This window comes from Streptomyces yongxingensis (assembly GCF_055597465.1).
In genome coordinates this window covers 4761369-4819039 of sequence record NZ_CM145717.1, presented here as the reverse complement: position 1 = coordinate 4819039, position 57671 = coordinate 4761369, and the positions used below count along the sequence as shown (strand labels likewise).

The 57671-nt window shown below is 67.8% G+C and carries 51 protein-coding genes and 2 pseudogenes (2 of these 53 cut by a window edge); 42 read left to right on the top strand and 11 right to left on the bottom strand.

Going from position 1 to position 57671, the window contains the following annotated elements:
- The 6 genes from ACZ6TD_RS20415 to ACZ6TD_RS20390 form a co-directional block, all read left to right on the top strand.
- Positions 1-257, top strand: partial view of a hypothetical protein gene (locus tag ACZ6TD_RS20415; RefSeq protein ID WP_471355997.1) — the end only. 298 nt of this gene lie to the left of the window's left edge; 257 of the gene's 555 nt are visible here — the last part of the coding sequence; the start codon falls outside the window, past its left edge; its stop codon occupies positions 255-257.
- Between the two features lie 90 nt (positions 258-347).
- On the top strand, positions 348-1814 hold the full coding sequence (locus ACZ6TD_RS20410) for a site-specific integrase (protein WP_471348682.1): 1467 nt from the start codon (positions 348-350) through the stop codon (positions 1812-1814).
- A 41-nt stretch (positions 1815-1855) separates the two neighbouring features.
- Entirely contained in the window at positions 1856-3535 is a 1680-nt protein-coding gene (locus ACZ6TD_RS20405) for a hypothetical protein (protein ID WP_471348680.1), read from the top strand.
- Positions 3532-3933, top strand: coding sequence for a hypothetical protein (locus tag ACZ6TD_RS20400; protein WP_471348677.1), 402 nt, complete (start codon positions 3532-3534; stop codon positions 3931-3933). The genes ACZ6TD_RS20405 and ACZ6TD_RS20400 overlap by 4 nt, the downstream gene beginning before the upstream one ends.
- Complete coding sequence (locus tag ACZ6TD_RS20395; protein WP_471348674.1) at positions 3894-5729, top strand: site-specific integrase; 1836 nt, start codon at positions 3894-3896, stop codon at positions 5727-5729. The genes ACZ6TD_RS20400 and ACZ6TD_RS20395 overlap by 40 nt, the downstream gene beginning before the upstream one ends.
- Positions 5726-6187: a hypothetical protein gene (locus ACZ6TD_RS20390; protein ID WP_471348671.1), complete on the top strand. Its 462-nt coding sequence runs from the start codon at positions 5726-5728 to the stop codon at positions 6185-6187. The genes ACZ6TD_RS20395 and ACZ6TD_RS20390 overlap by 4 nt, the downstream gene beginning before the upstream one ends.
- A gap of 38 nt (positions 6188-6225) precedes the next feature.
- On the opposite strand, the gene ACZ6TD_RS20385 is transcribed toward ACZ6TD_RS20390, so the two are convergent.
- Positions 6226-6624, bottom strand: a complete 399-nt coding sequence (locus ACZ6TD_RS20385; RefSeq protein WP_471348669.1) for a YunG family protein — start codon at positions 6622-6624, stop codon at positions 6226-6228.
- A gap of 264 nt (positions 6625-6888) precedes the next feature.
- On the opposite strand from ACZ6TD_RS20385, the gene ACZ6TD_RS20380 reads away from it, so the two are divergent.
- The 3 genes and pseudogenes from ACZ6TD_RS20380 to ACZ6TD_RS20370 all read left to right on the top strand — a co-directional run bounded on the left by ACZ6TD_RS20380 (position 6889) and on the right by ACZ6TD_RS20370 (position 9257).
- Positions 6889-7485, top strand: coding sequence for a hypothetical protein (locus ACZ6TD_RS20380; RefSeq protein WP_471355995.1), 597 nt, complete (start codon positions 6889-6891; stop codon positions 7483-7485).
- A pseudogene (locus ACZ6TD_RS20375) lies at positions 7482-7787 on the top strand (hypothetical protein); the annotation flags it as partial. The gene ACZ6TD_RS20380 and the pseudogene ACZ6TD_RS20375, both read left to right, overlap by 4 nt.
- 238 nt (positions 7788-8025) lie before the next feature.
- Positions 8026-9257: pseudogene (locus tag ACZ6TD_RS20370) on the top strand (IS110 family RNA-guided transposase).
- 141 nt (positions 9258-9398) lie between these two features.
- Here the strand turns inward: ACZ6TD_RS20370 and ACZ6TD_RS20365 are convergent.
- A complete protein-coding gene (locus tag ACZ6TD_RS20365; protein ID WP_471355993.1) occupies positions 9399-10730 on the bottom strand; it encodes an MFS transporter in 1332 nt (443 codons plus the stop codon).
- A 343-nt stretch (positions 10731-11073) separates the two neighbouring features.
- On the opposite strand from ACZ6TD_RS20365, the gene ACZ6TD_RS20360 reads away from it, so the two are divergent.
- Positions 11074-12069: an alcohol dehydrogenase catalytic domain-containing protein gene (locus ACZ6TD_RS20360; protein ID WP_471355990.1), complete on the top strand. Its 996-nt coding sequence runs from the start codon at positions 11074-11076 to the stop codon at positions 12067-12069.
- 34 nt (positions 12070-12103) lie between these two features.
- Positions 12104-13426, top strand: coding sequence for an MFS transporter (locus tag ACZ6TD_RS20355; protein ID WP_471355989.1), 1323 nt, complete (start codon positions 12104-12106; stop codon positions 13424-13426).
- A gap of 70 nt (positions 13427-13496) precedes the next feature.
- Here the strand turns inward: ACZ6TD_RS20355 and ACZ6TD_RS20350 are convergent, their stop codons facing one another.
- The 3 genes from ACZ6TD_RS20350 to ACZ6TD_RS20340 form a co-directional block, all read right to left on the bottom strand.
- Positions 13497-14267 carry a GntR family transcriptional regulator gene (locus ACZ6TD_RS20350; RefSeq protein ID WP_471355987.1) on the bottom strand — a complete coding sequence of 257 codons (771 nt, stop codon included), beginning with the start codon at positions 14265-14267 and terminating at the stop codon, positions 13497-13499.
- 153 nt (positions 14268-14420) lie between these two features.
- Positions 14421-15110, bottom strand: a complete 690-nt coding sequence (locus ACZ6TD_RS20345; protein WP_471355985.1) for a DAK2 domain-containing protein — start codon at positions 15108-15110, stop codon at positions 14421-14423.
- Between the two features lie 44 nt (positions 15111-15154).
- Positions 15155-16153, bottom strand: a complete 999-nt coding sequence (locus tag ACZ6TD_RS20340; protein ID WP_471355983.1) for a dihydroxyacetone kinase subunit DhaK — start codon at positions 16151-16153, stop codon at positions 15155-15157.
- A gap of 185 nt (positions 16154-16338) precedes the next feature.
- Here ACZ6TD_RS20340 and ACZ6TD_RS20335 point away from each other — a divergent pair, with 185 nt between their 5' ends.
- Positions 16339-17124 carry a class I fructose-bisphosphate aldolase gene (locus ACZ6TD_RS20335; RefSeq protein ID WP_471355980.1) on the top strand — a complete coding sequence of 262 codons (786 nt, stop codon included), beginning with the start codon at positions 16339-16341 and terminating at the stop codon, positions 17122-17124.
- 60 nt (positions 17125-17184) lie between these two features.
- On the top strand, positions 17185-18531 hold the full coding sequence (locus ACZ6TD_RS20330) for an FGGY-family carbohydrate kinase (protein WP_471355977.1): 1347 nt from the start codon (positions 17185-17187) through the stop codon (positions 18529-18531).
- A 615-nt stretch (positions 18532-19146) separates the two neighbouring features.
- On the opposite strand, the gene ACZ6TD_RS20325 is transcribed toward ACZ6TD_RS20330, so the two are convergent.
- Together ACZ6TD_RS20325 and ACZ6TD_RS20320 are read right to left on the bottom strand one after the other, a co-directional pair.
- Positions 19147-21303, bottom strand: a complete 2157-nt coding sequence (locus tag ACZ6TD_RS20325) for a hypothetical protein (RefSeq protein ID WP_471355975.1) — start codon at positions 21301-21303, stop codon at positions 19147-19149.
- Positions 21304-21503: 200 nt separating this feature from the next.
- A complete protein-coding gene (locus ACZ6TD_RS20320; protein WP_471355973.1) occupies positions 21504-21851 on the bottom strand; it encodes a helix-turn-helix domain-containing protein in 348 nt (115 codons plus the stop codon).
- 295 nt (positions 21852-22146) lie between these two features.
- Here ACZ6TD_RS20320 and ACZ6TD_RS20315 point away from each other — a divergent pair, with 295 nt between their 5' ends.
- From ACZ6TD_RS20315 to ACZ6TD_RS20305, 3 genes are all read left to right on the top strand, one after another.
- Entirely contained in the window at positions 22147-22941 is a 795-nt protein-coding gene (locus ACZ6TD_RS20315) for a DUF2637 domain-containing protein (protein ID WP_471355970.1), read from the top strand.
- A gap of 717 nt (positions 22942-23658) precedes the next feature.
- Positions 23659-23835 (top strand): NYN domain-containing protein, encoded by a 177-nt coding sequence (locus tag ACZ6TD_RS20310; protein ID WP_471355968.1) that lies wholly within the window; start codon positions 23659-23661, stop codon positions 23833-23835.
- A gap of 41 nt (positions 23836-23876) precedes the next feature.
- Positions 23877-25069 (top strand): IS3 family transposase gene (locus tag ACZ6TD_RS20305; protein WP_471355967.1). Its coding sequence is split into 2 segments (ribosomal slippage): positions 23877-24213 and positions 24213-25069, totalling 1194 coding nucleotides; the frame shifts between segments, so codons are not numbered across the junction.
- A gap of 52 nt (positions 25070-25121) precedes the next feature.
- Here ACZ6TD_RS20305 and ACZ6TD_RS20300 read toward each other — a convergent pair.
- Together ACZ6TD_RS20300 and ACZ6TD_RS20295 are read right to left on the bottom strand one after the other, a co-directional pair.
- A complete protein-coding gene (locus ACZ6TD_RS20300) occupies positions 25122-25727 on the bottom strand; it encodes an N-acetyltransferase (RefSeq protein WP_471355964.1) in 606 nt (201 codons plus the stop codon).
- Entirely contained in the window at positions 25724-26992 is a 1269-nt protein-coding gene (locus ACZ6TD_RS20295) for a Tat pathway signal protein (RefSeq protein ID WP_471355962.1), read from the bottom strand. Before ACZ6TD_RS20295 ends, ACZ6TD_RS20300 begins: the two co-directional genes overlap by 4 nt.
- Before the next feature lie 221 nt (positions 26993-27213).
- Between ACZ6TD_RS20295 and ACZ6TD_RS20290 the strand changes: the two genes are divergently transcribed.
- From ACZ6TD_RS20290 to ACZ6TD_RS20180, 23 genes are all read left to right on the top strand, one after another.
- Entirely contained in the window at positions 27214-27735 is a 522-nt protein-coding gene (locus ACZ6TD_RS20290; RefSeq protein ID WP_471355959.1) for an ATP-binding protein, read from the top strand.
- Between the two features lie 594 nt (positions 27736-28329).
- Positions 28330-29190, top strand: coding sequence for a hypothetical protein (locus ACZ6TD_RS20285; RefSeq protein ID WP_471355958.1), 861 nt, complete (start codon positions 28330-28332; stop codon positions 29188-29190).
- Between the two features lie 217 nt (positions 29191-29407).
- Complete coding sequence (locus ACZ6TD_RS20280) at positions 29408-30136, top strand: hypothetical protein (RefSeq protein ID WP_471355955.1); 729 nt, start codon at positions 29408-29410, stop codon at positions 30134-30136.
- 77 nt (positions 30137-30213) lie between these two features.
- Positions 30214-30984, top strand: coding sequence for a helix-turn-helix domain-containing protein (locus ACZ6TD_RS20275; RefSeq protein WP_471355953.1), 771 nt, complete (start codon positions 30214-30216; stop codon positions 30982-30984).
- 121 nt (positions 30985-31105) lie between these two features.
- Positions 31106-31549: a DUF6082 family protein gene (locus tag ACZ6TD_RS20270; protein WP_471355951.1), complete on the top strand. Its 444-nt coding sequence runs from the start codon at positions 31106-31108 to the stop codon at positions 31547-31549.
- 936 nt (positions 31550-32485) lie between these two features.
- Positions 32486-32671 carry an FxLD family lanthipeptide gene (locus ACZ6TD_RS20265; RefSeq protein ID WP_471355948.1) on the top strand — a complete coding sequence of 62 codons (186 nt, stop codon included), beginning with the start codon at positions 32486-32488 and terminating at the stop codon, positions 32669-32671.
- An 81-nt stretch (positions 32672-32752) separates the two neighbouring features.
- Complete coding sequence (locus ACZ6TD_RS20260; protein WP_471355946.1) at positions 32753-34789, top strand: lantibiotic dehydratase family protein; 2037 nt, start codon at positions 32753-32755, stop codon at positions 34787-34789.
- Between the two features lie 53 nt (positions 34790-34842).
- The gene (locus ACZ6TD_RS20255; RefSeq protein ID WP_471355944.1) at positions 34843-35859 is read left to right on the top strand and encodes a lanthionine synthetase C family protein; all 1017 of its coding nucleotides are present in this window, start codon (positions 34843-34845) and stop codon (positions 35857-35859) included.
- A 52-nt stretch (positions 35860-35911) separates the two neighbouring features.
- On the top strand, positions 35912-37963 hold the full coding sequence (gene fxlM, locus ACZ6TD_RS20250; protein WP_471355943.1) for a methyltransferase, FxLD system: 2052 nt from the start codon (positions 35912-35914) through the stop codon (positions 37961-37963).
- Positions 37964-37997: 34 nt separating this feature from the next.
- Positions 37998-39065 carry a hypothetical protein gene (locus ACZ6TD_RS20245; protein WP_471355941.1) on the top strand — a complete coding sequence of 356 codons (1068 nt, stop codon included), beginning with the start codon at positions 37998-38000 and terminating at the stop codon, positions 39063-39065.
- A gap of 321 nt (positions 39066-39386) precedes the next feature.
- A complete protein-coding gene (locus ACZ6TD_RS20240; RefSeq protein ID WP_471355939.1) occupies positions 39387-41282 on the top strand; it encodes an ATP-binding cassette domain-containing protein in 1896 nt (631 codons plus the stop codon).
- 694 nt (positions 41283-41976) lie between these two features.
- A complete protein-coding gene (locus tag ACZ6TD_RS20235; RefSeq protein ID WP_471355937.1) occupies positions 41977-42180 on the top strand; it encodes a hypothetical protein in 204 nt (67 codons plus the stop codon).
- Positions 42181-42731: 551 nt separating this feature from the next.
- Positions 42732-43217 (top strand): hypothetical protein, encoded by a 486-nt coding sequence (locus ACZ6TD_RS20230; RefSeq protein WP_471355934.1) that lies wholly within the window; start codon positions 42732-42734, stop codon positions 43215-43217.
- A gap of 251 nt (positions 43218-43468) precedes the next feature.
- Positions 43469-44029, top strand: coding sequence for a hypothetical protein (locus ACZ6TD_RS20225; protein ID WP_471355932.1), 561 nt, complete (start codon positions 43469-43471; stop codon positions 44027-44029).
- On the top strand, positions 44026-44880 hold the full coding sequence (locus ACZ6TD_RS20220; RefSeq protein ID WP_471355931.1) for a hypothetical protein: 855 nt from the start codon (positions 44026-44028) through the stop codon (positions 44878-44880). Before ACZ6TD_RS20225 ends, ACZ6TD_RS20220 begins: the two co-directional genes overlap by 4 nt.
- Positions 44881-45010: 130 nt before the next feature.
- Complete coding sequence (locus ACZ6TD_RS20215; RefSeq protein ID WP_471355927.1) at positions 45011-46315, top strand: CpaF family protein; 1305 nt, start codon at positions 45011-45013, stop codon at positions 46313-46315.
- On the top strand, positions 46312-47208 hold the full coding sequence (locus tag ACZ6TD_RS20210) for a type II secretion system F family protein (RefSeq protein ID WP_471355925.1): 897 nt from the start codon (positions 46312-46314) through the stop codon (positions 47206-47208). Before ACZ6TD_RS20215 ends, ACZ6TD_RS20210 begins: the two co-directional genes overlap by 4 nt.
- 206 nt (positions 47209-47414) lie before the next feature.
- On the top strand, positions 47415-48101 hold the full coding sequence (locus ACZ6TD_RS20205) for a type II secretion system F family protein (protein WP_471355923.1): 687 nt from the start codon (positions 47415-47417) through the stop codon (positions 48099-48101).
- A 26-nt stretch (positions 48102-48127) separates the two neighbouring features.
- On the top strand, positions 48128-48322 hold the full coding sequence (locus ACZ6TD_RS20200; protein ID WP_211834249.1) for a hypothetical protein: 195 nt from the start codon (positions 48128-48130) through the stop codon (positions 48320-48322).
- 9 nt (positions 48323-48331) lie between these two features.
- Positions 48332-48808 (top strand): TadE/TadG family type IV pilus assembly protein, encoded by a 477-nt coding sequence (locus ACZ6TD_RS20195; protein WP_471355921.1) that lies wholly within the window; start codon positions 48332-48334, stop codon positions 48806-48808.
- A 47-nt stretch (positions 48809-48855) separates the two neighbouring features.
- On the top strand, positions 48856-49317 hold the full coding sequence (locus ACZ6TD_RS20190; RefSeq protein WP_471355918.1) for a TadE/TadG family type IV pilus assembly protein: 462 nt from the start codon (positions 48856-48858) through the stop codon (positions 49315-49317).
- Complete coding sequence (locus tag ACZ6TD_RS20185; protein WP_471355916.1) at positions 49314-49763, top strand: TadE/TadG family type IV pilus assembly protein; 450 nt, start codon at positions 49314-49316, stop codon at positions 49761-49763. The genes ACZ6TD_RS20190 and ACZ6TD_RS20185 overlap by 4 nt, the downstream gene beginning before the upstream one ends.
- A gap of 11 nt (positions 49764-49774) precedes the next feature.
- Complete coding sequence (locus tag ACZ6TD_RS20180) at positions 49775-52717, top strand: hypothetical protein (RefSeq protein ID WP_344598029.1); 2943 nt, start codon at positions 49775-49777, stop codon at positions 52715-52717.
- A 1052-nt stretch (positions 52718-53769) separates the two neighbouring features.
- On the opposite strand, the gene ACZ6TD_RS20175 is transcribed toward ACZ6TD_RS20180, so the two are convergent.
- Positions 53770-54117: a winged helix-turn-helix transcriptional regulator gene (locus ACZ6TD_RS20175; protein ID WP_471355914.1), complete on the bottom strand. Its 348-nt coding sequence runs from the start codon at positions 54115-54117 to the stop codon at positions 53770-53772.
- A gap of 566 nt (positions 54118-54683) precedes the next feature.
- Positions 54684-55409 carry a GGDEF domain-containing protein gene (locus ACZ6TD_RS20170; RefSeq protein WP_471355911.1) on the bottom strand — a complete coding sequence of 242 codons (726 nt, stop codon included), beginning with the start codon at positions 55407-55409 and terminating at the stop codon, positions 54684-54686.
- Between the two features lie 487 nt (positions 55410-55896).
- Between ACZ6TD_RS20170 and ACZ6TD_RS20165 the strand changes: the two genes are divergently transcribed.
- The 3 genes in view from ACZ6TD_RS20165 to ACZ6TD_RS20155 are tightly spaced (at most 32 nt apart) and all read left to right on the top strand, a layout consistent with a single transcriptional unit that may run on beyond the window.
- Positions 55897-56343 (top strand): helix-turn-helix domain-containing protein, encoded by a 447-nt coding sequence (locus ACZ6TD_RS20165; RefSeq protein ID WP_137981780.1) that lies wholly within the window; start codon positions 55897-55899, stop codon positions 56341-56343.
- Positions 56344-56375: 32 nt separating this feature from the next.
- A complete protein-coding gene (locus ACZ6TD_RS20160; protein WP_471355910.1) occupies positions 56376-56981 on the top strand; it encodes a hypothetical protein in 606 nt (201 codons plus the stop codon).
- Positions 56978-57671 carry the 5' portion of an MAB_1171c family putative transporter gene (locus tag ACZ6TD_RS20155; RefSeq protein WP_471355907.1) on the top strand. The gene runs 533 nt beyond the window's last position, so the window shows 694 of its 1227 coding nt (coding positions 1-694); it begins with the start codon at positions 56978-56980; its stop codon lies off the right edge, out of view. The genes ACZ6TD_RS20160 and ACZ6TD_RS20155 overlap by 4 nt, the downstream gene beginning before the upstream one ends.

Genomic DNA, 57671 nt, shown 5'->3' with positions numbered 1-57671 from the left:
TGGTCAAGGCCATTCGTGTCCTGGAACGGATCGTGCCGCAGGGCGAACTCCTCCTGAGCTCCCGCCATCACCATTTTCCCGAATCTCGCGGCCACTTCGGCGCATTGAAGACGACCACGTTGAACCGGCGGATCGAGGAGTTCGCGGCATGGGCGAACCGCGAGGCCGCGGCACGAGGACTGGCGCAGCAGGCCATCCCGCCGGACCCGCATGGGGCGATCGGGGTCTCCCGGTTCCGACGTATTGTCTCTGCTTAGTTTCCGTGTGGCGATTGGCTCCCAGAGAGCTGGTGGCCTGGGTGTTTGGGCTTTGCGCTGAGCCGTGTGGTGTTTCTACTGTCAGCGCCCATGATCTTGAGTTTCTTCTCGTCCCGGGGCTGGGAGTCCTGGGACGTCGAGCATCGGCCGTTGATCCCCGAGGGGATGCCCGTGCTCGTCGACGACGACCTGTGCTTCGAGGACGGACCCGCCGCGCCGCGTCCGACGGTGGTGGTGAATCGGTGGCTGCGTGAGTTACCGGCCAGCGGGGCCCCAGCACCGAGCTCGTGGGAGAACTACGCGCGGGTGGTCAAGGAGTGGATGGAGTTCTTGGCCGAGCACGGGGTGAGGCTGTTTGACTCGCGGGAGCGGTTGAAGGCGGGGCTGAGTCGGTACGCCGAGCACCGGGCCGCGGGCCCGTTGAAGGCCCGGTTCGTGGCGACGACGTGGGGCCAGCACATGAGCATCCTGTCTCTGTTCTACCGGTGGGCGATCAACGAGGAGTACGCGACGGCCGAGCCGTTCACCTACCGGGCCGCGCGGGCCCTGTTCGCCGGGACCGGGCGGGAGGTGAAGGTGAACCTGGCGGTCCGCCGCACGCCGAAGCCGCACGTGACGATCAAGTACTTGGAGCCGGACTTCACTGAGCTGTTCCGAAAGGGGCTGCGCGGGCTCGCCCCGGACGGCTCGCCGGACACCGGCTTCCACGGGCGGGAGCTGTCCCGCAACGGGGCGGTCGGGGATCACGCGCTGGCCACCGGGATGCGGCTGCAGGAGTTCACCTACCTGTTGCCCTGGGAGATCCCCGCCCTGCCGCCGGAGCCGACCGCGGTCCCCATCCCGTTCCCGGTGCCTGCCGGGATCACCAAGGGCAAGAAGTGCCGCACCACGTGGACCTCCTACGAGGCCCTGGCCGGACTGCACGACTATCTCGAGCTCGACCGGGCCGCCACGACGGAGGGCTCACTTTGGCGGCCGCCACGGCGGTGGGGCGAACCACTGATGGTCACCGAGCCGGATGCCCGGGGAGGGCTGATCAACGGGGTCCGGCGCCCCTGGGAGTCACTGACTGCGGCCGAGCGGCGCCGCCTGGTCGCCCCGGAGGGCGGTTCCTGCCTGCTGGCGGTGAAGAACGGCGGCGGCCCGTTCACGGCCTGGGCCACGGTCTTCGAGCGCACATCCGACCGGATCCGGGCCCGCTTCGAGCCCCGGTTCCCGCACGTCTGGCCTCACCGATGTCGCCACACCTTCTCCATGAGGACCTTGGAATACCTGGTCACCGGACATTACCGGCAGGCCGCGAAGCTCGTGCGGGACACCGATGCCGACGCCGCTCTGGTCTTCTACTTGAGCAAGGCGGACCCACTGCTGGTGCTTCGTGATCTTCTAGGACATTCCACTGTTCTGACCACGGAAAAGTACCTCCGCCGCCTGGATACGACACGCATCTACCGGGAGGCATACGAGGGGGCCGGCGCCACTGCCGGGCTGACCGAGGATGCGGCCGAGCGAGAAGCCGCGGCCGAGTTCGACGATGACATGGCGGAGGCGATCTGATGCCCGCGACGGTACTTGCGGATCCTCCGGGCATCCGGTGCATGTTCAGCGACGGCTCCACGGCGGAATTCAGGCTGGAGGGGCTGCCCTGTCCGCAGTTGGTCAGTGATCTGCTGACAGGGCTGGTCGAACTGATCCACCCGCACGGCAGTCTCGACTCGGCGAACTCGGTCGACCTGTGCCTTCCCCCGATTCGCAACCTCGCCCAAGGGCTGTCAGCGCAGGGGTTCAGCGGCGGGGCTGCGGATCTGGGACGCGGCGTGCTGATCGAATACTGGATGGCGACCCGCAAGTTCCGCTGGGAGTCGTTCATCCGACGGATGCTGAGGGGCTTCGACACAGCTACGGACCGCCTCGATCCCGGAGTGCGGGAGCTGCTGACCGGTCGCGCTTACACCCCGGCTCCGTCTCGACAGGCACTCCCCCCGTATTCGGAGACCGAATGGGACCGCCTCACGACGGTCTGCAAGACGATCGTCAGCGAGTCGTACGCTATCCACCGGCAGGCGCTGGCGGCCGCGGCCAGGGGAAGGACACCCACAGTTGAGGAGTGGACCAGCGACAATCTCGTCTGGTTGCTGGCCCGGCTGGGCCCCGTGGGGACGCCGGGCGTCGCCGAGCATCTGGGGTGTTCCCTCAATGCGGTGCAGAAACGGGGTGGGGTCCCCGCTGCGAGTGCTGCAGCGTTCCCGCACCTGACTGTGGTGGTCGCCTACCGACTGCTGTTCGGTATCTACTCCGGCATCGTGCCCGACGGCATCGACGACTTGGGCATCGAGGACATCGACTGGGCCGGGGACTCCACGATCTTGCTCTCCTACATCAAGGGCCGCACCGCGAGCGAGAGCGCGAACCTGCCGAAGAAGGCGGTGCGGCTGCTGGAACAGTGGCTGGCCCACTCATCGCTGGTGCGAAGTCATGCCGATCCCGAGACAGCGCGTCAGATGTGGCTGGGCGTCACCCGGCCCGGAACCGCAGGGATTTTCAGCGGCACCATCCACCGCAACACCGTCAAAGCCTGGACTCTTCAGCGCGGGCTGACCGCCGATGACGGCGAAACGCTGAAGATCCACCGGGGAAGAATCCGTACGACACATCTGGCGATGCGCGACCGTCGGGCCTGGAGCGGACAGGGACGGGCAACCATCGACCCGAACCACAGTCCCCAGATGGAGGGCGACCATTATCTGACCGCCGCGACGCCGTCCCAGCAGCGGGCAGTGGAGGCGCTCGTCGAAGATGCTCAGCACGACCTGCTGCGACGAGCCCATCCTCCGGCTGTGATCACAGACGAAGACGCCGCTGCCCTGGCTCGGGACTACCCGCAGCTGGTCAACGGCCTCCAGCTCGACGACACCGTGGTCGCCGAACTGGTCGGCGGGGAGCACGATGTGTTCACCGCTGCCTGCGCTGACCAGCTGTCCGGGCTACACGGCCCCAAGGGCAAGCCGTGTCCGGCCCGGCCGTGGGTGTGTCTGCTCTGCCCACTGGCGGTGTTCGCGCCTCGCCATGCCGCCAACCTCCTGAGGATGAAGGCGTTCTTCTCCCGGCAGTGGCAGCAGATGCCCGCTGCCCAGTTCATGGCCGTGTTCGGCCCGTACTCCCAGCGGATCGGCCAGGTCCTGGACCGATTCGACCCGGTCGTGCTGGCGGACGCTGCCACGGCCGTCGGCGACCATGACGACGAGCTGCCGTTGCGGCCCGAGGAGGCGACACGATGACCACCCTGCATGCGTTCACCAACCTCACCACAGCCCCGGTCTCGGTGTTCGCCGGCGCCGATATCTGCCACGAAGCCGGTCTCGCACTGCCCGACGCAGTACGTCGGCCCGTCTTCGAGGACGACCTGTGGGATCTGGCTGAGGTCGTCGGCCTCCCGATCTCATTGGCACTTCAGCACCGGCGTTTCAACTTCGCCGTCATCGGTGACCCCCGTTGGCAGCTGGTCGCGAAGGAGCTGGTTATGGCCCTCCTCTCTCCGCACCACGAGGCGGTGGCCTCGCTCGCACGGGCCTACAGGACCCCGTTGCACGTCAGTACCAGTCACGGCCGGCTCGCCGAACTCATCCGCTTCATGAAGTGGCTCACCGCGCGCGGTGTGCCAGCCTCGAAGATCTGAACAGCATCGATTGCGACGCCTACCTGGCCCATCGACGCTATGAGCGGGACGAGAATGACGTCGTCGTCGGCGAGCGAAGCACGGGCACTCGCCAGATCGCCGCGATGATCGTGACCGACCTGCTCAACTATCGGGACCTCTTCACCGCCGACCGCGTCCCGGCGGACCTGCGGCTCTGGGGCGGAGCCACACCCTCGGCGATCGCCGAAAACAACAACCGCGGCGCGCAGAACAAGACCCCGCCGGCCTCTGACGAGGTGCTCCAGCCGATGCTGGCCGCAGCCCTGCACCTGGTGCACGTGATCGGCCCGCACGTCGTGGATCTCGCCAGCCAGGTCCGTCTCGCCGACCGGGACTGGTCGACCAAGACCGATGACCTCAAGTCGGCAACCCGGGTCCCGCTCACGGAGATCAGCCGAGTGCTGGCCGACTACGAACATGCCGGTGAGCCTCTGCCGTTGATGCGGCAGCACCATATCCAGGACCGGATCGACGCAGGCTGGGCAGCCGAAGACCCGCTGGCCCCGATCGCCTTCAGCGTCCTGGCCCGCCAGGCTGGGTTCCGGCAGTTCCATGCCGCATGGCTACCGACCCTACGAGGACCGGTCGAGGCGACGTTGAAAACTGTCGGCGCGGAACGGCCCTTCGGCAGAGCAGCCACCCACGTTGAGAAGGCCGACAGCAACGGCACTCTTCCCTGGACGCTTCCGCTGCACCGGGAAGAAGCGCTCACTCTGATCGGCATCGTTCGGACCGCGGCAATCCTCACACTGGCGGCGGTCACCGGGATGCGCGCGAGTGAGCTCATGGAATTGCAGGTCGGCTGCAGACGTCCGCCAGAAGAGTACGGGCCCGACCTGCTCCGCTACCGACTGGTCGGCAAGCTCATCAAAGGCCAACCCCTCGGCGGAGTGCACGACGAGTGGGTCGTGATCCACGATGCCTACCAGGCAGCCGCTCTCGCTGAGCAACTTCACAACGCCCCCGAGGTCGGCGCCCCGCTACTGGGCCGGTTCCACTTCAACTCCCGCTACCAGTGGTTCCGTAATTGGGTGAACGGCCCACACGGGCAGCGACTCGGGCTCGCCCCGATCCCCAACGAACGTCTGACGCTGAGGATGCTACGCAGAAAGCTGGCGATCGAGATCGCATACCGACCAGGCGGCCTCCTGGCAACCAAAATTTACCTACACCATGTGAGTACAGCAACTACGGAAGGTTACGCTTCGCGCCCCGGCGGAGCCCAAGCCGAGCTGTTGGCCGAGGTCAACGACCACGAACAGCAACGTAATCTGGAACTGGTGCTGGCCGAGTTCCGCAACTACCAGCAAGGCATCCTCCCTGCGGGTCCCGGCGCCCGCAGCCTTACCGAGTTCTTCGCGCACATCGACGCCAAACTCGACGCGACGGCCGCGAAGGCGCCGAAGACCCAGCGCAGTGACCGCGACGTGCTCAACCTGCTGACCAAACGCGCCAAGGTCCTCCACCTTGGCCCGGCGAACTACTGCTGGTTCACCGACCCGTCCCGGGCGCTCTGCCTCAAGCTGGCCGGCACCCCGACAGCAGACCGTCCGCTGGTCGGGATGTGTGACTCCGCCCGCTGCCCGCAGGCCACCCATCACCCCTGTCACCGCCCCGTCTGGGCCGAGCACGCCGAACGCACCGAGATCTTCCTCGGCCAGCTCGGCACCACACGCAAGACCGAACGCAACCGGCTCCGAGATGACTACGACCGGGCCCTCCGCGTCGTCGCCGAAATCGACGCCGCCAGCACCACGGACGAGGAAACCGCATGAGAATCTCCGCAGCCCAACGGACCGAGAACGAAAACCGCATCCGAGCCGCCATGGACCGTCTCCTCCGAGGCGAGATCCCGCCCGGCGGAAAGTGCGACATCAAGACCCTGGCCAACGAAGCGGCAGTCGACCGCACTGCGTTCTACGGCACCCGCCCCTACGCTCACCTCCGCGCCGAGTTCGAACGACGGGTCCAGGCATTTCAAGACGCCGGCGAGATCCCCGACCCTCGTGAGGCTCAGATCGCCCGGCTCAAGGCAGAGGTCACCAAGCTCCGGGAACGGCTGGCCCAGTCGGAGCAGACGGTCGACGAGCTCACCGACTTCCGCGGCCAATCGCTGGCCCGGCTCGCCGCCCAGCACGAGGAGATCGCCCGGCTTCGCGAGTCCCTGGCCGGGGCCAGCCGAGTGAGCCGCCTTCCCGCGCCGCGAAGCACGGTGATCGGGAGTTGCAGTTGAGGCACCGACACGAAAGCGGACGGTCCCTGACTTCCCGGTCAGATGGCGGGCTCCGGCAGGTGACCGAGGTGCTTGATTACGCGCCCGCGCAAGAGCAGGTACTCGTCCCAACGGCGCAGAGGGCCGGGCGGGCGTTCGACGACACGGGCTGCGGTTACAGCCTGGCCGCGTTGGAACTGCTCGTGGGTCAAGTCGAGCTCGACGCCGCTGGGCAGGCGGTTCCACCAGTGAAAGCCGTGCTGATCCCCGTCAAGGTGCACCTCACCGACCATGAGGTCGCCGCCGAAGATGTCATTGACGATCAAAGCTGTGATGTCGCAGTGGCCCCAGGCAGGGTTGTCGGGACACCACTCGGCCTGATCGTCGGGCGAGCAGGTGTCGGCGGCCCAGCTGGCTCGCAGGGCCTTGTCCAGGACAAGCAGGTTCCAAGGAGTCATGGCGGCAGCATCGCAGCCACCGCTGACATCGCCCCCAGGGCCATCGCCTGGGTCCGAGGCCGGCGAGCTCATCCGAGAGCACTCAAGGGTGTGATCCGCGCCACATATCTTCCTCTGGAATGCAACACGCTCGACGACCCCCGTTGCGAACCGAGCGTCGGGGGATCAGCCTGCCCAATCGCCACACGAGCACATCCGCACACGGGCTTTGCGGACACAAGCCGCACTCTGGCCTGGCACATCGCCCGTCGTCCGGGCGGGCTGGTGGCACTCGCCATCCAGTACGGGCATCTGCGCACGGTCCTGGACGCCCGCTCCTCCAGCGGCTACGGATCCCGTCAGCGGCGGGGAATCCACGGCGTACTCGATGTCGAGACTGCGCTGGCCGCAGCCGACACTGCCGCTCAGCTCCGCGACCGCACGGCCGCCGGGGAGAAGATTTCCGGACCGGCCGCCCGCCGGGCCCTGACTGGCGCCGCCTCGACTCCTCGATTCGAAGGACGCATCGTGCCCGCGAACTTCGCCAGAAAAGCTGCCCAGTTCCTCGAACGCGACGGCATCGTGCTCTACGACAACCCGGACGCTTTTCTGATCTGCGCGTTCAAACGCGACCACGCACTCTGTGAACCGGAACCGGGCGCCACCGCGCCCAGGCAGTACGCCTGCCAGCCCGGCTGCGGCAACGCCGTTCGTACCGACACCCACGCCCGGCGGCTGCGGGGCCGCGCCGCGCAGATCGACCAGCTGGCCACGGCGGCGCCTGAGAAGATCAGCCGACGCCTGAAGCAGAAAGCGGACAGCCTCCGGACCCTCGCCGGCACGCATGACGCCACCGCTCGCAACGCCGAGGACCTGACATGACCCAGTACGAGGAGCGCGCCCGCATCCGCGAGGCCATGGACCGGCTTCTGTCCGGGCAGGCGACGGCAAGCAACGGGGGCCTCACCGTCGTCGCCCTCGCCGCCGAGGCTGGCATCCACCGTATGGCTCTGCTCAAGCGACATGCAGACCTGAAGAACGAGTTCTACGAGCGGGTACGCACCGAAACCCGACAGGTACCGGAGGCCGAGCAACGACTACGCAAGACCGTTACGCAGCTCAAGGAGACCCTCGCCAACAAGGAGACTGAACTCGAGGAGCTGCGGCACATGGTCACCCGCCTAATGGCGGTGCACCGGCCGACCCCAGCAGGGTGGAGGATCGGTGCCCGAGGAAGCCGACCGGTGGGTGAGCACTACCGCCGCCAGGCCCGCGATGCGAGGCCGAGGGTTAGACCGTGCCCCCACCGGTTGGCGGGGAGAAGCAATGGCCGGTGGGATGTCGTGCCGTTTCGAGCACTGATCCATTAGGTAGCCGTGATTCTCCTCCAGGCTTCGGTAAACGACTGCGAGAGGGGAACAGGTGCTGTTCGTCGGGAACGACTGGGCTGAAGATCACCATGACGTCGAAATCATGGATTCCCAAGGAAAGCGCCTGGCCCGAAAGCGATTGGAGGAGGGGATCAGCGGAATAGCTAAGCTGCACGCCTTGATCGCCGAGCACCTTCCCGAAGATGCCACTCCTGGCGATGTGATGGTAGGCATCGAAACTGACCGGGGAACCTGGGTCGCTGCCTTGATCGCAGCCGGATACAAGGTCTACGCGATCAACCCCATGCAGGTAGCGCGATACCGGGAAAGGCACTCAACCTCCGGCGCAAAATCCGACCAAGGGGATGCTCACACGCTAGCGGAAATCGTTCGTGTCGACCGGGCCCATCACCGACCTGTCGCCGGAGACAGCGACCTGGTCGAGGCAGTCAGGGTCCTCGCACGCAGCCACCAGAACCTCGTCTGGCTCCGCCAGCGCCTGGGCAACCAGCTGCGCTCCCAGCTCCGCGAGTTCTACCCCGCGGCACTGGCAGCGTTCACAGAGCTGACGGGCCGGGATGCCCTCGCTGTCCTGGCGGCCGCACCCACACCCACCGCCGGCCGGGAACTGAGCGTGGAGGCGATCTCTGCGCTGCTGCGCGGCGCGGGCCGACAGCGCAACATCACCACCACGGCCAGCCGAATCCATAAAGCCCTCACTGCTGACTACCTGAGCGCCCAGCCCCTGGTAACCGGGGCATTCGGTATCACCACCGCGGCACTGGTCGCGATAATCACGGAACTCAACCACCAGATCACAGAAGTCGAAGGCCAGTTGAGTGCCTATTTTCGCCGTCACCCGGACGCTGAGATCTACCTGAGCCAGCCAGGCTTGGGGATTGTTCTCGCTGCCCGGGTGATCGCAGAGTTTGGAGACGACCCCGACCGCTACGAGTCCGGGAAGGCCAGACGCAACTACGCCGGCACCTCTCCCATCACGCGCGCGCCTCCGGGAAGAAGGCCATAGTTCTAGCCCGGTACGCGCGAAACCGAAGGATCGCTGACGCCCTTTTCCAGCAGGCATTCGCAGCGATCACCAAATCCCCTGGAGCCCGCCGCTATTACGACACCATGCGCGCTCGCGGCATCGGCCATAACGACGCCCTGCGCCGCTTGGCCAACCGATACGTCGGTGTGCTGCACGGCTGCCTACGCACCCGCACCAACTACAACGAAACCACTGCTTGGGCACCCCAGACCCACCAGCACCAAGCCGCAGCTTGACACCTACCGCAGGTGGGATGTCCAACCCTTGCCAACGCCGTCCTCACCCGCCACCTAAGTAGCACCTCGCCGCGCGCGTCGACACGGACCAGCACCGACAACGTCGTTCCCTTGCCGTTGTTCGGAGAGCCTTCGACGGACTCATAGTGCTTCGGCGCGGGAGGTGCGCCCTGCCCCTTCCGCGGGATAGGACTTCTGACGCTGATAGCCGGGGTCCGTCGACGACCGGAGGGTCATGCTGAGTGCCGCGGCGGCGACGTAGAGGCCGACGAACGTCCAGATCAGTGCCGTCATGTGGGCCGTTCCGCCGAGCAGGCCGACCAGGGCCGGGCCCACGAAGGCGGAGAGGCCCGCGGCGAGGCTGTAGACAGCCAGGGCGTTCGCGCTGTCGGCGCGCGGGACGAGTCCCGGCATGAGGGCCGTGAGCGGGACGAAGCCGGCGAGCCCGATGCCGAAGACGCCCCAGCACAGCAGGGTGACCCAGAAGTTGGGGCCGACGGCGAGCGGCACGTAGTACAGGAGCAGCATCCCCGCCGCGCACAGCACGCAGCCGAACCAGGTCACCGTGCGCCGCCAGCCGAACCGGTCGCCCAGGACGCCGAAGAACAGGTTCGCGAAGATGTTGGCGGTGTAGACGCAGGTGACCAGCAGCAGGTACGTGTGCTGCGAGAAGCCGATCGTGCGGGTGAAGTGGAGCGGCGCCACGACGAACAGCGCGAAGTTCGGGGCGGTGTTGACGAGCCGCACGAACGCGCCGACCGCCACCTGTCGGTTGCGCAGGATCGTGATGCCGCGCACCAGTCCGCGCAGGGGGTGATCGGCGCCGTCTTGCAGGGTCGGGCCGGCGTGGCGGAGGTCGCGTACGCCGAACAGCGCGACGAGCGCGCCGAGCGCGACGATGGCCGAGGCGACCCAGAAGGTGCCGAACTCGCCGACGAGCGGGATCGAGGCGCTGGCGACCAGGGAGCCGAGGGTGGGCAGTCCCGCGCCGAAGACGAACCAGAACCAGCCGACGGACGTGCCGCGTTGGGACTCGGGGGCGGCCTGGGTGATCCAGACGAGGAACGCGTAGGCGAAGAACGGGTAACTGATCCCGCGCAGCCCGTAGAAGACGGTGACCAGCGTCGCCGAGTCGGAGGGGATCGCCCAGACGAGCAGGGCCACTTCGAGGGCTAGCCAGGAGATGGCGCCGTAGAACATCACGCGGCGGGGGCCGAGCACCGCGGACAGGGCGCCGGAGAGCCAGGAGCCAACCGCCACGAACGCACCGTAGACGCTGATGGCAGTGGCGGCGTGGGCGGCGGTGAAGCCCTCGTCCTCAAGGAAGGGGGAGAGGTAGTTGCTCTCGACGCCGTCACCGATCATGAAGAGCAGCACGCCGAGAAAGCCGAGCGCCAGAGGCGCGGGGAGCCCGATCCGGTCGAGGAAGCGGTGCCCGGCGGTGGGCGGGCGTGTGGAGCTGAGGGCAGGCATGGGCATTCCTTCGCCGTCGAAGGGCATGGTCGGCCGTGAAGTGGGGCGGGCGGCGAGGCCGGAAGGGGCGAGCCGCGCAGCATTGTGTACGTACAAGGCGTACTGCCCGGACAGTATGTAAGCCCAGCCTCGGGCGTCAATAGGTGTCGCGCCCGAGGCTGCTACCTGGGATGCACCCTCTGTGGGTGCGCTGCGCATTAATTTTGTACGTACAGTCCGTAACGTATGGACAGGATGGCTCGGGCGTCCTACCTTGCTTGTGTTCGCCGCTGCGAGGGACGCGGGCGGCGGACCAGCCGGCTGGGTGTCTCCGCTCAGCCCGAGCCAGCGAGAGGACGCGACGATGCGCGCGGTTGTCCTGGACGGACAGGGAACACCGAAGATCCAAGAACTACCCGACCCTGCGGCCGGGCCCGGCGACCTCGTGGTCGCCCCCGCCGCGGTCGGTATCTGCGGCACCGACCTGCACCTGGCCGTCGGTGACTATCCGACCGGCCGCTTCCCCGTGGTCCCCGGCCACGAATTCTCCGGCACGGTGGTGTCGGTCGGACGCGGGGTCGAGGACTTCGCGCCCGGTGACCGGGTGTGTGTCGACCCGAACGTGGCGTGCTCGACCTGCGAGCAGTGCCGGGCGGGGGCGACGAACCTCTGCCCCGATCTGGTGCCGATCGGCGTGACCACCGACGGGGCCTGCGCCGAGCTGGTGCGCGTCCCCGCCAGGGTTGTCTTCCACCTGCCCGAGGGCGTCGACTTCGCGACGGGCGCCCTCGTCGAGCCGCTGGCCTGCGTGCTGCATGCCGCCTCGCGCATCCGACCGGTCAAGGACCAGCGGGTCCTGGTGTACGGAGCGGGGTCGATCGGGCTGCTCACCGTCGCCTACGCGCGGGCCCAGGGCGCCAGGAGCGTCGACGTGATCGAGCCCAGCGCGGTGCGCCGCGGCGCCGCCGTGGAGTTCGGGGCCGACGCGGTGCACGCCCCCGGGCAGCGGCCCGCGGGACACGACGTCGATCTGGCCGTGGAGGCCAGCGGCCACCCCTCCGCGGTGGCCGACGCCCTCGACCGGCTCGCCAAGCGGGGCACCCTGCTGCAGATGGGCGTGGTCAGCCCGGAAGCCTCCATCGACCTCTTCCCGTACGACTTCTTCGACCGTGAACTGTCGATGGTCGGCTCCCAGTCCCTGGCCACGGCCTTTCCCGACGCCGTCCGCGCGGTGCTCGACCTGCCGCGCCTCGCGGAGCGCATGGTCACACACACCTACGGCCTCGACGACTACGCGCAGGCGCTGGAAGCCGCCCGCTCCGACAGCGCCCGCAAGGTCCATCTCCTTCCGCAGCAGTGATGCCGCACCCGCGTCGACTTGATTGGGGACACCGATGTCCGCACCCGCCTCGCCGGCCACCGGCGAACACCAGGGGCTGATCGACCGCCTCGGCCTGCCACGGCCGCTGCTGTGGGGATTCGTCGGCCTGCTGCTCTTCATGATCGGCGACGGCGTCGAGTCCGGGTACATCTCCCCGTACCTGCGCGACAACGGCGCCGAGACCGCCACCCGCGCCGCCGTCATCATCACCGTCTACGGCGCCGTGGTCACCGCCGGCTCCTGGCTTTCGGGCGCGCTGTCGGACGTGTGGGGGCCACGTCGTGTTATGTGGCTCGGTCTGGCGATCTGGGGCAGCCTCGAAGTCGTCTTCCTGGCCGTGGCCCTGCCGACCCAGAGCTTCCCGCTGCTGCTCCTCACCTATGGGCTGCGCGGCTTCGGCTATCCGTTCTTCGCCTACGGATTCCTGGTGTGGGTCCTCGCCGGTAGCCCGCCGCGCCGGCTGGGGTCGGCGGTGGGCTGGTTCTACTTCGCCTTCACCGGCGGCCTGCCGACCCTGGGCTCGCTCCTGGCCAGCGGCAGCGAGCCGCTGATCGGCGAGTACGCGACGCTGTGGCTGTCCCTGGCCCTGGTGGTGGCCGGCGGGTTCATCGCGCTGCTCGGCATCCGCGGAGCGCAGGGCGGCGACCGCCTGGCCGCGCCCGGTGTGTCGGCAGGCCGTTCCATCGCCAACAGCGTGGCCATCATCTTCTCGCAGCCGCGCATCGCAGTCGGCTGCCTCGTGCGGATCGCGAACACGGCCCCGCAGTTCGGGTTCCTGGTCTTCCTGCCCGACATCTTCGCCGACGACCTGCACTTCGGTACCTCGGGATGGCTGCAGCTGGTGTTCGTCCTGGGCGCGGCGAACATCTTCGCCAACCTGTTCTTCGGGGTGCTCAGCGACCGGCTGGGCTGGCACCGGACCCTGCGCTGGTTCGGCTGCGTGGCCTCGGCGGTCAGCTCCCTGTGCCTGTACTTCCTGCCGACCCATGTCAGCGGCGCCTACTGGGTGGCCGTGGTGTGCGCGGCCCTGTTCGGGATCACGCTCGCCGGGTTCACCCCGATCTCCGTGCTCATGTCGCTGATGGCACCGGGCCAGAAGGGCAACGCCATCGCGGTCCTCAACCTCGGTGCGGGAGCCGCCACGTTCGTCGGCCCGCTGATCGTGGCCGTGTTCCTCGACAGCCTTGGCCCCGGAGCCGTCGCAGTGATCTTCGCGGCGCTGTATCTGCTGGCGGCCCTCGCCGTGCGCTGGCTGACCATCCCCGAGAAGTCCCAGCATGCCGTCGAGGCCGACGAGCCGCTGGTCCACGTCACCGACCCCACGGTGACCCGCTGAACCCCGACCAGGGAAACGGGAGGGGCCGCCGTGCACGCGCACGACGGCCCCTCCCGGCTGTTCGCCCGGTTCAGGAACCCGTCGTGTCGACGTTGACCTCCAGCGGCACGATGTCGCTGCGCACCCAGGTGTTGTACACGTCGAAGTGCTGGCCGCCCGGCGTCCACGACGTGGAGCGGATGTGCAGCACCGGCGTGGTGGGCCGGATCTCCAGGGCCTCCGCGATCTCCGGGGTGGGCGCCACGGCCCGCACCGAGCGGTGCGCACCGCCCAGCGTGAAGCCGGCCTTCGCCAGGGCCTGGCTCAGCGAGGCCCGGCCCTCCAGGACGTCGTCGCTGGCCGCGATCACCGGGACCAGCTCGGACGGGCTGTAGTTGATGCTGTAGAGCGCGGGCACGCCGCCCAGCGTGCGCAGCCGCACCAGTTCGTATCCGGCTGTCTTCTCCGGCACCTTGAGCAGCTGGCACGCGAACGCCGGCAGGATCGTCGGGCCGTGCCGCAGCACTTGCGTGGTCACCGACCGGTTGTCGTGGCTGAGCGCGTTCTCCAGGAAGCCCTGCGGCTGCTGGATGGTCCAGCCCTCGTCGGCCGCCCGCGCCCGGTTGGCGAACACGCCACGATTGGCGATCCGCGTCACCAGGCCCTGGGATTCGAGCACTTGCAGGGCCTGACGGACGGTGGCCCTTGACAGGCCGAACTCCCTGCACAGATCGTTCTCGCTGGGCAGCCGCTGGCCCTGAGGGATCTGCCCGTCGGCCAGACGCTGCTCGAGCGCGTCGACAAGCTGCTGGTAATAAGGCGTCGACGACTGCCGGTCGATGGCCCCCGATGGCGTCACCATGCACTCCCTCCAATGGCTGCGGCGGCATGGAGCCGCCACACCTCATCGTACGCCTTGTATGTACTGTCCGTACGGGCTTCGAGTGCCGGGACGGGTGCACACGATGCGAGCGGGGTGCGGCCGCCCGGCCGCGCCCCCGCTCGCATCCGGACGTCAGCTGCTGATCCACTCCGTGTCCACCGGGGTGCCGGGCCCCGCCTGAGCGGCCGCCGCGGCCTGGAGGACGATCGCCGCCGCCGTGGCGCCGGGGTCGAGGACGCCGCGTGCCACCTCACCGACGTAGCTGGCGCGCCCCCGGCGGGCGATGAGCTGTGCGGTGGAACGCGCGCCCGCCACCGCCGCCTCGGCCGTCTCTGCCAGCGCCCGGTGCGCATCCGTGGCCGCCGGCGCCAGCTCGTCGAGCGTCTGCGCCGCGGGGACCAGTGCGTCGACCATCGTCTTGTGGCCGACCTCGGCCTTGCCGTAGCGCTGCACGGTCGCCACCGCACGGGCTAGGCCGTGCGCGAGCTCGGCGAGGGTCGGCTCTCCGTCGCCCGCGCAGCGCGCCAGGTCGCGGAAGAACATGCCGTACAGCGGCCCGCTGGTGCCGCCGGTACCCAGGAACCCCCGTGACACGGCGGTCAGCCAGCCCCGGTAGTCCTGCGGGGCGTCGGTGGCGACGGCCTGCCGTGCCCGCTCCAGGGCGGCGGAGATGTTGTTGCCGAAGTCGCCGTCGCCGGCCAGATGGTCGAGCCTGCCCAGCTCCTGGGCGCGCCCGTTCAAGAAGATGTGGAAGAGCGATTCCGCCCAGCGGCGGCCGAAGCCGTCGGCGAGCCGGATGTCGGTCACGGTCGTGGTGCTCATGAGGTTCTGCCTCTCAAGTTCTGTGTCGCGGCGGGGAGGTCTGGTCACCAGGTCAGGGCCGGGGTGCGCACCGGGGCGTCCCACAGCGGCAGCAAGTCGTCGTCGGCCGGCAGCAGCGTCACGGACACCCCGTGCATGTCGAGGGAGGTCACGTACGAACCCGCGAGCGTCCGGCTGACCTTGATGCCCCGGTCGCCCAGGCGCCGGTGGACGCTGCGGGTGCAGACCGACAGCTCGAGCGGGGAGAGGCCGCCGAGTCCGTTGACGATGGCGATGACGGAGGAGCCGCGGCCGAGTTCGAGCGCATCCGACAGCGGATCGACCAGCTGGGACACGAGAGTGTCCGCGTCGGCGAACGCGATGCGCCCCGTGCCCCGCTCACCGTGGATCCCGACCCCCAACTCGACCTGTCCGTCCGGGAGTTCAAAGGCGGGGCCGTCGGCTCCGGGGTGGGTTCCGGCCCGGGCGGCCAGGCTGAGCGTGCGGGCCCGGCCCGCCACCCGGCGGCCAAGTGCGGCCACCTCGCCGAGTTCGGCGCCCGCCTCGGCGGCGGCTCCGCAGATCTTCTCGACGGCCAGGACGGCGGCCGTCCCGCGCCGGCCCGGCCCGTCGTCCCCGGCGCCGTCCGTGGCCAAGTCGTCGTCGACCAGCACAACTTCGGTCTTCACCGCGTCGTCCCCGGCGATCTCCCCGGCGATCTGGAAGTTCAGGACGTCGCCGGTGTAGTTCTTCACGATCTGCACGACGCCGCGCCCCGAATCGGCCGCGAGCGTGCCGTCGACCACCTGCAGGGCGGTGGGGCTGGCGAACAGGGCCCCGGGCACCGCGACGTCGAGCATGCCGGAGCCGACGAACCCGGCGTGCAGCGGCTCGTGCCCGGAGCCGCCGCCGGAGACCAGGCCCACCTTCCCGCGGGCGGGCGCGGCACGGCGGACGATGCCCGGCTCGCGGTCGTAGGACACCAGGTGGGGGTGGGCGAGTGCGAGCCCTTCGAGGGCTTCTTCTGCTGCGTGGTCCGGTCGGTTGACGAGGTGCCGGTGCATGGCGCGGTGCTCCTTCGGCTCGGGTCTTGACCGGCCCCACGCTAACGCTTACTGTTCGGACAGTACAGACTGTACGTACAACTTTGCTGTGTGCGGGGGTCAGCACCGCTCGACCTGCAGTCATGTGTCCGCACCTGGCCCGCAACGGCACAGAGCCGCCCACAACTGAGAGGGATCAGACAGCCATGTCCATGGAATACCGGATGCGCCGTACGCTGCCCAGCGACCGCGCGGCGATCATCATGCCCGTCGACCACGGCCTGATCTTCAACCGCATCGCCGGCCTGGAGACCCCCTCGGCCCCCTTCTCCACGTGGACGAAGACCGATGACGTCACCGGCTTCATGATGACGCCGGGTCAGGTCAAGCAGACCGAGAAGTTCTTCGCCGCCAACCCGCACCTCTCGCGCGTGCTGACGATCGACACCTACTACGATGTCGCCAACCTCGATGGCGGCGGCTCGCACCAGCTCATCACCACCGTCGAAGAGGCCGTCCGCATGGGCGTCGACGCGGTCAAGATGCTCTTCCCGTGGAACATGTCCCGCGCCGAGCAGGCCGCCATGTGCCACCGCGTCGGCCAGGTCGTCACCGCCTGCGACGCCTGGGACATCCCGCTCGTCCTCGAGCCGGTCATCATGGGCGCCCCGCGCACCGAGGAGGTCATCGTCGAGGAGGAGAAGGTCGCACGCATCGCCTACGACCTCGGCGCCCACATCATCAAGATCGCCTTCCCGGGCGAGGAGCGCACCCGTCGCCTGGTCGACGAGCTCCAGGTCCCGCTGGTCATCGCCGGCGGCCCGCTCAGCGGCGACGTCGCCGAGACCGTCGACGCGGTCGGCCAGACCATCCGCGCCGGTGCACGTGGTGTGATCGTCGGCCGTAACATCTGGCAGCGTGAGCAGAACGAGGCCGAGAAGGCCCTCTCGGAGGTCGGCGCCCTGACCCGCCAGGTCAGCTTCCAGGACTGAGTCCCCGCCCACAAACAGGGGGAAGCCACCACCAGCGTCGATCGAAGGAGATGACGACACGTGGGAACCACGGCGACACGGCGGGCAGCGGTCCTCGGTGTCGACATCGGCAGCACCAACACCAAGGTGGTCGCGCTCGACGGGGACGGCCACGTCGTCGCCCGCGTCCGGCGCAGGACACCCCGAGGTGCCGAGGACCCTTCGGTCGACGCGGACCGGCTCTTCGAGGCGATCGAGGACATGGTCCTCGAAGTCTGCGGTGACGAGCTGACCGTCCGTGCCGTCTGCGCGGCAGGCATCGGCGAGGACGGCGTCCTTGCCGACATGGACCTGCACCCTCTCACCCGCGCGCTGGCGTGGTTCGACCCCCGCCGCCAGGACCTGTTCAAGGACCTGGCCCCCCAGCTGGGTTCCGCCGACGATATGGGGGTCAACCCCGACCCGGCCCGCACCATCGTCGGCTGGACCTGGGCGCACGCCCAGCCCGGCGCCGAAAAGGCGGCCAGCTGGCTGGCCCTGACGGACTACGCCGGCGCCCGCTGGTCCGGCACCTCGTTCCTCAGCGAGACCCTCGCCGCCCGCACCGCCGCCTGGCACACCACGGCCCGGACATGGATGGCCCCGCGGGTCACGGCGACGCTCGGGTCGACGGACCTGCTGCCGCCCGTGGCCCGCACCGGCGACCTGATCGGCCCGCTGCGTTCCACGCGCCTCGACCAGGCCGGAGTGGTGCACCCCGAAGCGGTCGTCGTCGCGGGCGGCCACGACCACCCCGTGGGCGGCTGGGGCGTCGGGCTGCTGCCCGGCGGCGCCGTCCTCGACTCCATGGGCACCGCCGAGGTCGTCACCACCCAGTCCCACCACCCCGCCCCCGACCCGGCCAACGGCCTGGACTCGGCCCCCGGAATCCGCCAGGACGGCACCACCGTCCTGCGCGTGGAAGAACTCGACCGCAACGTCAAATGGGCCCGGCAGGACCCCGCCGTCTCTAGAGCCCTCGACGAACTCATCGCGGGGAAGCGGCAGCCCGACGGCTACCTCACCTCCGGCGTGTTCCGCCCCGGTGCCGCCGGCGGACACTGCCCCCTCTACACCCCAGACGCCCCCGCCGATCCCGCCTCCCGCGCCGCGGCAGTCCTGGGCGCGCTCGCCGAACTCGGCGGCCACGCCATCGACTCCGTCAGCAAGTACGCCGAACCCGGCGCGCACGTGTTCACGGCCGGTGGCTGGGCCCGCTCTCCCGGCTGGGTGGCCATCAAGCAGGCGGTCACACAGCGCGAGGCCACCCTGATCTCCGAACCCGAGGTCACGGCGACCGGCGCCGCCCTGCTCGCCGCCCACGCGATCGGCTGGCTCCCCGACCCGACCACCGCCCTCGCACCAGCGCCGGCCCCGCAGGCCGTCTGACCGGCCCACCCGGCACGCGGCAGTCGACGGGCCGCGGTCCGATCTGTGCACAGGTCCCGCCCTCGGGGAACTGATCGGCGGAGCCGTCCGCATGACGCTGCTCATCTGAACGTTCGGCGGGCTCTGCTTTGTCGCCGCGGTCCTCCCCATGGCCGCGAGTGGTGACGGGAGACGCCTCGGACGACGTGCGCAGCTGGTCCTGGCCTGCGGCTGGACCGACATCAAGTTGGCGGTCACGGCCATCCGATGGGCACCCGAGGCCCCCAACTTCCTTGTGGCGCATGCCCGGATAGTTGGGGCTTCCGGTCTGGCGCCCCCTCCCGGGCGCCGAGCATGAGTGCGCCGACGCCTGCTCGCGCGCGAATCGCCCCGCACCCGTTTCCGGGTGCGGGGCGATTCGACCTAGGCGTCCTTGAACACTTGCAGTTGACAGGGAATGCCAGCGCGGACACTTCGGCCCAGTCGTTCCACGTCCTGAGCCGCTCAGCGTAGACGTGGGGGATGACCTGGAGGGTGAAGGTGCCGAAGAAGACCCGCTGCGGCGGGTTCTCCGCGCCGATGATCTTGGGTAGGGCCGGGCTGGCCGTGTGGGGTCACCGACCGCGGCACCTGAGTTCACCTGGGAAGCTTGGCCGTGCGCTCGGGGTGGGCGGCGGAGACGTAGCGCATGGCGGTCTGCTCAGTGATGCCGAACAGTCTCATGAGTTTGAGCGGGTCGGCGCTTTCGGACGCCTCGTTGAGGATGCGGTCTTGTCGCAGCCCGCTCAGTGTCACTCCACGGGGAAGGGCTCCGCTCAGAAGGCCGATGCTGACGGCCGGGTGGTCGGGGTCGACCGCGGTCTTCTGGCTGACCAGCAGGTGGGGGTTGGCCGAGGCGGGCCACCGGCGGTGCCGGTAGGTGGTCCAGTCGGAGACGAGTTGGTGGGTGAGCTCCTCTAGGTAGAGGGTGTGCCGTAGCAGGCCGCGCTGTACTTCGAGGGTGCCGCGGGAGAGGTCGAGGCCCGTGGTGTGCAGGGTTCGGATCTCGTGTCCGGGTAGCGCGTGGATGGCAGCCAGGGCGATGACGAGGCGACCGATTGGTGTCGTTGCCTGGTCGAGCAGCCCCTTGAGGCGGTCGGAGGGGATGGACCTGGGGATGCCCTTGATGTCGCCGACCGGGAGGTTCCGGGCCGGATTGCGGAAGATCACACCCTCGCGCTTGAGTGCGCGGAACAGGCTGCGCAGGGCTGTGGCCAGCCCTCGACGGGCATAGCCGGTCAGGCCGTCCACGGCGTCCTCGACGTGGGTCGTCGTGATTTCCCTCAGCGAGGTCACGCCGGTCGTTCTGGTCCAGGTGGTGAGGGTGGGCTGGAGCGTGGTGAGGTAGCGGCGGATGCCGTCGTACCCGCGGGGCTCGCCTTCGCGGCGGCCCTGCTCACGCATGGCCTTCGCCCAGATTCCGACCTCGCTGGCGACTGTCTTCGGCAGAGCAGTGAGGGTCGACTCGATCCACGCCAGATCCGTGTCCTGATGGAGCTCGGGGTCCTCCGCCAGCAGGCCCCGGGTGCGCAGGAACTGGCAGACTGGCTTGGCCGCGAGGTTCACGTCGAGCCGAGCCAGGTCGTACACGTCGCGCTCGAAGACCGGTGTGTCGGCACCGAGCCAGTACAACAGGATCGTGAGCGTGCGGGTGTTCTTCCGGTAGTCAGGTCGCTGCCCCGGTCGATCGTGGGTGAAATCCTCGATCAAGCGGCGGGCGGTCTCGGTCAGCGGCGGCTCGCCCGAAGGCATGTTCCGTAGCCTGGCCAGCACCGGGGCCCAGTCCCGTCGGAGAGCGAACAGCGCCTCCTGCCCAAGGCTCGTATGCAGAGCGGGCCGCCACTCGCCGTACTCCAGCACCTCCCCGTCGCCGACCGGGAACGCGTCGAACGGTCCGCCCTTGCCGGTCGGCAACGAGATCACCAGCTGCGTAAACGGCCGGGAGGCGGGGCGGGCTTCGTCGAGGAGACGGTAGGGGTGGCAGCTGCGGCAGCGGTCGTCGCGCAGCGCCAGCCCATCACGGCCGCAGCGGCAGCACCGGCCCCGCCCCTCGCGTTCCCGCCAGTGCCGGCACGGATCGCAGACGAATCCTGCCCGTCGGCTGGCGGGGATCCAGGAGTCGCAGTCGGCACACTGGCGAGGTGCTCGGGGCGCCAGCGGTGTCAAGACGTGGAAGTACGGTGTGCGGGCGGGCTGATTCCTTCCGGAGAACCGCATTGGCTCGGGCGCTTCGCCGAGAAGCCCAGCCCGTAGCAGGATCAGGCGGACTGCGTCCCCGTTGGCCGGAAGGTCCCGCAGCATTGCCTCGGGGAGCCGTTCGGCGCCCTCGGCCTCGCGCACGGCCAGGGCGAGGCGGACCATCTCGGCGACCTTGCGGCGCCATGCGGCGGTCAACCCGTGCTCCGCCTCCATCGCCTCGATCACTTGGCGGGCCTGCTCCCACCCGGCCACCGACCGGCCGACGATCGCGCTGACCGTAGCGTCGTTCAGCGTTCGTGGCACGGTGAAAAGTGGGACCTGACCATGTACCTGCGCCTCCAGCAACGGCGGCGCGGCGGGACCGGCGCGCTGCTGCCGCAGCTTGGTCCACCACTCGACCCCTACGCTCAGTCCGTTCTTGGTGGGCCGGCGCAGCGGCCGGGCCGACGCCGACCGGTCGCCGTAGGTACCGCCGACCGTGAGCTGGATAGGCCGAGGTCGCGCCTCCTCCAGGCCCAGAGCCCACTCGGCGTCTTCCTCAACTCGAATCGCCATGAGGCACGGCTTGCACAGCCCGTCCGTGTTCAGGTGCGCCTCGTGCCGGCACCGTGGGCACACCCCGCGCTCGGGGTACTTCCTCACCCAGGGCCGGCACCCGTCGCAGACCCGGTACCAGTGCACCATCAGCCACCCGAGGCACACCGGGCAGCTGCGTGCCAGCCCCTTCCCACGCCCCATCGTCACCGGCCGGCTCCTCAGCTCGGCGGGAGCGAGCGCGGCCCGGCGCCACGACGGCCCCGCGGCAACGGCCGCACCGGGCCCGCCGCAGGCTGTTCCTCGGTGCCGACAGCCCGTTGGCCGGACTCCGGGGCGGCCTGGCCCGCCGCGAGCGGCTCAGCCTGGAGAAGGTCGGCCACCGTGCAGTTCAGCGCGGCGCACATCTTGTCCAGGTCGTCGAGGCGCACCGTGACCGGGGTGCCGCTCCACAGTGCGGCCACCTTGCTCAGCGACGGGTTGAACCCGACCTGTTGGAAGGCGGCGAGCACCTCGGTCGGCCGCCACAGGTCCCGCTGGGCGGCCACCATCCGCAGATTCCACTTCACCGAAGGTTCCCCTTGTCCATCACCAGTCGCTGGGCCGCCCGGGAGCTGGCCGCCACATTCGCGAGCTCCGGGTCAGCGTGAGCAGTCGCCATGTACCGAAGGGTCGTAGTTGCCCAGTCGTGTCCGAGGGGGGACTTGACCCAAAACCCCAACCGGTCGTGTTGCGGGCTGAGCTGGGCCTTAGCGATGCAGAGCCATTGATCGCAGAGCCACAAGTTCGCTGTGATGACGCGGATCCCGACGACCCTGCAGCGGATTGTCCCGGCGGACCAGTCTGGCCGGAGGGGGTGGTCTGATGGCTGCCTGGGAGCGGACGGACGCCCATGCTCGCGCGAGTGGCTCCATCGAACGGGCGATCACGCTCCGCGGGGTAACAGCGATCATGGCGACAGTGGTGGGACTCACGTTCTTGTTTGGGTTCGGGAATGTGTGGACGTTGGCGTTGCGATTGGGCGTACCGCCGTGGGTAGCCCCTCTGGTGGCTCCGGCAGTTGATCTTTCGGTGCTGGGGCTGCTGCTGGGCACCCGGTACCTCGCCCTGCACGGCGCGCGTCCGGAACAGCTCCGCCCGGCGCGGCGCCTACTGGTTGTCTCCAGTGTGATGACGTTGGCGCTGAACGTGACGGATCCGCTACTGGCCGGTCAGTCGGGGAAAGCTGCTTTTGATGCGGTCGGACCGTTGCTACTGATCGGTTGGGCAGAGGTCGGACCGGGCCTGCTTCAAGCGATCAGCGGCATCGGGGCACGGGAACCGGCGACACCGGAACCAGATGCCACGGAGCGCCGTGTGATTCATATGGCCGTCGGGGCGGAGAAGGAACTTACCGATGCTGAGGAGACACGTTCCCCACCTTTCGAGGGTCATGATCAACAAAATGAGCCCCAAGCCGGCGAGGACGATCTCCTGGAGCGTGCGCGGTGCGAAGACGCTCGGCATTGGGAAGCGTATCGGCGTCCAATCTCAGCAGAAACGCTGCGGAAGCGCCTTCATGTGGGAGCAGCCAGATCCCGGATGCTGGTGGCAATGGTGCGCGCGGATGACCGCGACCGCATGAAGGCTGAGGGAACGCCTCGCGACGCGCCAGGCTGATCGACTCGTCGTAGTGGCGTCGCTGGGGCGGGCGAGAAGATTTCGCACTGTATGGACCTGGGCGGACGGGCGGCTCCTGATGCACGTGTGCCAAGCGCACCTCCATGAGGTAACAGGAGAGATAAAACCCGGCGTACAGTCCGACTCGTCCGCCGCCACCTGCGGCTTTGCCTTGGAAAGGGCCTCTGATCTGCGACGGAGGCCCTTTCCGGGCTTTCACGGGCTTGCCGTCTTACGCGGCGGAAAGTCCCTCGGACAGCACCGAAAGTCCCTGAAAAGTCCCTGGAGCGGAGGGGCGCGCGAGGCCTCTGGGCAGGGCGTTCACGGCAGCCGCGCGCGCCTGGTCCCAGCACGATCGCACACCGCGGGTCACGGTCAGAGCCGCCGGATCGGTACGGATCTCGATGGCCGGTCCGGTCTGCCGCAGCATGGGCCGCCATACCCGGCTCATCATCCGAATGCTGGCGCATCGCGGACGCATGGACTAGAAGAAGGGCTCCCGGGGGAAGGTATTGACGCATTGGCGGCGTGATCAAAATATTGGCCTAAGTTCCATATGGGTAGCATTCCGAGCCAGAACGCGCTGGAGCGGGCAGAATCTGGCAGGGCATTCCAGGCGCACCCTCCGGGCCGTACGGCTGGTGGTATCTGATCCTGGGGTGCTGACGGCGAACCTCCGTCAGCACGCGGCCCAGCCCTGACAACGACAGGAGTGGCATGGACGCCAGCGAGAACGCGGCCAAGCTGGCTGTGCTCATCGATGCCGACAACGCACAGCCCGCGATCGTCGAGAGCCTGCTGGCCGAGGTCGCCAAGTACGGGACCGCTCACGTCAAGCGGGCCTACGGTGACTGGACAGGGACTGAGCTGACCCCGGATTCGTGGAGTCCCTGAAGCCAGGCTTATGATCCTGGGCCGAAGGAGAACCACGAGCAGTGCCAGCACCACGTAAATACCCGGACGAGCTCCGCGAGCGGGCCGTCCGCGAGGTCCGCACCACGGGCCGGCCGATCGCGCATGTCGCCAAAGACCAGGGCATCCACAAGGAAGCCCTGCGTGGCTGGGTTCGCCAGGCCGAGGCGGACGCCGGCGAACGCGACGACCGGCTGACCACCGCCGAGCACGAGGAACTGAAGCAACTCCGCAAAGAAGTAGCGGAGTTGAGGCGGGCGAATGAGATCCTCAAAGCCGCGAGCGCATTTTTTGCGGCCGAACTCGACCGTCCCCGGACGAGGCCGACCAGGCGATCGAGCACCTCAAGGACAAGCGTCTCGGGGTCGGATTCGCCTGCCGGGTGCTGGGGCTGTCGGAGTCGGCGTACTACGCGCGCAAGAAGCGGCCGAAGTCGACCCGCCGACTGCGCGACGAGCAGCTGATGCCGCTGATCGAACAGGTCCATGCTGAGTCCGGCGGCACCTATGGTGTCCGCCGGATCACCCGCGCGCTGCGACGCAAGGGCGTTCTTGTGGCACGCTGCACCGTCGAGCGGCTGATGCGTGAGCTGGGCCTGGAGGGCGTGATCCGCGGGCAGCGTCGCCGCACCACGGTGCCGGAGCCGTCGGCACCCAGGCCGCCGGACCTGGTCGACCGCGACTTCACGGCCTCGCGGCCGGATCAGCTGTGGGTGGCGGACATGACGTATGTGCGCACCTGGTCCGGCTGGGCGTACGTGGCGTTCGTCCTGGACGTGTACTCGCGGATGATTGTCGGCTGGCAGGTCGCGAACCACATGCGGACCGAACTGCCGTTGGACGCACTGGAGATGGCGTTGTGGAGACGCCGGATCAAGAAGGACTCCGGCCTCATTCATCACAGCGACCGCGGGTCGCAATACGTATCAATTCGGTATACCGAGAGGCTGTCCGAGATCGGGGCTTCAGCCTCGGTCGACTCGGTCGCGGACAGCTACGACAACGCGATGGCCGAGGTGCTGAACGGCACCTTCAAGGCCGAGCTGATCGAGATGCAAGGACCGTGGCGGGACGTTGACCAGGTCGAGCGGGCGATCTTCCAGTGGGTCACGTGGTACAACGAGGAACGGCTCCACTCCGCCCTCGACTACGCACCGCCCGCCGAGTACGAACGCGAGTGGTGGCGACAACAGGAAGCCACCCCGCAGTCCGCCTGAAACAAGATCACCGGACTCTACGAAACTCGGGGCAGCTCAGGCATCCGCGTCTTCATGTCCAAGTCCTGAACCGGCTATTGCCCAGTGGATCAAGGCTAAGCGGATCGCGGACCATGGTCGCGAACACTGGGGAGTTGGAGAAGGGCTGCTGCTCGCCGATGTCCCGGTATCCCCAGGACTCGTATACTGCCTTCAGCCGTCCATCGGAGCGAGTGGGGTCGACCAAGAGCGTGGCGCGCTTCTCCAGGCGCTCGGCGAGAAGCGTCTCGTGCAGCACGCGGGAGGTGCCCGCCCCCGCTGTGCCACGCCACCGCTTGCGGACGAGGATCTCGTTGACGGCGAATGTGCGGCTGCCTGTCTCCCGGGTGAAGTCCTCTGGCGGTGGCTGCCGCATGGTGGACCACCACAATGAATCAGGGCCGAGTGGCACGCCGAAGACGTAGCCGACCGGCTCCTTTCCGTCGTAGCCGATGACGGCTTCCCATCCGTCTCGGGAGGCGTATCTGGTCAGGCGTTCATCAAACAGGTCCACAGCGTTGAAGGGATCTTCCATGAGCCCGACCTCGGTGCGGACCTCTACATGGATGTCGAGAAAGAGTTGCCGGTACGTCTCGACCTCGCTGGTACGCACGAGTGTCAGGGCGGCAGCTTCAGTCATGCGACCACCGTTCGGTAGTGGGCCTGCCAGTCGCGGGCCTCGGAGTTATGGGGATCGAGGGTGGTGACCTGCTGGGCGAAGCGGTCCAAGAGCTTGCGGACGCGCGCGTGCCTCACCATTTCCTTGGAGATGCCCCGCGCGGTGGCGACAGCCTGTTCCAGCTCATTCTGACCGAGTTGCGCGACAGCAAGGTGCGCGCTCACCAGGGCGCTGTTGCGTTTCAGGTCCGGCCGCAAGTACGCGAGGCTGCGATGAGCATGTTTTTCAGCGTCGGGCCAATGCTGTAGGTGGACATGCGCGAGCATCGCGAGGTGATCGAGTTCAGCTTGGTCGTAGAAGTCGATCCAGGTGGGACGGTGCCTGTGCGGGTCGGCTCGCTCAAGTGCCCTTTGTGCCAAGTCCAGGTAGCGCATGGTGTTCCTGCCGTCGCCGAGCTCGGCATGGTTCACCGCGAGACGGGCCATGGCCAGCGAGGTGAACAGAGGGTCGCGCCGGGTGATGGCGGATGCCTGGGCCCTCTGGGCCGCTGCCACGGCGTCGGTAGGGCGCTTGAGGTGCTGGAAAAGAATGCTGGCGTGGTTCCATACCCGGAACTGAGTGCCCGCGTCGCCTGACAGACCGGCGAGGCGAATGGTCTTGTCCAGATGGATCTGGGCCGAGTCCAGGCGGCGTCCGTCGATGGCGGCCCACATGGCGCTGTTGGAGAAGGCTGCGCCAACGGTGTAGAGCTCGGAGCGAATGCGCGCCGACGCAGAGTGCTCCTGCTGGAGGGCGATGACCCTGTCGGTGAGGTCAGCGGCGCGTTGCTCCAGTCCCGGCGTGCCGCCGTATTGGTTCTCTGCGCTGGTCCAGGCTGCGAGTTCGGCCCTCAACTGCTCCACGTGGTTGGAGCTGAGGCGATGACGGCCTGACTCCACAGCGGCCGGATTGGACACGGGGATGCCTGCTGCGGTGGCGGCGGCAAGGAAAGCGCGGCGATACACGGGGTCCTCTTCAGGAGCAGGGCTTTTGGATTTCTTGCCCCTTGGGGCGAACCCTAACTCCAGTGCAGTGTGACCCGTGACCCTCTGGAGCGCCATTCGCAGCTTGTTGTGTGGCGACCGGACCTCGCCATTCATCAGCTTGTAGACGTGCCGTTCGTGGACGGTGCCGTATGCCCCAGTGAGCGTTCCGATGGCGTCATTGACGAGGTCGGCAAGCTCCTTCGCGCTCAACTTGTGCGCATGCATCCACGCCGTGAGCTGTTCGTTCCGTGTCTCCGGCATAACACGACATTATGAGCGTCGGTCTGCCCCGTGAGTAAAGAGCTAGTCAAAATGGCAGTGTTCTGCCGAGCAGCATCAGGGCTACTTGGCATCAACAAGCGGCACTCGCAGCGGTTACCTGGATACATGGACGCCGGGCGGGCCGCGTCGCGTGACGAACTAGGCCCCCACTCTCCGGCGTTCCGACGGCACACCCGTCCGACTCACGAGGAGCTGGCTTGATGAGGCCCACAGCCGTCAGCGCCTTCACCACGCGCGAGAGGCAGATTCGCTCCTCGCTCCGCGCCCCGGAAGTGACGGATAGGGGCGACACGATGAGGGTCAGCTTCGAAATCGCCAAGCGTGGCGCCCACGACCAGCTACCTGAACCTGACGCCCGCCGCGTCCAAGCGATGCGGCGCCTGACCAGCGCCCGCCTGAAGTACTGGGGGCTGACCGCCATGTCGGACGACGTGGTCCTGGCTGTCTCCGAACTGGTCACCAACGCGATCCTGCACAGCCATGGGACGGAGATCACCCTCATGGTCAGCCTCCAGAACGGCGACCTGCTGCGCGTCTCAGTCCACGACGAGACGCCAGGGCTGCCCGTCATCCGACGCGTTGACGGCGAGGCTGAGAGCGGGCGTGGACTACAGCTCATCGAGTGGATAACGACCGCACACAACGGAGCGTGGGGAACCAGCGACGGAGGTGCAACTACGTGGTGCACCTTCTCCATCCCTGCGGTGAAGGGGCGTCGGTGAGCAGCAAGGTGATCGCTGGGCGCGGCGTTGGGGGACCGCCGTTTGCCCGGCCGGAAAGCTCCGCCCTGTCGCGCGTCCTGCACAGGCCCTGGGAATGGTGCCCCGGTTGACGGGCCGCAGACCTCTGAGCATTTGCCAACGCCTTGGACTGCTGGGAGCCACAGCGCTCGGTCACGTTCGCCAGGTGGATTCGTCCATCCAATGGCCTGTCTCAGCGATGCCGCCTCACGACCGCGTCAACTGGACCGCCCTCAGTCTGGTGGGGGCCGGCCGCCGCCCCTGCTCCAACTGCCAGGAAGGGAGGGGCGGCGGCTAGACCAGGCGAGACGCGGACCCACAACTCCTCGTCGGCACGGCTGCTCTCCCACATCGAGAGCCACGCCAGCCACTCCTCTACCAATTCCACTACCAGAGACACGACCAAGTCCCCTCGGCCGCGGTGTTCACTTTCCCGCGCTCGAGGTGCCTCTGCCGCCGCCGGGCTGACCGGCGGAGGCAGAGGGAAGACCCCCTCCGCCTCGAACACTCCGAGGCGTGCGTGGGTCGCCACCAACCTGAACGACCCGGCGAACCAGACCATATGGAGATACACGCGTGACCGTGATCGATGTCCTTGATGAGACCGGGCGCGAGCGTCAGCTCGCCGACCAGATCACAGGGATGCTGGAAGATACCGCCGAGCTGGTGTCGGACATCACTGCCCTGAGTCCACCGGCCGTGCTGAGGTTCCGGCTGCTGAGTCCCTCGGCGTGGCGAGCGGAGTCGCTGGCGTATATACGCCGCCAGGTCGAGGCCAGCTTTGCCCGGTCCTCGCCCTCCCCGGATGAGGAAGCCGAGGCGCGGAAGACAGAGATCACCTACCGTGCATCGACTCTGGCGAGCTGGTGGATGACGGAAGGCAGGACGATGCTTGACAGTGCGGGCGAACCGCAGAGCCTCGTCGCGCCCAAGGCTCTGCACCATACGGGGCTGCGCTACGCCGGCAACCATCTGTACCGGCTCGTCGTGCACGAGGCTGTCCACCAGTGGCAGATAGCCTCCAGCAGTCCCGCGATCATGCCCGTTCCGGTGCTGGACCGCGACCTCACGGCTCCCCACCAGGGCCTGATCTATCTGGCGGAGGGCCACGCTGACTGGGTGGTGCAGGAGGTCGCGCGTCGACTGTTCGGACCGGACACGGCGCCTGCTGCGGATCTGCGGCGGTCGTGGCGCTACCGCGGGCAGACCGCGTTGATCAAGTGGATGGCCCGCAGGGTCGCCAACGCTGACGCGGTGGAGCGGGCGGAGACGCAGATTCGCGATCTACGCGGCCAGGGTCTGCACTGGGTGGCCTTAGCCATCGAGGGAGCTGGCGGCGTGATCCCGTTCAACAAGGTCTGGCAAGACGCCTCGTACGTCCCCACGGCGGACGAGGTCGCCTACCCGGAGAGGTGGCTCAGCCGCGTGGGTTTCTGACCCATGGGCACCTACGCCCCGCCCGTCCTCGTGGCGTCCTTCCTCGGCCACGGAGCACACACCGTGCCGGTTGGTCTGACGCCGCTTCCCATGATCGTCGCGTAATCCGGCCGCACCACACTCCCTCTCCGGCTGGCATCACATGGCAGGACCACATTCCCCCGCCGTCCTGCCACAGCCGGAGAGGGGCTTTCACCACACGTTGGAGAGGACTGATATGCATCGGAGCGAGCTGTATCCCCGCGGCGGACCGCTGCCGGATCGCCCCACTGCTGGTCATCAGCGTCCACGGCCCCATCAGCACTTCGCGGGCCGCATCCGCGTGCCCTACATCGCTCCGTGGACTGGAGAAAATGCACGTCAGCCCACGATAACGACGCGACTGGGCCGCGTCGGTTATGGGATCGGCTATGCGGACGAGTACGGCATCGCTGATCGTGTGCGGGGCGCATTGTGGGTCAGGATGCCGGTCAAACCCGGGGCGGGTGGGCCTTTGCTCGGCCGGATTCACGCCCTGCGCCAGCGGCAGGCGATGTATCACATGCTGTGTCAGGGCTGCGGCCAATCCACCGTTGGCGGCCGAAGCGATCAACGCCATCTCTTCCTCGTGGCTTCGGCAACCGGGAAGCCGATTGCCGAGGGAGACAAAACCGTCACACCCCCTTCATGCGCGGGCTGTGCTGTTGAGGCGGCTCTGGAAGGCCCGCCCTTGGGGAGCCGGTATGTGGCCGTCCTGGTGGAGCACGTCCTGGTCTGGGGTGTCGCCGGCATCGTGTACTCACCCGACACCCTTATGCCGGTGCCCCGTAATAACGGTAACGAATTCGCGCTCGTGGCGTACGACGACCCGAGACTCCCGTGGACACTCGCATGCCGCGAGGTCGTCTCCTTGCATGGCTGCACGGCCATGGATCTGAAAGACCTGACCGTACAGACCGCCGCATAGCTGTCCTACATTTCTCTCGCGCCACCCGCACACCGTCCTGGAATCACCATTTCAACGGGCATGTGAAAGGACCTTCTGTGACCAGCCAACCGCCGGAATGGCTGGGGCTGTCTGCCCGCGAGCGCGAGGCCGTCCAGCTTATGGCACTGGGTATGACACGAACCGAGTCGGCCACAAAAATGGGAGTGTGCACGGCGAGAGTGAATTACTGTTTGAAGAACGCGGCGGGGAAACTCCGTACGCCGACATGGCCGGGTTTGGTAGATCGGGTCTACACGCTGAGGGAAATCGACCCACCCGAGCCCACCGCCGAAGGCGTGACTATCAACCTTACGCGGCGCCATGTTCTCCAGGGCTTGGCAGACGGCCGCGATCTGCCGTGGATTGCCGCAAACAGCAGACTTACCGTGGACACCGTGCGCGAGGAAGCGCGAATCCTCATCAGTCTGACGGACGCGAAGAACACCGAGAACCTCATCCACCGCGGCTGGGAACTCGGCATGCTCGGGAGCAGTCCGACCACATCGACCACGCGAAGTTTCATCAGATACGACAGAATCACCTCCATCACTTGGGGATTCCCGCACATGACTGCCCAAAAATTGGAAGACCTGCCTAAGGTACCGCCGAAAAAGCGACTCACTGGCAAGGACCGGGAAAGTTTCCGAAAAGACGTCAGCGCCGTATATAAGAGTGTCCCCAAGGTGAGCGTGCGGGACATTAGTGGAGTCACAGGTAGGTCGTTCGGCTTCATTCGAACGATCCTCTTGGAGGCGGGGGTTGAAATGCGCTCACGCGGTAATTCACGGGGCCTTCCGGTCCCGTCAGACAAGGAATCGGAGGTGTGAAAATCTCCATACATCAAGGGCACGCGAACTCGGCCCCGAGTCCAGGGACCCGCTGGAGAACCGGCCGACACGGTCTCGGATCCCGAGTGTCACAACGAGCAACTACGAAAGGCAAACCGAGATGAAGACCTTATACGTCGTTCTCGCCGCCACCGCAGTCGGAGCCGCGAGGCTGGTGCAGTCCGAGAGGCAGAACCGGCAGCGACTCGCCCTGCACGCTGAGGAGATGCACCAGGTTTGGCTCTCCGAGGTGGCCTCCGATCCCGAGCTGCGGGCGATGTGGACAGCACCCGGCGAGCCGCCTGCCGAGGAGTACGCCAGGCTTCTGCACTGCAACCGGCTGATCAGCTTCTTGTCGGTCAAATACCGGGTGGGCCTGCTCGACACTGCCTCCTTGAGAGTCCAGGCGCGGTGGGTGATGGAACGCGAGGTCGGCCGGGCGTACTGGACGACGTTCGGGGCCTTCCGGGAGATGGAGGCGATGGACCGGACCGATCGCACCTTTAACACGATCATGGCCGACGAGCACGCCGCCCTCGTGGACGCGGACACAGTCGCCACCTGATGGGATTCCCTGCGCTGCCGCGCTGAGAGTGGTGCGAAGCGCTCCCAAGGACTGGGGCTTCCTCCCGGTCGTGACCATCCCCGTGCACGGGAGGTCTCGGCCGCGCCTCTCGGAGGAGGTGGCGCATGGGCGCCCCGGCCGCTGCTCGTGGGGAAGCCGCGGTCGGCCCTCCATCCTCGTACCCGGTTCCACCCATCACCTGAAAGGGATTCCATGGACGCGCCAGCAGCACCATCGAACCGCACCAGGGCGGTCCGCAGCGCGTTGACTGCGGTTACGCGGCTGGTGGCGCAGCTGATGCTCTCGAGCACGTCGAGGTCATCGACACCGAAGACACCCGTGCCGCCTCCGCCCACGCCCTGGTCCTGTACCGCTTCAAACGCTCTCGCCTGGAACGCGTACTCACTCAAGCGGGAACCGCAGTGTGCGCACGCTGACCAAGTTGCCGACCCGCGACGGCTGCTTTCAGCCGAACTCGGCAGGTGCTCCTACAGCGGCGCGTAGCCGTCTCGAAGCCGTGGCCCTCTGGCTGGGTCTCCTGCCGAGAGCAGTTGCGCGAAACACCACGTAGGGAAACGCGATGGCTACTGCTAGCGACACGACTGTTCGTGAACCCGACGCACTGCGTGCGGCTATGGACCGCATCCGCCGCGCGATCGAGGACACCGACAGCCTTGAGAACGGCGTGGTCGCTCAGGTGCCTAGGCCGAAGCCCTCGCGGACGAGTACCAGACCCTGCTGCGGAGCTGGGCCCAGGACCACCGCTGCCGGGGCGTGGCAACGATCAGGTTTCTGCCAGGTCCCGCCCCGTCACCGCTGCCCCAGAACACCGCGCTGAAGCGGCACGGCGTCGTCGCGGTGTCCTGGCACTGATACTCCGGGGCCCACTCTCGGACCCCGGGGCCCTGCACCTCACTCACTGCCGAGGAGGCATGCATGACCGTTCAACTGAAACAGCCGGTTGCTCCCGCGCAGCCGGTCGCCGTCGATGTCGTTGACGACGACCCGTTCGAGCTCGATATCACCTTCATCGAGAACACCCCGGCGACCGAGACGGTGCTGATGTGCAGCACCGGCGACAACTGCGGGAGTTCTTGCCCGAGCGCCTGCACCACCTCATAACCGAGGTCAGTCCGGCAGTGCGGGCTGGACAGAGCTGTCCGTCCAGCCCGCACCCCTCCTGCCAAGAAGGGAATGTGGGTGATGACGCGCTTACGACACAGCCTGTACCGGGGTGCCGGCGATGGGATGTTGCGCGCCGCGGTGAACCTCACCGGGCTGGGCATGCCGCCCTGGCCAGGGCCCGCTGCCCCGCTCGAACATTGGCGCGCGTGGCTGGCTGCCGTGTGGGCCGATGACACCTTTCGGCAGGCTGTCTCCGGCGCCAGCCCCGACCTGACCCGCCGGGTGCAGTCGATCCTTGACGGGCGATCGCCGAAAGTGCGCCGAACACGACGGGCGGCCCTGGCCATCGCCCGGTATGCCATCAGGTACACGCGCCGCTCCACCCCGTACGGCATGTTCGCGGGCGTAGCACTGGCTGAGTTTGGCGACACAACCGAGGTGTGCATCGGGAACCGGCACCAGGTTGTTGTCCGGCCGGACCCGGTGGTGCTGGACGCGGTGATCAGCGACTGGGAGGCGGATGGCGAGCGGATGGCCGACGCAGAGGTGTGTGTCAATAACCTTGTTCAGCAGCGTGGCGGGCGCGTCTACGTACCCTCCGAGGGCGCATCGGAGTTCTCGCTCGCGCTCACGCCTGTGGTGGCGCTGGTACTTGAGACGGCCCGATCGCCGATCCGGTACTCGGCCCTCGTGGACAAGCTCGCGGCCGAGTTCCCGAACACGGCCGAACAGCACCGGTCCCGACTGCTCGCGCAGCTCCTTCGGGTGAAGCTGCTGCGGTCCTCGCTGCGCGCGCCCGCCACCGTCGTCGATCCGACCGAGTCCCTGCCGCCCGCCTTGCGAGATGTTGCCTGGAATAGCCCGGCGGCGCCGGATCTGCGGCTGGACGCCACGGTGCGGTTGCCGCAGGCGGTGCTGACGGAGGCGGAGACCGCTGCGACGCTGTTGACCCGGCTCGCCACTCATCCGACGGGCACGCCGGTATGGCGCCGCTACGCCGAGCGGTTCGCCGACCGCTACGGTGAAGGCGCCGAGGTGCCGTTGGAGCTCGTGACGGATACCGAGAAGGGCTTGGGCTTTCCCGAGGGGTTCGGCCAGGTGTCCGAGCCTCCCCGTCCGATGACCCGACGGGACCGGCTGCTTCTGGAGCTGGCCGGCACCGCGGCCGTCGAGGGCAGCAGATCGGTGATCCTGTCCGGCGTGACGATCGAGCAGTTGGAGGCTGCCGCGGGCAAGCCCGTGGTCACCCCGCCCCACCTCGAGCTCGGCATGCAGGTTCACGCCAACTCCACGCGTGCTCTGGACCGGGGGGACTTCCGCCTTCAGGTATCCACCGTCTCCCGCGCGGCCGGTTCGATGACGGGCCGGTTCTGGCACCTGTTCCCGGGCGCCGGTGCGCCGTACTCCGACCTGCCCACGGTCGAAGCGGGCGCGGAGCTGGCCCAGCTGTCCTTCCATGCCGGTCGTGTCCCGGCCGACCTGCTCACCCGCGCCCCGCACGTGCTGCCCCGGCTGGTCAGCGTCGGCGAGTTCCGGCACCGCACCAAGGAGGTGCTGTTCCCGTCCGACCTGGCCGTCGGTCTCCGTGACGGCCGCCTCTACCTCGCCGAGGCGGCCACCGGCACGCACCTGGAACTGCTTGCGCCGACCGCGCTCAACTTCCTGTGGAACAACTACACCCCTCCGCTGGCCCGGTTCTTGGCCGAGATCAGCCGGGCCACAGCGCCGCAGGTGACATGGTTCGACTGGGGCGCGGCCTGGACGCTGCCATTCACCCCGGCACTGCATTACCGCCGTTCGATCCTGGTGTCCGCGCGATGGAAGGTGAGGGCCCGCGATCTGCCCGACCGCACCGTGACACTGGATCAGTGGGCCGAGCAGTTTCACGCCTGGATGGGCCGCTTCCGTGTGCCGGACCGTGTGCTCCTGGCAGAGGACGACCAGCAGCTGCCCCTCGATCTGCGCCAGGACATGCACCTGGACCTGCTGCGTGCCCACCTTGATGCCAGCCCTACCGGAGTCGCGGCCCTGCACGACGCACCGCCGCCGGACTCCGATGGCTGGATCGACGGGCGCGGCCACAGCCTCGTCCTCCCGCTGAAGGCACGCTCATGACGGTAACCACGGACCTGCCCCGGACGCAGGACCTCTCCGAGGGCGCACTCGGGATGGCACTGCTGCACATCGAGCGCGGCGATCTGCCCACTGCACGCCGCCATCTGATGCAAGCAGTTGCAGGCGGCGTCAGCACCGGGGGCAACGCGTCCCTCTTCCACGGCGCCCCGGCACTGGAGTTCGTCCTGAGCCGTGCCGGACATGCTGGCCGTGATGTCCGCGAAGCCGTCGACCGCGTCGTGGACGCCCGCCTGGCCGCAGCACGTCGACGGCAGGCGTCCGGAGACCTGCCGCAGCTCGCGGAGTTCGATCTCATCCGGGGCCTGACCGGGCTGGGTGCACTGCTGCTGACGCGAGGCGCGGCCTCGCCGCGGTTGGAGGAGGTGTTGGCCTACCTCGTCTCCCTTTCGCAGCCAGTCCACATCGAGGATCGGGAACTGCCGGGATGGTGGTCTGCGGTCGGGCCCGGTGGTGAGGACATGGATGGCGGGCACGGCAACAACGGCGTCGCGCACGGCATCGCCGGTGTCCTGGCGGTGCTGTCCCTCGCCGTCCGGCACCAGGTCCAGGTGCCGGGGCAGCAAGACGCCATCGAGACGTTCGCGCGCTGGCTGGACACCTACGGCTGCTGCTACTGGACCACCCGCGACCAAGTGTCCGGCGCACAGCCGCCCGAGCCGGAGCCGACGCGCCCGTCCTGGTGCTACGGCCGACCCGGCATCGCCCGTACCCAACAACTAGCCGCGCTCGCCCTGAACGACCCGGTCCGCCAGCGAGCAGCAGAGGACGCCGTCTTGCGCACGCTGACCGACCCGGTCCATCTCGGGCGGATCACCGACGGCTCGCTGTGCCACGGCTGGGCCGGCCTCGTGGCCATCGCCCGCGCCGTTGCCGACGACAGCTCCACGCCGGACCGCTTCACCCCGTTGATCGAAGACCTGAACAGACGCCTGGCCGCTGGCCTGAAGGAGCTGCCCAAGCCCGGCTTCATGGAAGGTCGCAGCGGCGCGCGCCTGGCCCTAGAGGGCACGAACACCACGGGCTGGACCAGTGCCCTGCTGATCACCTGACCCCCGCCCGCGTCCCCTGGACCGAGCCCACCGCCAAGGAGCACCCACGACCATGGAAGTCGACGACGAGCACCTTCCGATCACCGCCGATACGGACTGGTGGCATGCCAGCGTGTCGTTTCCGGGCGGTGCAGTCAGCCCCGAAGCTGCCCAGGCGCTGTCCGCCGCGCTGCACGACCAGCGGTTCCACTTCCTGCGCAAGGACGGGGGGCTGCGACTGCGCACCGAGCGGCCCGCTGCCGACCTGCTGGACAGCCTCGTCGCCGACGGACAGGCCAGCGGCTGGGTCAGCGGCATCTACGAGCCGGAGACCGAGGCATTCGGCGGAGCGGACGGCATGGACGTCGCGCATGAGGTGTTCTGCGCGGACAGCCGCAGCGCCCTGGCCGAGATCAACAGCCCTGGGGCCCGGGAGCGCTGTGTCCTGTTACTCTCCGCCATGATCCGGTCGGCCGGTCTGGACCCGTTCGAGGCCGGTGACGTCTGGGCGAAGCTCAGCGCCCTGCGGCCCCCCGTCACCCCACCTACCGGCCCCGCACGCGACCGGGCGGTGGCGGCCATGCGGCGTCTGATGAACGCCGACGCGGCCCGGCGGCCGGACGCCGAGCCCGGCTGGGCCGAGCGCGTCGCAGCCTTCGAAAACGGCGGCCGCCAGCTCCGCAGGCTCGCTGCTGATGGGCGGCTAATACGGGGCTTGCGCGCCGTCCTCGCCCATCACGCGATCTTCGCCTTCAACCGCGCCGGCGTGTCTGCCAGTGAGCAGGCCGCCACCGCGTGGCTGGGGCGCCACGTCGCCTTCGCCGCAGGCGAAGCAGCCGATATGTCTACTCACCGGTCCACCTCTGCGGACCCGAACCTCGCTCGAATGGAGAACTTCGTGACACCTGTCACCAACCCCGCCGAACTGCGTGAAGCGCTCGTAAGCCGCCTCATCGAAGGCGGCCACCTGCGCACCCCTGACGTCATCGCAGCCTTCCGCAACACCGAACGCCACCGGTTCCTCCCCGGCGTCGACCTTCACAAGGCGTACGTCGAGGACGCGGTGCCCATCAAGCACGACGAGACCGGCGAGATGATCTCCTGTATCTCCGCGCCCTCGATCGTCGCCACCCAGCTTGAGCAGCTGGGCGCCAAGCCTGGCCACAAGGTCCTGGAAGCCGGCGCCGCCACCGGCTACAACGCCCGCCTGCTGGGCCAACTTGTAGCCCCCGGCGGCCACGTGTGGACCGTGGACGTCGACCAGGACCTCGTCGACGGCGCGAGTAAGAACCTGGCGGAGGCCGGGGCCTCGAACGTGACCGTCGTGCTGGCCGACGGAGCTGCCGGCCATCCCGAGCACGCGCCATTCGACCGCATCCAGTTCACCGTCGGAGCGGGCGATGTGCCGGTGAAGATCCTCGACCAGCTCGCCCCCGACGGACGCCTGGTCCTCCCGATGCGGATCCGCGGCAGCATCTCCCGCAGCTTCGCCTTCGAGCGGGACGGTGACACCTGGAAGACCGTCTCGTGCGAGATGGCGACCTTCGTGCCCCTGCGCAAGGGCGTCTGCGACGACATCTACACCCTCGTACCCATGGCAGGTGAGGGCAACGTCCGTCTGGAGACCTTCAGCGAACAGACGGTGGACCGCGACGCGATCCGCACCGTGCTGGACGAGAAGCAGGCCAAGGTCTACTCCGGCGTGAAGTTCCGCCAGGGCGACCCCTGGGAGTGGTTGTACCTGTACCTGGCCTCGGTACTCCCCAACGGCCTGTCCCGCATGCCCGGATCACGCCCCGGCTTCACCCCGCACTTCGGCTGGGGCTCCATGGCCGCCCTCGACGGAGACAGCCTGGCCTACCTGACCATTCGCGAAGGCGAGGACGACAAGGGCCGGTTCTGGGAGATCGGCGTCATCGGCCACGGCTCCCGCGCCTCCGACCTCGCCGACCAGGTCGCCACCGAGATCCGCGACTGGGACGAAGGCTGGGGCAACAACGCCCCGGAGCCAACCTTCCGCATGGCCGTCGGCGACGCACGCGACCAGCTCACAGCCACCGAGCCGCGCTTCGTCATCGACAAGACCTACAGCCGCCTCGTCGTCGACTGGCCCCGCAAGGACTGAGCCGATGATTCCCGCGATAGCCAGCCGCATCCCGTTGGTCCGCCGTCCCAAGGCCCCTGCGCTACCACTGGACGAGCGCATCACCCACCTCACCGAGCTGACCGTCGCACCCGCAGACGCGGGCCACCACGATCTGGTGGCCCGCGCCAGCGGAGTCCTCAACTACGCAGCCCTGATCGCCTCCGACATCGGAATGCCCGACCTGGCAGACAACCTGTGCTGGAGGCAGCACCAGGTCTTCGCCGACGCCGGACACCTCACCGGCGACACCGCCGTGATGGCGTTGATGCCCCTGATCAACATCTCCCGGCTGCTGACCCGCGAGGGCGACGGCGAAGCCGCCTACGACGTCCTCAAACGGCTGTACCGGGCCGCCCAGAAGCGCGAACCAGCCGATATCAGCGGGAACACCGTCGACCTTTCGGCGTTGACCAACACGGAGGCGGACCACCGGAAGGTCTGCCAGGAGCTGTGGATTACCGTGCTTGTCGACGGTGCCAGGGCTCTGGCACGTATCGGCCGCTGGACCGAAGCAGCCGAAGCCATGACCGCCTACCGCGGCATCGGCAACCGCCTCCTCGACGGCCGCCAAATCCAGATCATGGCCCTCATGGAACGCGGCCTCGACCAGCAGGCCCGCGACACGATCGACACCACCGTCCCCACCGAACCGTGGGAGGACAACATCGCGGCCCTCCTGCGCATCTACTGCCGACCCGCCGCCTCGCCCGCGCCTCAGCCGGAACTGGACATCGCCTTGCAAGGGGCCGCCATGCTGATCGCTACGCCCGACCCCTCGACAGCAACGTTCCAGACCCGAGCCGCACTGGCCGCGCTCGATCTGGCCCGTGACCGAACCAGCCCCCATGCGACTCTCCTGCAAGCCGCTGTCGTGGACGTGGCCATTCTCGACGCCTACGCCGCTCGCGACGTCCTGAACCACCCCGTGACCCATCCCCACCTGACCAGCGCGCAGAAGCAGAAACTCGACGCCACACTCACCGCGTCAGGGCTCGGCACACGGTATCTGTCACCCGGCCACATGCAAGCCCTCACTGAGGCCGTAGACAAAGCCGAGGTCACCCTGCGAGGTCTTCTGTGACCTGCCTACGGACACACCGTCTCCCCACCGGCAGGGCAGTTGCTCGATTGGGCAAGAACGACCTTGGTCGCGGGTGACGCCCCGTCGTCGCCACGACCTGATCACCACCGGAAACCTCAGGCGTCACAGGCGTTCCATACGTCGGCGATTCGGCCAATCCACCACACCCGAGGACGGCCCCAACACGGCGTCCGCACGTTCGACCCCTTGTATTTCCAGGACCGGAGCTCGTCCGGAATCGAGCGTGTTCGATTCCGGCGCCGCGTCGTTATGCCGTGCACCGCCGAGCCACCCAGGTGCGGCACCGACCCCCACGGAGGGATGCAGGTGACTGTGACGGACGCCTCGACCGCAAGCTCAAAGACTCCGCCCCCTCCGCCCCCAGCGGAGATCCGCTACAGCGGCGAATACTCCATCAACCCACTCGGCAACGTGTCCTTCACGCACATGTGCGCGCGTCTGCCGTCCGTACTGCGCCGCATCTGCCGAATGGCGTGGCAGCTCGACCGCACGGCCGTACTCCTCCTCGTGGCCTGCCAACTTGTCACAGGTGTTGCGGCCGCGGTGAGTTTGGCCGCGACCGCCCGTGCCATGCAGCCGATCCTGGGCACCGGCGCCGTGACCGACCGCCTTCACCAGGCGCTACCCGCACTGATCGTCGTGGCCTGTGCGGCAGCATTCGGGCGGCTCTCCAGTGCGCTGGCCTCGTACGCGGACCGCAGGCTCACCCCGCCGCTGACCACCTACGCGGACACCGGGCTCGTCGAGGCAGTATGCCGGGTCGAAGCCGCGGCCTACGCCCACGACGGTTTCGCTGACCGGCAGGAAGCCGCGGAGATGGGCGTGGTACGCACGCACGTGATGGTGAACGACGCTCAGCGGTTCGTGGCCGCGCTGATCAGGATGGCGGCAGCCAGTGGAGTCCTGTCCGTGCTGCACTGGGTGATGCTGCCCCTGCTCCTCCTCGCCGTACTGCCCGCCGGAGTCGGGGCAGTTCTCACCGCCCGGGTCGACTACGAGATGCACTACGCGAACGTCTCGGACCGCAACGTGCGGCACATGATGCGCTGGTGGGCCACCACGCCCAAGCATGGCGACGAGGTCCGCGCCAACGGCATGACCAGCTACCTGCTGTTCTGGTACCGGTCCCTGTCCGAGCGCATCGACCGCCGTCTGCTGACCGCCGCCCCCCGCACCTTGCTCATCACCCTGCTCTCAGCATCGGCTGGCGGAGTTTTTCTGCTCCTGGCCTGGGCTGCACTCGCCTGGCTGGCCATGACCGGCCGGATCGAACTCGCCGTTGCCGCGACCGCGGTCGTCGCCGTGCAGACCACGCTGGCCGCGCTCTCCCAGGTGGTCATCAACGGGGCGGCCCTGTTCCACACCAGTCTCTACCTCACCGACATGCAGTCCTTCCTCGACGATGCCTCCGGGCAAGCGCCACAACGGGGCGAGTTGCCAGCCCCCGCGACCGTAGAGGATATCCGGATCGACAACGTGGTCTACCAGTACCCCGGCAAGGATCGCCCGGCCGTCGACGGCGTCTCCCTCGCTCTCCGCCGCGGCGAGATCCTGGCCATCGTCGGCGAAAACGGCAGCGGCAAGTCCACCCTCCTGCGCTTGATCACCGGCATCTACCTCGCGGACAAGGGACGCGTCCTATGGAACGGCGCAGACCTCGCCACCATCGACCAAGACACGGTCTGGGCCCGCACAGGACTCGTGCCGCAACTCTTCGCCCAGTGGCCCCTGCGCGTCCGCGAGAACGTCACGCTCGGACAGCCCCGCACCCACGACGACGTTCCCGTATGGGAAGCAATCGACGCCGTCGGCATGCGTGAGGCCGTCGAGGCGCTGCCCGACGGTATCGAGACACTGCTCGCCCGGGAAGTCTTCGGCGGCGCCGAACTCTCCGGCGGGCAGTGGCAGCGCCTGGCCTGTTCCCGCGCGATCTACCGGCGCCCTGAACTGCTCATTCTGGACGAGCCGACCTCCCAGATGGATGCCCGGGGCGAGCACCAGATCTTCGAGAAGATCAAACGCGGCGCCTCTGACCGCATCACGATTGTGGTGACGCACCAGTTGGAGAACACACGGCTGGCCGACCGCGTCCTTGTCATGGACAAGGGCCGGGTGATCGAACAGGGCAAGTATGAGGACCTGGTCAACGCCGGCGGCTTGTTCGCCGAACTCGTCGAACTAGCCAAAGACCGGTAACCCCCATGCCCATCCGCACCGCCGCAGGCGGCATGCGACCACGGGATGACAGGGGCGACCGATACCACAGCCACCTGGCGGGCATCATCGGATGCTTCTGACTCTTCTCCCGCACCCATTGCCATTGGCTGACGCACTCGTCAATTTGGTGTCAATTTGCCTGAATGGCCGTTCGGACTTCGAAGTTAGGTCGCGAGGCGGCCCGTGTGCACCTTGCAGTTGGAACGAGGACGCGCGATAGAACGTGGATCTGCTCGTCTGCCGAGGCGAGATCTGTTCCTGAGGTGGTGTGGCTATGCGGATAGAAGGACCATGGAGGTCGCGCGGGTGTCGGGCCATTTGGGCGGTTCTCGGGGCTTCCGTCATGTTGAGTGTGGCGGGATGCGATACGGATGAATCAGCTGACCGTGAGAGCTCCGCCACGGATGTGGGTGGCGGGTCGAGCTCAAGGGCGGCAGCTTCGCCGTCCTCCCTGTCTGCGGCAGCGGCAGCCCGTCGGCAAGCAATAGCCGCGTATGTAGGCATGTGGCAGGACATGGCTGAGGCGGGAGAGACGTCGGACTGGCGGTCTCCGAGACTGTCGAGGAATGCCACCGGTGATGCACTGTCGACGATCTCGCGAGGCATGTATGCGGATCACCTCAACGGATTCGTTTATAAGGGAAGGCCGAAGAACTACCCGAGGGTGACATCGATGGATCCGCCCGCAGATCCGAATGCGGCGCTGATCTCCGACTGTGGGGACTCCACGCACTGGCTGAAGTATCGGGCCGATAACGGCAAGCTTGCAGACGATAAGCCCGGCGGGCGCCGGTCGATTACTGCTGAGGTCAAGCAGCAATCCGACCGCAAGTGGAAGGTCACGCGCTTCGCCGTCAAGGAAATTGGCTCATGTTAAGGCGATGGCCAGCCGTAGCGGGTCTGTCGCTTTCGATAGTGATGATAGGTGCGATTCCCGCTTGGTCGGATGATTCGTGGGGTTCTGTCGACTGCACGCAGAACCCACACCCAGGATGTGACTTGAGCGCGGGAAGAGGCCCACAGAAGGAGGGCCCGGGCCATGGAGGAGGCGGTGCGTCACCTGGACGGCGAGGTGGCGATGGTGGCGGTGGCCGGGAGGACCCGGAGAGTACCAATCCTGACTTCAACCGGTCTGACTGCTCTTATCGACGCAGTGACTACAAACCGCCCTCGGACGCCCAATCGGTCTCCCACCACAGTCCCCTTGTTAGCAGTATCCCTATCCCTACGGCTCAGCCAGCGGTGTTACACGTCCATTCCCAGCCCCCGATAGCCAGGCCGATTGCCGAACCGAAGCCTGGCGAAGACGGGGCCTGGTACGTGTACAAGTGCGATGCGGGCGGTACACGGGATGCGCTCTACCGGCCCCCGGTGTGGATTCCCGACGGGCCAGGGTCTGATGGCGGCCCCCCGGTGTCTCCGGCCGCGTTGGCAGAGCAGGCCCGCAGCCAACTCCGGCTCCCCTCACCGAAGATCAAAGAGAGCCCCGCGGACGAGCAGCTGGTGGCCCTGCCGACGTGGCTGTGGCTGGAGCGCGGTGCATGGCGGAGGGCGTCGGCGACGGCGTCGGTGCCGGGGGTGTCGGTGACTACGGTGGCGCGGCCGACATCGGTGGACTGGTCGATGGGCGATGGCGGTTCGAAAGTCTGCCATGGCCCTGGTACGCCCTACCGTCCGAGCGAGGCGTCCCGACGGAGTTCCAATCCCAGGAAGTCGTCGCCGGATTGCGGTTACACCTACCACTCGTCCTCGGCCGGGCAGCCAGGTGATGCCTTTCCGGTGTCGGCGACAGTGCACTGGTCAGTGGCCTGGTCCGGAGCCGGCCAGTCGGGCACCTTCCCCGGTTTGACGACGACTTCGACCGCCTCGTTCCGTGTCGTGGAAAGCCAGGCAGTCAACACCGACAACGAATGAGCGCGCCCCCCTTGTGACGAGGGCGACAACACCCACATCCATTTGCGATCGCCGGGCTGCGCGCCCCGGTGCCGGATAGCCCATGCCAGGAGGCGGCTGTGATGAATACGCGAACGTATCTACCTCCCCAAACCCCGTTCCCAGAGGGCAACGACTCCGGGCGGCGGCGCCCCGGAGCGAACGAGGAGCCGTCCCGGCTGGTCGGTGGTCGGTGGCGACGCCGGGTGTCGTATTTGCCGCTGGGAGCGCTCTTGGTGCTCGGCTGTTCGACGGGCGGCGTAGTGGTGGCCTTGAACCTGGGGCACCGGCAGGCGGTACTGGCGTTGGCGCACCCGGTCACGGCGGGTCAGACGCTGATGGAACGGGACCTGCGGGAAGTGAGCTTGGCCCGTGGCAGTGGGCTCGCAGCGATCTCCGCCGGGTCGACCGACCGGATCGTCGGACGTCCGGCGGCTTACACCATGCCCAAGGGGACGTTGCTGACGGAGTCGGTGCTGGGCGAGCCGCAAATCCCACCGCGGGGGAAGGCTGTGGTTGCCGTGGGATTGAAGGAAGGACGATTTCCTGCGGGGTTGGAGCGCGGGAGCCGGGTCGCCGTGGTGAAGGTGCCCGAGCCCGAAGGCACTGCGGAGCCCCAGCTTCCGGACCCGTCGTCCCCCATGTGGTACGCCACGGTGGTCGCGGTATGGGGCAAGGAGCGTGGGGAGACGGCGGTGGTGTCCTTGCAACTGGGCGAGGACGAGGCGCGCGAGGTGGCGGCTTTCCCCACGGACAGCATCAGCGTCCTGCTGGTGCGCAAGGAAGTGCTGTGACCCTCGTGGCCCTGTGCAGTCTGAAGGGTTCACCTGGGGTGACGACCACGTGTGTGGCGCTGGGGGCCCGGTGGCCGGCCGGGGAGCGGCCCGTAGTGGTGGAGTGCGATCCGGCAGGAGGCGATCTGCTGGCCCGATTCCGGCTCGAGCTGTCACCGGGGCTGGTGAGTCTGGCCGTCGCGTCCCGCCGCTCTGCGCACCCGAGCCTGGTGTGGCAGCACACCCAATGGCTCCCCGGTGGGCTCTCGGTGGTGGCCGGGCCCGTGGGCGCCGCACAGGCACGGGCGGCGCTGGGCGAGATCAGCGATGCCCAAGCATCGGCACTGCGGCAGTCTGCCGACAGGGCAGACACCGCGGTGATCGCCGACTGCGGACGACTTGATCCCGGCTCCCCGGCCATGGCTGTCGTGCAGGCGTCGGACGTGATGTTGCTCCTGGCTCGTGCACATGACGACGCTCTGGCTCATGTCGCGGTGAGACTCAAGGAGGCCGCGCACTGGTCACGGCGCCCGTGTCTGGTTCTCGTCGGCGACGGCTGCTCGACGGGGGAGGTCTCCAGGGCGCTGGGGATCGAGGTCCTGGCGCGTGTCCCGGAGGACCCGAAGGGCGCTGCGGCCTGCGGGGGACTGCCTGGTCGGCGGACGACGCCGACCCGTTCCGCTCTGGGGCAGGCGATCGTCGACATCGCCGCGCTGGTGTCCTCCCACGCCCGTTCCGAACCCACCGCCTGGGGCGGACGCCGTCTGCCCCGGTTCGCCGCGGTAGCACGGTTCACCCCGCCCACACGGCGAGTGAGAGCACCAGTGCCCTCACCGAAGGAGGTGCGCCCCGATGACGCAGCCGGGCGGTGAGCAGCCTGCCTGGCCCACCCCCACAGGGAGGGGCCAGCAGGAACGGAGGGGGGAATGGCGGCGGAAGCCGGGGGTGCGACTTCCAGGGCCGGGCGATCTGGTCGGCGCCGGAGTGCCTGTGGATTCTCCTGTGGAAAAACTGCGGCGCAAGCTGCGCCGGGAGCTGTCCGCGCGTCTGTCCGAGCGCATCCGAGCTGATGAGGAAGCGGGCCGTCGGGAGGTTCCGGCGAGCGAGCGTCGCAGGCAGGCGGAGGCGATCCTGGCTGACGCTGCCGAGGAGTACACGCGCATCCAGCTGAGCCGTGGTGGCAGCGTCGTACCGCCGGAGACCGAACAGCAGATCCTGACGCAAGTACTGGATGAGGTCTTCGGCCTGGCCGGGCTGGAGCCGCTGCTGCGCAACCCGGAGATCGAGAACATCAACGTCACCGGGGACCGGGTCTTCGTTCGCTACGCCGACGGCCGGCGCGAGCAGCTGCCTGCCGTGACGGGGTCGGACACCGAGCTGATTGAGCTCATTCGCGATCTGGCCGCACGCTCCGGAGTGGAGGAGCGGCGCTTCGACCGGGGGATGCCGGGGGTCAGTTTCCACTTGCCCGGTGGGGAGCGTGCCTTCGCCGTGATGGCGGTCACCGCTCGCCCGTCCCTGTCGATCCGGCGACACCGCTTTGAGAAGGTCACGCTCGCCGAGCTGCGTGAGCTGGGGACGGTCGACCAGGCCTTGGCGTCGTTCCTCCGTGCCATGGTCCGCGCGCGGAAGAACGTGCTGATCACCGGCGGCACGGTGATGGGCAAGACCACCATGCTGCGCGCCCTGGCTGGCGAAATCCCTGCGTGGGAGCGGCTGATCACGATCGAGGACACCTTTGAACTCGGGCTGGACGCCGACAGCGAGCGGCATCCGGATGTGGTGGCGATGCAGGCGCGCGAGGCCAACGTCGAGGGCCAAGGAGCCGTCACTCAGGCGGAACTGGTGCGATGGGCGCTGCGGATGTCGCCGGACCGCGTCATCGTCGGCGAGGTCCGCGGACCTGAGGTCATCCCGATGTGCAACGCCATGAGCCAGGGCAACGACGGCTCCATGGGCACCCTCCACGCTTCCACCAGCCGCGGGGCCTTCACCAAACTGGCCGCCTACGCGGTCCAGGGCCCGGAGAAGCTCCCTCTGGAAGCCACGAACCTCCTGCTCGCCTCCGCCCTGCACTTCGTGGTCCACCTGGATACGGGGCGAGGCGGAGGCCGGGTGGTGGCCTCGATCCGGGAGGTGGTCGACGCCGATGACAAGCAGGTGGTGTCCAACGAAGTCTTCCGGCCCGGCCCGGACGGTCGAGCGGTGCCCGGAGCGCCGCTGCGCGCTGAGACGGAGGCAGATCTTGCCGCCGCCGGGTTCGACGCAGGGTTGCTCAAGCGCCCGGAGTGGGTGTGGCGGTCATGAACGGCTACGCAGCCTTGCTCGGCCTGTGCGGACTCGGGGTGGCCACCGGCCTGATTGTGCTGGTCAGTGCCTGGCGCGGCAATCTTCCCACCGGTGCCCGAAGGTGGCGCCGACGCCCGCGCCGCTCGGCGCGTCAGCCAGCGCGGGAGCGGTGGTGGATGGCCGCGGCCGGTGTGGCCGGGGTGCTGGTGGGAGGCGTCACTGGCTGGGTGGTCGGGGCGCTGCTGGCGGCGATGGCGACCTGGAGCGTGCCGCGCATCCTGGAGGCGACCAGGGTCGATCAGCAGCAGACTGCCCGGATTGAGGGCATAGCCGGGTGGACCGAGATGCTCCGCGACACCCTCGCCGCCGCGGCCGGTCTGGAGCAGACGATCATGGCCACCGCACACACCGCGCCGAAGGCCATCCGCCCCCACGTGCTGGGGCTGTCGGCTCGGCTGGCCGGCGGCGAACGCCTGACCGTGGGGCTGCGGCGGTTGCAGGCCGACCTGGACGATCCGACCGCTGATTTGGTGATTGCCGCCCTCATGCTGGCCTCAGAGCACCAGGCGCGTCAGCTCACGCCCCTGCTGGGGGAGCTGGCCGCCACCGCTCGCGCGCAGGTCCAGATGCGCCAGCGGGTCGACGCCGGCCGCACCCGGATGCGCACCACCGTCCGCGTGGTAGTGGCCACCACTTTGGTCTTCGCCGCGGGACTGATCCTTCTCAACCCGGAATTCCTGAGCCCGTACGACTCCGCCACCGGGCAGCTGATCCTGCTGCTGATCGGGGCGATCTTCACCGTCGGTTTCGCCTGGCTGCGCCGGATGGCCCGGATCGAAGAGCCTGAACGATTCCTCACTGAACCAGGACCACTGGGCGACGCCGCCGAGTACCAGGGGGTGAGCCGGTGATTGTGCTCATCGTGCTGTCCGCCGGTGTGGGCGCGGGGCTATGGGCGCTTTGGATGTGGCTCATCCCGCCCCGCCCGCCCCTGGACGCACTCCTCACCCGCCTGCGCGCCGAACCCGCCCCGCCGCCGATTGTCGTCCGTACGGGTACCGGAGGGTGGGCACAGCACCTGGGACGGCCCTTCGTCGGGGTTATACGGCACCTGGGATTGCCCCATAGCTCGCTCAACAGAGATCTGGCGATCACCGAGCGCTCGGTCGAGGTCCACCTGGCCGAAAAGGCAGCCCTGGCCCTGACCGGCCTGCTGCTCCCCGCGGCGGTCGAGCTCCTACTGACCCTCGGCGGCCGTCCCCTCCCCTGGACCATGCCCATGGCCGGAGCGCTGGCGTTGGCGGTGGGTGGCTTTCACCTGCCGGACGCCATGGTGCGCTCCGAAGCTGCCAAGCGCAGGGCTGCCTTCCGTCACGCGCTCGGCGCCTTCCTGGACCTCGTCCACCTCCTGCTCGCCGGAGGCGCCGGAGTCGAGGGGGCGCTCGCGGACGCGGCCAAGGTCGGGCACGGCTGGGCCTTCCAACAACTAGGCCGTGCACTGGACATTGCCCGGCTCACCCGCACCTCCCCCTGGAAGCCCCTGGGACAGCTCGGCGACGAACTGGAGATCAAGGAGCTCTCCGAGCTCGCCGCCGCACTCTCCCTGGCCGGCACCGAAGGCGCCAAAGTCCGCGCCTCCCTCGCCGCCAAGGCCACCGCGCTACGCCACCAAGGAGGCAGCCAGGCCGAGGCCGAGGCAAACGCGGCAACCGAACGGATGACCCTGCCAGCGGCGCTCATGGCAGTCGGCTTCATCGTCTTCGTCTTCTACCCCGCACTCACCCACGTCACCACCTCGCTGTAAACCCCACGCTGAGAAGGAGTCCCGCTGTGCCCGCACTGCCGAACGCGATCACGACACGCGCCGCCGCCCTGCTACGCAGGCTGGCCCACGATGACCGCGGATACACCTCGGAGGCCGTGATCTGGATCGCGATCCTCTCCACGCTCGCCGTGTCCGTCGGCGCGCTGATCGGCCCGGACATCATCGACGCGGCCCGCAACATACACATAGGGCGGAAGTAAGCCACCCGCATGGCAGTCATCACGGACCTCCACCGGCCCCATTCCGCTGACCTCGGACCAAGCCGCCGTCTCTCGAGCAGACGGCGGCTGTTGGAGCGGGCTCGGGATGACCGCGGGGCGGTCACCACCGAGATCGTGCTCGTCCTGCCGCTGCTGTTCACCCTGGTCCTGGTGATCGCGCAGGTCACCGTCTGGGCGCACGCCACCCACATGGCGCAGGCCACCGCCTCACACGCCCTATCCGCCACCCGCGTGGAAGACGGCACCGCCCAGTCCGGCAGATCCGACGCCCAGCAGGTCCTGGACCAGCTCGGCCACGGGCCATTACGCGGCGCGCACATCAGCGTGACCCGCGACGTGGAGCGTGCCTCGGTGCGCGTGGAGGGAACCGCCACCAGCGTCGTGCCGTTCCTGCATCTGCCGGTCCACGCAGAAGCGGCCGGCCCGGTGGAGAAGTTCCACCTTGCCGACCAGGCCGCGCCATGAGCCACCCCACTGCACATGCCTCCTCGTCACACCACGGGAGCGGGCTGATGCGTACTCTCCGTGGTGACCAGGGATCAGCGACAGCCGAGCTCGTCCTGCTCACCCCGGTCCTGCTCCTGGCGGTATGGTTCCTCGTCTACTGCTCGCGACTGCCCGATGCACGATTGCGCCTTGAGGACGCCGCGCACCAAGCCACCCGCGCCGCAAGCCAAGCGCGCAGTCCGTCCACCGCCGCCCGCCAGGCCCGCTCCACAGCCACCGCAGCACTGGGCCAGGCGGGGATCGCCTGCCAGTCCCTCACCGTGGACACCCGCGGCAGCCTGCAACCCGGCTCGACGGTGACCGTCACCGTCTCCTGCACGGTCGGCCTGTACGATCTCGCGCTGCTCCAACTCCCCGGCACCACGGTGCTCCAAGCCCGTTTCGCCGCGCCGGTTGATGTCTACCGCGGCAGAGCTCCCGGCGCCGCCACGGCGACTTCCATCGACACCCCGCAGGAGGGCCCGTGAGTGAAGAGGACGGTTCCGTCTCTCTTGGACGTGGCCTGACCGATGACCATGGGCAGATCACTATGTTCGTCGTCGTCATCACGGCGCTGGTCGTGCTGTTCGCCGGCCTGGCCGTCGACGGCGGCCTGGCCCTCGCCACGAAGATCCGCGCCCTCGGCGAGGCACAGGAAGCCGCCCGCGCCGGCGCCCAGGCAATCGACCTGGATGCCTACCGGGCTGACGGCACGGTACGCCTCCAACCTGATCAGGCCCGTGCTTTGGCCTACCGCTACCTCGCCACCACCGGCGACACGGGCACAGTGACGGCCACGGAGCGGACAGTGACAGTCGCCGTCACCGTGCAACAGCCCACGCAACTGCTCCAAGCCGCGGGCCTCGACACGCTGACCGTGACCGGGTCCGGCACCGCCCGCCCCCGCCACGGTGTCAGCGCACCCGAACGGTAAGAGACGCGGATATGGCCCAACGGGTTCACCACCGGCAACTGCGCCAGTTCTATCGAGCGGCCCGTGCAATGCTGGCCGCCCTCCTTCTCCTGACTTTGGCGGTCGGCATCCCTTGGGGACTGGTGCGCTTCGTCGGCTGGCCGCTGCCAGACCACCTGACGACCTGGACCGAGATCCAGGATCTCCTACTCGCCCCGTTGAGCAACTCCTTCCTGCTCAACACCCTGGCCTGCCTGCTGTGGCCCACATGGGCGGTCTTCGTCCTCGACGTCGCCCGCACCACCCTCGACATGGCGCGCACAACCGCGTGGCCCGAGATCCGTCCGGCAGGTCTGGTGCATGCCCTGGCCACCGCGCTCGTAGGAACCATCGTCCTGGCCCTGGCCACGAGCCGATCCGCCCCTCAGAGCGTTCCCGCCCAGGCCACCACCGTGGTCGACCGCACCGCGACCCCCACCAGCTCACCATTCCTCGCACAACCGGTGTCGAGTCAGGCAGAGAAGACGTCGCAGGCAGCGCCGGGGAGGGTCGTAGTACGCCCGCCGCACGATGGCGTCTACGACAGCCTGTGGCGCATCGCGGAGCGGGAACTGGGCGATGGGCGCCTGTGGCCGAACATCTATGCCCTCAACGAGGGCCGTCCGCAGCCGGACGGCCATGCCCTGACCACGCCAGGTCTCATCCGGCCCGGCTGGATCCTCCATCTCCCCGACACACGCCGGCACCCTCGCCCCGGTCACGATGACCACCCCACCCCCGGCAGCCCGGAACCCCCTCCCTCCCCTCACCCCACCGCGCCGAAGTCCCCGAGCACCCAGCCCGCTCCGTCCACACCGCACACTTCCTCACACGCCCCCGACGACCCCGCGCACCACACCGGTCCGGGCACGGGCATCTCCTTGCCCACGGGGGCGTTCGTGAGCCTGGGCCTGGCCGCCTTGATCACCGCCGCCTGGTTGTCGGTGCGGTGGCGCCGCCGCATGCGCTACCGCCCCGGCAGCGGCGAGCGCGAGGACCTCACCGTCGCACCCGTCGTTCGCGCACTACGCCTCGCCAACGACCAGGCCCACCTCTCCTCCGGGACCGATGCCGACACCCTCGACGTCACGGCGGGGGCGCTCGCTGGCCAAACCCATGGAACGGCCCTGCTCGGACGTTCTGCCCTGGCGGCGCTGCCGAGGCCAGAACGGCTCATCGCTGTGAAAGACGGCCGAGCGCTCGGCCTGGACCTGGCCCGTACTCAAGGCCTCGGCCTGGTCGGCCCCGGTGCACTCGACGCCCTCCGCGCTCTAGTTGTCACGCTGCTCGCGGAAGGAGGCGATCCTCAGTCGGCCCCGGACATCCTCATCCCCTTCCACGACGTCCACCTCCTGGTCGGCGAGCACGGCAACAGCCCGCCGCGACTCAGCCGACTGCATATCGTCGACAACCTGGACGCGGCTCTCGACACATTGGAATCCGAACTTCTCACCCGCGCCCGCCAAGACGCCGACACAGCGACGAACACTCCGAACGCGAAGGAACTCGTACTGGTCGCCACACCCGCCCCACATGCCCAGAGACGAATGCAAGCCATCCTCGACAACGGCTCAAGCCTCGGCCTGTCTGGCCTGCTCATCGGGCAGTGGCGCCCCGGAGCAACCGCTCACGTACGGACGGACGGCACAGTCGCCGCCACCAGCGCATCTCTGGCCAACTTCCTCGCAGACGCCCGGCTGTTCACCCTCCCACCTCCCGACAGCCAAGCCCTCCTGAGCCTGCTCAGCGAAGCCGACCCTTCACCCCGCGAAGCCCCTGCCATAGCCGCACCGCCTACCCGCCACTCTTCCCGCGACGGGACAAGCAGTGCCTCGTCGGCGGAGCACAGCCCGTCGAGTCCGGAGCCAACTGACCGCCGTACTTCATCGTCGGAAAGCAATCCTCAGAGCATCGACAGCGCCGAGCCCTTCGATACCCCGGTACCGCCAGCGTCAGTGCTTGCACCCAGCGACGCGTTCTCGACACCCGACACACATACTCGACAGCCACCGGCCGCTACGCCCGCACTACCAGAGAGCGCTGCGGGCACGAGCGATCCTTCTGGTGCCAGACCGCCACCGGCGAACTTGCGAAGCCCTGCTGAGAGGCAACCACACCGCCCTCGGCCTGCCCCTGGCATCACACCGGCCGACAGCGCACTGAGGATCAACGTCCTCGGCAATCTCCAAGTGGTCCACCACCGCGGCGATGAGCACCAAGACATCACCAGCGCCCTTGCACCCCGCCAGCGCGAAATCCTGGCCTTCCTCGCCCTGCACCCCAACGGAGCACGCCGCGAGACACTCACTGCGGCCTTGTGGCCGAACGCCCCCGCCGACCGCCCCTACAACGCCCTCCACGCCACACTGAGCCAATTACGCCGCGCGCTCCGCACCGCGACCCACCAGGCACTGGCCGAGGTGATCCTCCGCCAGGACGGTCCCTACACCCTGGACCGTGACCGAGTCAGCGTCGACCTGTGGGAGCTGCATGACGTTCTCGACGCCACCGGCCCGGGCCACGCCAACGAGCACCGCCTGGCCGCGGTGGAACGCCTCGGCATTCTCTACCGAGGCGACCTCGCCGAAGACCTGACCGCTGAGTGGGCCGAGGCCCCTCGCGAAGCCCTGCGCCGCGACGTACTCGACGCCTTCGGCGCCTTGGCTCACACTATCGACGACACCGACCCGGAGCAGGCCCTCATCCTCCTGGAACATGCCCGCACACTCGACCGCTACAACGAGACCTTGTACCAGGACATCGCCCGCCTTCAGGCCCACCTCGGCCAGCGTGATGCTGTCGCACGCACACTTGCTCTACTCACAAGCACACTGGCTCAGCTGGGAGAAAGGCCCAGTCAAGAAACAGTGGCACTGTGCGAGTTGCTCCTCCGGTGTGCTCCTCCTTCCGACTATCTCCGCGGTAGGGCCAACTGAGGTCCACCGAGTACACCCTGGTGACAGGCGGCTTCTGCCCGGTGTCCTGACTATGGGAGCACCGGAGATCGTCCTGCTGGCACGGGTGGAGCTGTCGACAAGCAGCGTCGCTAGGGGCTGTGCTCGTGGACGGTTCAAACCCTTTACTACTCCCAGGATTTGGCCCTCTTGGTGCGGCTGATGTTGCCGGAGTCTGTAGCTCTGTTCACACGCCTGAGCGTCGTAGTGCGAGGGGTGTGGAATGTGCTTGTCTCGGCGTCGTGGCTGAGGTTCGTGAGGTAGTTGTTGGGCAGGGTTCGGTTGGGTTCTGTGTGACGTGGGCGCGCACCTGGCGGGTGCTGCGGACTCTTGAGGACTCTGCCAATAACGGTCGTAGGAAGGCTGTGTTGATCGGGAAGGGGTTGGTGGCCAAGGTGGCCGAGGCGTGGGCTTTGGGGAAGGGCGGGTCGACCACGCAACCATGGTCCGGATCTCAGAAGAGATGGACGCTTATGTTCGGGATGCCGGAAATCGAGAAAGTGCTCTGCGCACTACCTGCTGGCAGATAGACATGCAGGTCAGGCAGCCTGCTCCCCGCACCCGCGGGGATGGCCCCCCCCAGTGTGGCCGAGAGTGTCAACAACTGGGGCTGCTCCCCGCACCCGCGGGGATGGTCCCGACTAAATGGATACGGGTATGAGAAAGGCCCCCTGCTCCCGCGGGGATGGCCCCGCCATGCTGGTATGGATCGAGGAAGCGGCCGACTGCTCCCCGCGCGCGGGGATGGTCTACACCTCACAGCAGATCGGTGGCGCCATCCGTACGCCTTGCTGACGCGATGGTGGCGAGCGTCACCACCCCCGTCGGTATCGCCGCTCGCCGCTAGCTTCCGCGAGGTCTGATCCGAGTCCGAGCTCTTCACCCTGCCCGAGATCAGCGTCGTGATCTCGCACTGGTACGTCGTGATGATATGAGGCCGCGTTCTCCAGTCTGCTGTCCACCTTCGCACGCAGCGCCGGGTCGGTCGTCAGGTGCAGCCGGACGGTCCGAGATTCGATTCGACAGGTTCTTGACTACTGCTCCTTGTGCCCCGCTTGCTGGGCACGACTCACAAGGTCCGCGTGATGTTTGGGCCACTCCGCCAGCGGCGTGAGAGCTGTCAGCAGCTCGTCGGCGGCTGATGTCAATTGGTAGCGGGCGCGGTAGGGAAATGTGGGCTCGCGGTGGCGTTCAATGAGTTCCTCTCGCTCCAGGCGCCTTAGGGTTCGGTTTAATACACTTTCTTGAAGGTAGAGGTGTCGAGTTTCCGACCAGCCGTCTTCATGAGTCTTTTCTCGGATTGTGTCCAGTAATCGGGTGTACTGTTTGGGTCCTTCTGCCAGTGCGACCAGGATGTCGGGTATCCATTCTCCGTTGATCATGTGGAGAGCGTGACGCAGGTTCAAGGTGAAGACGTGGTCTCTGGGTGCCTCATCGGCGCCTGAGGTGTCCTCTGCCCTATTCGTTGCTGGGAGTCTGTGATGCTTGCTGCCGGACATTTGTGCCTTCCACGCTAATGGTTGCTGTTGGCGTGTCCTGGGCGACTGCCTCTCCATGCCCACCAGGTGGAAGGCGAGGCGGAGGAACCTGGGACTGGTCAGGAACGGTTCATCAGGACATGGTGGGACAGCCCAGTACGGGCCCGGAGGGGCAGTGTGGGAAGGGCTGGGCACGACGAGGAACCAGCCCTTGCCGAGTGCCCGACTGCCTGGCGCGCTCCAATGGGCGGCTGTGGAACGCCGGACGAGGAAGTAAAGGTGCGGTTCTCTGCCTTCCAGGTCTGCGATAACCAGGCCCGGTGTACATCGAATCCGGTGGCGGAGGACGTCAAGTACCTGGTATCCAATTTCGGCCGACGTGCGAATCGCGTCCCACCACAAGCCTGTCGCAATGGCCTCACGTCTTCCTGCCCGCGGAATCCACGTGGGCAGCCACTGGCGGATGCCGTTCATTGTTCTGTATGGGCGAGTTGGTCGAGTACGGCGGTGAGGTCGGCGTGAAGCCGGTGAGCCGACTCGGACGACAACACCAGTGAACGCGGGGCGTAGGGGGTTGCCTTTAGGTAGCGGGTGAGCGGAATGCACACCTCACCGTCGGCCAGTTGGTGCACCTCCTCGACCCTGGGATTACGCTCGCGGTGGGACGCCGCGGCTTGCGAGCCGGCAATGCAGATCTGATTGCCTCCGCTGCGCTTGGCATCGCGCAATGCCACGTCGCACTCCAGCAGCAGCTCGGACAGGTCGCCGGGGATAAGGTCGGTGCAGGCTGCCACACCCATGGACACGGTCCATCCGGTAATGGTCACGGCCGACTCGCAGCTGGTCATGGCAGGTACCGACAGGCTGCTTATGTGGACTTGGATGCTCCGGGCGACCGCCAGGGCGGCCTCCAGATTGGTGTCGGGCAGCAGGATGAGGAACTCGTCGCCGGTGTGCCCGCCGTAGCGGCCGACGATGCCTCGTTCTCCGCTGTGGTGGCGCAGCGCTGTCGCCGCGGCGCGGAGTACGGCGTCTCCGGCAGGGTGCCCGTACAGGTCGTTGATGTCCTTGAAACGGTCGAGATCGACCAGGATCAAGGCCAGGGGCCAGGGCTTGTGGCGTGCTTGGAGCAGTGCCTGCGAGGCGTCGTGGTCCCACCGGCGCCGGTCCAGGACGCCGGTGAGCTCGTCGGTCAAAGGGGTCTGGCATGCCGGGCAGCGCGATTCACTTCTGTGCGCAGGTTGCTCCTGCTGCATGACACCTCTGGGTAAGCCGTCTGGCGGCGGAGGGGGCTGGGGGAGTGCGCGGGGGGTGGCAATCATCGGCTTCTCCCTGCGCGGGAGCGCTGGGACTCACGGACGGCGGCTCTCGCTGGATTTCAGCAGCCCCTGGTCGGGGCGGCCGTCTGGCGTTGCGCTCTGGCTGGTCCCCCGTGCTCAGCCGACCTAAAAGTGGCTGACTCGGTCATCGACTGGTGACCGAGCGCCCCGCTGTGGGTCCTCGGTGCTCCTGCGCATGACGTAGATCAATTGCAGGTTGACTGGCCGGATGGTTCATTCAACCAGTGGTTGATGAGTGGCGGTGCGTGAGTCTAGACTCTGATCCGCCAGGGCTGTCAACCAGTGGTTGAGAACTGGGAGTTCGTGACAGCGCCTGGGCCAAACGCGGTGGAGGTGAGGGCCCATGTCCGATGCCGAGCCGAGTGCGACTCTGGCCGAACGACTGAACCGCCTGTTCGACAGCATCCGTCCGGATGGCCCGAACGGGCGCGCATACACCAATGGTGAGGTGGCCGAAGCCGTCAAGCAGGCGAACCCCAGCATCCGGGTCGGAGGCGCGTACCTCTCGGCGCTGAGGACCGGAGCGAAGAAGAAGCCTTCCGTCGAACTGCTCAAGGCTCTGGCGCGATTCTTCGGGGTCCCGACGGCCTACCTGCTCGAGGAAGCCACTGCTGCCCAGACCGACGCCGAGATCGAACTCGCCAAGGTCGCCCACAACCTGGGAGTCCGGCAACTCGCCCTTCGGGCCTTGGAACTGACCCCCGAGGGCCTTGCGGCGGTGACGAAGATCGTCGAGCACGTGCTGGAGACCGACAGGACACCACCAAAGCCACCTGAAACGAAGGACTGAGCAGGTGAACCGGGCGAGGCCGGGGGGCGTGGATGCTCGTCATGGTCTGGAACACGACCAACCAACAGCGGCACGGTGATCCGATGGACCTGAAGGCAATGCGCCGTAGTTGCAAGGCGCTCGTCCGGGATCTCGACCTTCCTGTCCCCGCCGAGCCTGACCAAGTGGTGGCCGCCTTGTGCGGGCGCATGAGGCAACGGCTCAACCGAGCCGTATATCATCGCCTTGTCTCTTTCCCTCCGGACACAGTCAGCGGCCTATGGGTGGCAACAGACAGCGCGCACTACATCCTTTGTGAACGGAACACCAGTCCCTGGCACCAACTACTCATCACCTGCCATGAGTTCTGGCACATTGAGGCAGACCATGAGGCCACTCCGGCTTCCGGAGAAGACTCCACCCGCCTGGTGTTTCCTTCCCTGGACCCTGACACCGTGGCCCGCATCGTCGCCTCTCGTACCCATTGCAGCAACGTGGCAGAGGAAGAAGCAGACTTCTTCGCCTCATTACTGATGGCGAAAGTAAGCCGCTGGTTACCAAACGAGACCTGGACTGTGCCCGATTCTCCCGCAACGGCGGCGGTTGTCCGTCGGCTTGAGACTTCCCTGGGACGATTCCCGGACCAGGGGGAATTGTGAACAACCCGAACACGGTCTACTGGACCTGCTCCTTAGCCGGCTGGGTTGGAGTGTGCTTCAAGCTCCGTGACCTCCTCCACTCCCCTCGCAGCCCGCTGAAGAGGGCCGTGTGCATCACACTTGCCCTTGCATCGACTTCTATGTTCTGCGCCGCCCCTTCCTCCGTAGCCGTGATCAACAAGACCACTGGCGTACCGAACCTGGCGGCACTATTCGTGTACATCATCATCGTCATGATCAGCGCCTCCGCTCACGTCATGCTCGCCTACTGGCTGCACCCCCTGGACCGTGCACGGCAGGCCGCCCGCCGGTGGATGCTGACGTATGCAGTCCTGATTACAGTCATGATCGCTCTGTTCGCAGCAGGTGACGCTCCGGTCGAGCGCCGCCTGGACTTCGATACCTACTACGCCAGCGCCCCCTACCTTCGCGAATTCATCCTGCTCTACCTCGTCGCCTTGGCCGCCGCCACCGCCGCCATGATGGGACTCTGCTGGAAGTGGGCCACCCTGGCCGGACGGCCCTGGCTGAGCCGCGGCCTGCGGATGAACGGGATCGGCGCGGCTGGCGGCCTCGCTTTCAGCCTCGCCAAACTCACAGCGGTGATTGCCCGCTGGTGCGGCACGGACTGGGACGGGCTCAGCTCCGACCTGGCCCCGCGATTCGCCGCACCCGCAACCATATTCACGG

Bases quoted from the DNA above. Each gene is read 5' to 3' on its own strand.
- ACZ6TD_RS20385 (WP_471348669.1), bottom strand. From the start codon at position 6,624: ATGACTCCTTGGAACCTGCTTGTCCTGGACAAGGCCCTGCGAGCCAGC.
- ACZ6TD_RS20295 (WP_471355962.1), bottom strand. From the start codon at position 26,992: ATGCCGGAGACACGGAACGAACAGCTCACGGCGTGGATGCATGCGCAC.
- ACZ6TD_RS20400 (WP_471348677.1), top strand. From the start codon at position 3,532: ATGACCACCCTGCATGCGTTCACCAACCTCACCACAGCCCCGGTCTCG.
- ACZ6TD_RS20290 (WP_471355959.1), top strand. From the start codon at position 27,214: ATGAGGCCCACAGCCGTCAGCGCCTTCACCACGCGCGAGAGGCAGATT.
- ACZ6TD_RS20310 (WP_471355968.1), top strand. From the start codon at position 23,659: ATGGACGCCAGCGAGAACGCGGCCAAGCTGGCTGTGCTCATCGATGCC.
- ACZ6TD_RS20350 (WP_471355987.1), bottom strand. From the start codon at position 14,267: ATGGTGACGCCATCGGGGGCCATCGACCGGCAGTCGTCGACGCCTTAT.
- ACZ6TD_RS20365 (WP_471355993.1), bottom strand. From the start codon at position 10,730: ATGCCTGCCCTCAGCTCCACACGCCCGCCCACCGCCGGGCACCGCTTC.
- ACZ6TD_RS20345 (WP_471355985.1), bottom strand. From the start codon at position 15,110: ATGAGCACCACGACCGTGACCGACATCCGGCTCGCCGACGGCTTCGGC.
- ACZ6TD_RS20235 (WP_471355937.1), top strand. From the start codon at position 41,977: ATGGATCCGCCCGCAGATCCGAATGCGGCGCTGATCTCCGACTGTGGG.
- ACZ6TD_RS20190 (WP_471355918.1), top strand. From the start codon at position 48,856: ATGCGTACTCTCCGTGGTGACCAGGGATCAGCGACAGCCGAGCTCGTC.
- ACZ6TD_RS20360 (WP_471355990.1), top strand. From the start codon at position 11,074: ATGCGCGCGGTTGTCCTGGACGGACAGGGAACACCGAAGATCCAAGAA.
- ACZ6TD_RS20265 (WP_471355948.1), top strand. From the start codon at position 32,486: ATGACCGTTCAACTGAAACAGCCGGTTGCTCCCGCGCAGCCGGTCGCC.
- ACZ6TD_RS20405 (WP_471348680.1), top strand. From the start codon at position 1,856: ATGTTCAGCGACGGCTCCACGGCGGAATTCAGGCTGGAGGGGCTGCCC.
- ACZ6TD_RS20315 (WP_471355970.1), top strand. From the start codon at position 22,147: ATGGCTGCCTGGGAGCGGACGGACGCCCATGCTCGCGCGAGTGGCTCC.
- ACZ6TD_RS20280 (WP_471355955.1), top strand. From the start codon at position 29,408: ATGCATCGGAGCGAGCTGTATCCCCGCGGCGGACCGCTGCCGGATCGC.
- ACZ6TD_RS20240 (WP_471355939.1), top strand. From the start codon at position 39,387: ATGCAGGTGACTGTGACGGACGCCTCGACCGCAAGCTCAAAGACTCCG.
- ACZ6TD_RS20165 (WP_137981780.1), top strand. From the start codon at position 55,897: ATGTCCGATGCCGAGCCGAGTGCGACTCTGGCCGAACGACTGAACCGC.
- ACZ6TD_RS20390 (WP_471348671.1), top strand. From the start codon at position 5,726: ATGAGAATCTCCGCAGCCCAACGGACCGAGAACGAAAACCGCATCCGA.
- fxlM (WP_471355943.1), top strand. From the start codon at position 35,912: ATGGAAGTCGACGACGAGCACCTTCCGATCACCGCCGATACGGACTGG.
- ACZ6TD_RS20160 (WP_471355910.1), top strand. From the start codon at position 56,376: ATGCTCGTCATGGTCTGGAACACGACCAACCAACAGCGGCACGGTGAT.
- ACZ6TD_RS20260 (WP_471355946.1), top strand. From the start codon at position 32,753: ATGACGCGCTTACGACACAGCCTGTACCGGGGTGCCGGCGATGGGATG.
- ACZ6TD_RS20340 (WP_471355983.1), bottom strand. From the start codon at position 16,153: ATGCACCGGCACCTCGTCAACCGACCGGACCACGCAGCAGAAGAAGCC.
- ACZ6TD_RS20255 (WP_471355944.1), top strand. From the start codon at position 34,843: ATGGCACTGCTGCACATCGAGCGCGGCGATCTGCCCACTGCACGCCGC.
- ACZ6TD_RS20210 (WP_471355925.1), top strand. From the start codon at position 46,312: ATGAACGGCTACGCAGCCTTGCTCGGCCTGTGCGGACTCGGGGTGGCC.
- ACZ6TD_RS20355 (WP_471355989.1), top strand. From the start codon at position 12,104: ATGTCCGCACCCGCCTCGCCGGCCACCGGCGAACACCAGGGGCTGATC.
- ACZ6TD_RS20335 (WP_471355980.1), top strand. From the start codon at position 16,339: ATGTCCATGGAATACCGGATGCGCCGTACGCTGCCCAGCGACCGCGCG.
- ACZ6TD_RS20175 (WP_471355914.1), bottom strand. From the start codon at position 54,117: ATGATCAACGGAGAATGGATACCCGACATCCTGGTCGCACTGGCAGAA.
- ACZ6TD_RS20195 (WP_471355921.1), top strand. From the start codon at position 48,332: ATGGCAGTCATCACGGACCTCCACCGGCCCCATTCCGCTGACCTCGGA.
- ACZ6TD_RS20270 (WP_471355951.1), top strand. From the start codon at position 31,106: ATGAAGACCTTATACGTCGTTCTCGCCGCCACCGCAGTCGGAGCCGCG.
- ACZ6TD_RS20180 (WP_344598029.1), top strand. From the start codon at position 49,775: ATGGCCCAACGGGTTCACCACCGGCAACTGCGCCAGTTCTATCGAGCG.
- ACZ6TD_RS20300 (WP_471355964.1), bottom strand. From the start codon at position 25,727: ATGACTGAAGCTGCCGCCCTGACACTCGTGCGTACCAGCGAGGTCGAG.
- ACZ6TD_RS20410 (WP_471348682.1), top strand. From the start codon at position 348: ATGATCTTGAGTTTCTTCTCGTCCCGGGGCTGGGAGTCCTGGGACGTC.
- ACZ6TD_RS20325 (WP_471355975.1), bottom strand. From the start codon at position 21,303: ATGGCGATTCGAGTTGAGGAAGACGCCGAGTGGGCTCTGGGCCTGGAG.